The sequence below is a fragment of the Novosphingobium sp. BF6 genome, from assembly GCF_058273105.1.
The window spans coordinates 567501-625171 of sequence record NZ_CM177776.1 but is presented as its reverse complement, the minus strand read 5'-3'; the positions used below and the strand labels follow the sequence as shown (position 1 = coordinate 625171).

Genomic DNA, 57671 nt, shown 5'->3' with positions numbered 1-57671 from the left:
AGCCCGAAAGCACGTTGAGCAGCGTCGATTTGCCCGCGCCGGTGCCCCCGCAGATCAGCACGTTGAGGCGCGAGTGGACGGCGGCGGCGAGATACGTCGCCATGGCAGCGCTCATGACGCCGCCCGCCACGCAGTCGTCCAGCGTCAGGGCCTGAAGGCGGAACTTGCGGATCGAGACCAGCGGGCCGTCGAGCGCGATCGGCGGGATGACGATGTTGACGCGCGATCCGTCCGCAAGGCGAGCATCGCAGAACGGCGTCGCCTCGTCCACGCGGCGGCCGATCGGGCCGACGATGCGCTGGATGATGTTCATCAGGTGCGCATCATCGCGGAAGCGCGTCTCGACGCGCTCCAGCAGGCCGCCGCGCTCGGCGTAGATCGTGTGGGCACCGTTGACGATGATGTCGTCGATGGTCCCGTCGCGCAGCAGCGGCGCGAGCGGGCCGAGGCCGACCACTTCGTCCTCCACGTCCTCGATCAGCAGCAGCCGCTCGGCACTGTTGAGCGCCAACTGGCCCCGGCGGCTGCGGCTGTTGATGACCTGTTCGATTTCCTGCCGCAAGGTCCGCTGGTCGAGCGATTCCGCCGTGATGCCCTGGGCTTCGAGCTGTTCGATGACCTGCTGGCAAGTAACCGCCTTGACCGCCTGATAGCTGTCGCTCATGCGCTGGGCGGAAGGCTGGGCCACCGCGGGCTTGCGGCGGTCGGCAGCGAAGCCTTCCTGCAATTCCTCGGTGGTCAGGACGCTCATGCGCTGCGCTCCACCGAGCGCAGGATCGCGCGGCGCATGCGCTCGATGCTGCTGCCGGATTTCACCGGAGCGGCGATGTTGCAGGCGCGGCGCACGGCCTGGAGGTAAGGCCCGCTTTCGCGGTCGAAGCTCAGCGGCCGCCCGGCGTTGAGCGCATTGGCCGCCCGCACCCGATCGATCGGCACGCCCATCACAGCCTCGACGCCCAGCACATCGGCCATGCGGCGTCCGTCGAGCAGGATGCGCGGCTCGAACTCCCAGACCAAGAGGCGCATGCGATTGGCGCTGGCGGTATCGAGCGCGATCTTGTCGAGCAGGCGGCGGCAGGCCTCCAGCTCGCGGATCGACTGGCTGCACACGATCTCGATCGCCTGCGCCTGCGAGGCCAGCTCGCGCAGCAGTCCGCCATGGCGCAGACTGCCTGCCGAGACCACGACTTGCGCGAAATTGGCGCGCAGCAGCTGGATCAGGCCGACCACGTCATTGGGGCCGACGCCTGCCGGTTCGCTGCCGGTGCCGCCGTCGAAAGTCAGCAGCGAAAGCCCGCTCGCCTCATGCCGCGCCAGCGCATCGGAGAGCAGGCTGGTGTCCATGCGGTCGAGATCGGCCACGGCCGAGGCGATGCCGTAGTCCACCTTGAGGTCGAGATAGGCCTCGGCAGTGCTGGTGGGCAGGGTGAAATCGACGAGCAGGGTCGGCGTCTGGTCGAGGCTGTAGGCCAGCGCCATATCGGTCGCCAGCATCGGCAGGGCCTCGCGGTCGTTGCCGAGCACGATGGTCAGGCGGCCCAGCCTGCCCTGGGTGGCGAGCGCGCTGTTCATCACCCGCGTCAGGATCTCGGAGACTTCCGCGCCCCCGGCCCCGCGTGGCAGGACGTCGGCCGCCCCGGCGCGGATCGCCTGGAGCACTTGCCCGGCATACATGTCCTCGGTGGCGACGACGACCGCCCGGCCCGGCGCCATCTGCGCGACTTCGCCGATCGCGGAGGACAGCGAACGCTCGGCCGGAACCGAGGCATGGTCGATCACGACGATGCCGGGGCCATCGAGATCGCTATGCTCCAGCGACTGGACCATCTCGACCGCAACGTGCTCGCCCATGGCATCGGCCAGGCGCTGGGCCAGAGTGCGGTCTACCGAGAGAAGGTGGATCTTGGGCATGTCAGGGCCTCACGACGCCGAAGGTTTTGACGGATTGCTCGACGCCGTCGTTGCCGACGATCATCTGGCCAATGCTGGGATCGGGATTGCCGGGCACGCTCGGCAGCGCGATCGGCGTGGTGCCCGGCTCGACCAGCCGCGGCGTCGCGACGATGATGAGTTCCTGCCGTTCCTTCTGGTTCTGCTGCCGCTTGAAGAAGGCGCCGAGCACCGGCAGGTCGCCCAGCAGCGGCACCTTTTCCTTGGTGATCGCACTGTTCGTGTAGTTCAGCCCGGCGATCACGAAGCTCTGCCCGCTGCCGAGTTCCACCGTCGTTTCCGCCGAGCGGCGGCGGATACCGGGCACGGTGTAGCCCTGGAGCTGGACTCCGTTGTTGTAATCCAGCTCGCTGACCTCCGGCGCCAGTTTCAGCACGATGTGGTCGGACGAGAGGACATAGGGCGTGACCGAAAGGCGGACACCGAATTCCTTGTATTCGATCGAGATCGAGTTTCCGGTTCCCGAGTTCTGCGGCACCGGCACCGGAAACTCGCCGCCCGCCAGGAAGCTGGCCTGCTCGCCCGAGCGGACCAGCAGGGTCGGCTGCGCCAGAAGTTGCGACAGGCCGTTCGAAGAGAGAGCGCTCAGCACCGCGCCGATGCCATGGTTGCGCGAGGACAGGAACAAGTTGAACGCGCTCTGGAGCGGAGCGGCCGCGTCGATGCCGAGACCACCGCTGCCCATGCTGTAGCTGTTGAGCGTGCTCGGGGCGATCACCGCGCCTTGCAGGTCGCCCGCCAGCTTGGAGAAGCTGAAGCCCAGCGCCTTGAGCGTCGAGCTCGACACGGCGGCAAACTGCACGTCCACCGCAACCACTTTCTCGCCGGGACGATAGGTCGCGCCCTGCCCGGTCAGCCCTGAGCCGCCGATCCGCACCGTGCGCTCGGCCATGACGGTGCCATCGCGCGCGAAGACGGTGAGCACGGCATCACCCACCGCCAGCGCCTTGATGCGGATCGACTGCGGTGTCGGCGCGGAGACGGCAATCACGTTCTCACGGCTGACTTCCACCCGGCCGACCCTCTTGTCGAAGGACAGCGTGCGCTGGTCGTCGATCTGGAGCAGTTCCTGTTGTTCGTCCGAACGGCCTTGCGCCTGCACCGGAACGGCCAGCAGCGACGAGCCGGTCAGGAGACAGGAGGCGATCAGGGCTTTCACTGCGATGCACTCCCGGAATAGATGACCTGGCGATTGCCGTCGACGACGAGTTCGATGGCCTGCGAGCCGCTGGATTCTGCGGCCTTGGCCGCCGGTCGCTCGGCCCGGCGCGGCGGCGGCGCGGCAATCGGCGGCGGCGGCGCAAAGACGGGCGCGGCGGCATAGGCAGGCGCCGGGCGCGGCAGCGGCGTGGACGCGACCGGTGCCACCGCCACTTCGACACTGTCTCCCGGATTGCGCAGCGAAAGCGTGAGCGCGCCGGTGCTCTTTGCCAGCGAAAGTTGCGAGACCTGCTCGGGCGACAGCGCCAGCGTGACCGTGCGCGCGGGCGGCGGCGGGGCCGTCACCGCCCCTTCCACGCCCGTAACAGGCTGGGTCCCGACGACGGCCTCGCCCACCGCCAGCACCGGCACCATCTGGAGCAAAGTGCGCGCGCGGCTTGCTCCGCCAGCCCGCGCGCCGCTCAGGGCATCCTCGCCAGGATAGACGACCTGTACGTCCACCCGGTCTCCCGGCCGCACGAGACCGGCCACGGCGATTTCGGCGGTGGTGTCGATGCTGATCGCACGCATTCCCATCGGCACGCGGATCGCCAGCTTGGTTTCCTGCCCGATGGCGGTACGCGGGATCAGGGAATTGGCCTTTATGTCGCTCGTCGCCACTTTGCCGATGATCTCGGCAGGCGTGACTGCCGTGGGAAAACGCGCCGGATCGGACCGGGCGTTGCGGATCATGTCGGCGGTGATGGTCTCGCCCACCCGGATGTCGCGCGTGGTCGCGGCGAGGACCGTGAACGAGGGTTCCGCCCGGGCGAGCGGGATGCGCGCGGCGGCATCGGCCACCGGCCTGGCGGCGCGCGCCAGTTCGCGCACGCCCAGAAAGGCGAAGCTGCACGCAGCGACCAACCCGACGCCGATCGTCAGCTTCGCTTTCGAACCGAGCCGCATGCTCATTCCCCCCTGGCTCCTTGCGCTTACGCAAATCGGACCATGTGCCCCCAAGGTCCGATTTGCCTCATCCAAACGGCTGAACAGCCATGTTGCGTAAGTATGATAGCCTTTCTCGAAATTGATCCGAGATGGAGAAATAGCCGATGCGACGGCAATCGATCTGAGTCTTTCGGATGAGTTAAAGCCGCAGAAAGTATACCGCTGCTCTATCGCTCCAAAGCAGCGGCATTCCTTGTCTTGGTGAACCGGACAATCGATGAAAAAGTTAAGCAGACATGTTCAAATCGGTTCTTTCAAGACGATCGAAATTCAGCAAAATCGATAGTTTCCGAATGTGAACATACTTCAAAATGGACTGGTTGGCCTAGGATTGCGCATATCGACGTTGTCTCTGAAAGCGCCTAGGTCGCTCCGTTCCCGCAGTTATCGTTGGATTAACGTTTTGAAAGTGGCTTGAACAATCATGAAGGAGCCGCTCTGTTAGTCGATTTACTTACGACGCAGGATAGGTTCTATCAGGTTTATTTCGCGGTTGCGAAGCGGAGGCCCCTTCGCAATCATCGACGTCGGCCCGGAATCGGGAGGCGGGTATTTCTCGTCCAGGCGGGCCGGGGCAAAATGAATATGCAAGCGTTCAACAATAACGTCGTCGACTTCGTCCCATCGCCGGGCACCACGGCAGAGACCGCGCCGACGCTCCATCAGGATGTACCGACGAGCGAGGCCGTCGCATCCCGCCATTCCGCCCTGCCCGCCGGACTCGCCATGCGGCTGCGTGCCTGGGAAGACGGCACCCGTTTCTATCCCGGCGCCATTGCCTTCAGCGCGCTGGCGCTGGGACTGACATCGGCGCAGGCACCAGCCGCCGGAGTGATCGGCGCCGCCGCAGCCGGTGCGCTGTTCGTTCTCCACAAGACGTTCAAGGCCGCACTCGTCACCGCCGCGCTGGCGCTCGGCCTGTATCTTCTGCCGCAAGCCGCCGCGTCTCCCGCCTACTGGACCCTGCTGTTGCTGGTCGGCTGCGCCGGATTCCTCCCGCGCAGCCTTGTCTCGATACTGCTCCGCGCTCCGCGATGGACCTGGGTCTTCGCCCTGCTCGCGGCAACCGGCAGCCTGATCGGCGTGTTCCTGCTGAAAGGCACGCCGCAGACTCTGGCGATCTTCATCAGTTCTCTTAGCGCCGCATTTCTCGGTGCCGGGCTGGCCCGCCATCTGGCGATGGTCGATGCCCGCCTGCTGGCCTGGGGAGAAAACGGCCTTGTCCCGGTCACCCGCGATCTGCTGCTGGGGCGTGTCACCGCCGGCATGCTTCACGACCTCGCACAGCCGCTGAACGTGATATCCATGGCCAACGGCAACATGCGCTATATCGTCGAGCAGCTCGACATCGGCGAGGAAAGCCGCAAGCAGTTGCTGGACCGGGTCGCGCGAATCTCCTCACATACCGAAGCGGCAGCCTTCATTCTCAGCCTGTTCCGCTGGTTCGGCCGCGATGGCGACAAAGAGCATGCCGCGCTGAGCGTGCGCAGCGCGCTGGAGCGCGCGGTGGCAGCCACCAAGTCCCATGTCCGACACCATGGGGTCTCGGTGGAAATCGATGGCAACGCCCTCGAACATCTGCTGCCAGAGCACCACGGCGCGCTGGAGATGATGGCGGTGGCCGCTCTCCTCAACGCTTTCGGCAGTTTCATCGGTCCGGTTTCCGGCCCCGTCAACGGATACGCCAATGGGCATGGGGGTGAGCAGAAGCTGAAAGGCACGGTCCTGCTTCGCGCCGCGATGACCCCGGCCCATGTCGTCGTGACCGTGCAATGCATCGACGAGAACGGAGCCCCCGCCCCCGGTCGCAAACTCGACCATGCCACTCTCTGGCTGGTCGAGCAGGTCGCCATCGAGGCGGGTGGCGATTTCCGCTCGCTTCAGCGCACCCGTCAGCCGACCCGCTTCGTCATCCGTCTAGGCCGCGACGACATCTGACGCCGCGCAGCCGCCTGCGGCCGCAGGCAGGCAGATCTCTACCCTGGCCCCTTCGCCGTGGTTGGAAACGAGCCGAATCCCACCTTGCGCCTTCTCCATGATCTGGCGGCAGATATGGAGGCCGAGACCGGTACCGTCCTGCCCCTTGGTGGTGAAGAACGGCTCGAACGCGAGCCGTTCGAGATCGGCGGCAAGGCCCGCGCCATTATCCGTCACCACGCAGCGCACGCCCCCCGGCGCACGTTCCAGCGCAATCGTGATCAGGCCCTCGCCCTTCCATCCCCCCATCCGGCGAGACTGGATACTGTCGGCCGCATTGCGCAGGACATTGACGAAGACCTGCTCCATTTCCAGCCGCGCCAGCTGCACGAAGGCAGACAGACCCGCGGCATCGAGCTGCACGGCGATCTCCGCCCGCTCGAACAGGACTTCCAGAAACTCAACCGCACTCGCAGCCACTTCCATGACGTCGGTGCGCCGGCCGACGATCTTCTCATCCGCTGCCTGGCCGAGCGTGCGCTTGATGATCGCCTGTGCCCGCAGGACCTGCTCGGCGATCCGCAAGGCCGTGGTCTGAAGCCGGGAGCGCGTGGTGTCGGGCCGGTCGAGCATCAACCGCAGGCTCTCGTTCGCCATCGAGATCGTGAACAACGGCTGTCGCAATTCATGGGCAAGGGTCAGCGCCCGCTCGCCAAGGTCCGCCATACGGGCGCGCTCGGCCAGTTCATGGTGCTCGCGGCGCGGCGGCGGCGCATTCAGCAACACGGCGCTGCCCCAATGCGTACCGCCGAGATTGCCCTGCAGGATCAGACTGAGCGTGGCGCCGTCATCGGTGCGCAGGTCCGTGGCCACGTCCGAGCGGCCGGCCAGCGCGGCAAGGCGCCGAGTATCCTCGGAATGGATGGCCACTGCCTGGGGCTGCTCGTCGTCCTGCGCATTCTCGCTACGGAACAGGATCGTCTTCGCGGCCGCGTCCAGCCTCAGATCGCTGACGACCCGCAAGCCGACATGCCGGCGAAGCACTTCGACCAGACCGGCCGTTCCGGTCGCTTCGGCAAGATCCCCGCTCACGCACCGACACCGTTCGCAAGCATCTGCCTGATCGTACCGATCAGCATCTGCGGCTGAACGGGCTTGGTCAGGAACGTGTAGCGCGCGGTATCGGCGACGAGATCCTCGCGCATCTGATCGCCGGTGATGAACACATATTCGAACGGGCGCTTCGCCAGTTCCGGATGGTGACGGATGCGCGAAATGATATCGAGGCCCGATTCCCGGTCGAGCCGCAGATCGCAGGCCACTACGCTGACGGCAGCATGCTTCTCCAGCATGTCCACGGCCTCGGTCAGGTTGGCGGCGCCGACCCCCGGAATGCCGTGAAGCGACATGAGCGTCAGCAGCTCATCGACGATGGCCGAAAAATCATCGAGAACAAGTACCCTGGCCTGATCGTCTCGCATCCTTTGCCGTTCCTCCGTGCGACGCCCGCCCCCAGCCGCCACTGGATCTCGTTACTCCTATAACGAGACGACATTATCAATAAATGAATGTCCGGTGAAATTAGAATTGAGGCAAGCCGTTCCGGATGCAAGAAAAAATCGGATAGCGGATAAAATCAGAACTCGATGACGATCTTCACCTTCGCTGGTGTGACGTGAAAATGCGCAGCAATCTGGTCGCGATATTGCGCCATCAGGAACGCCAGATTGTCTGTCCGCGGCAGCCCGTCCAGTTCCTCAATTGTGGTTCCCAGAGCATCGGCAATAACTTTCAGTCGCACATCCTGCGGGCGGGCGCGGCCGTGCTCCCAGGCCCAGACGGTGGGCTTGCTGACACCGATGCGATCGGCCAGGTCGCCCTGGCTGAGGCCGTTCTCCTTGCGCAGCCGCCGCAGACGGCGGGCGAGCGATTCCTGCGCTTCCGCATCGACGGCGCTTCCGGTTTCCGCCGATCCGGAGGGAGCATGGTCTTCCTCCACCGCATCGTGGCTGAGCGGCGCTGCCCGTAACCGGGCTGCGCCGAGCAAGGCCGCGGAGATCGGCGTCTCGAAGCGGCACCCGTAGAAGCTCTCGTTATGCCAAATGACCCGTGCGCACACCCGGTGCTCCGCCGAGAGGTCAATTTCGATCGGATCTCCCACGCCGAGATCGATGTCGCATTCGACGAGCAACCCCTCCTGCGAAAGGTTGTGGACCACCGCGTCCGCTTCCCTGCCCTCGGCATTGACCTGCGTGCCCAGCACCAGGCTGAAACGCGGCAGGCTCGATCGCGCATCGCGTTCGAAGCGGGCAGGAAGGCCTTGGCTACCCCCGTTCATTTCACCGTTCACGCACAGCTCCGCACAGCGGAAATGGCCGGACGTCCGCGTTCGATCGCCAGGGCCATGACCTCTACGCGCGGCGCTTCTCCCAGAGACTCCAGTGCGCCCGCCACGAGCGCTCCGCTCACCAGGGCTTCGCTTTCGTCGAGCATGTCCAGCGCGATGCGCAGGAGTTCACGGGCGTGCTGGACCTTGTCGTTCGTCATCTCGGCTTCCTTTCCTTCTTTCGGTTTTCCATTGCGATCGGCCCGGCACTTCGCCGGTGCCGTGTCAATCGAGGCGATCAGAAAACAGGGCTCTGCCACATCCGCATCGGCGTGAAAGCGACCGGAACGGCGGGTGCGGGCGACTCCGCGGGCGTTCGAAAAGCCGGGGCACAGTCGCCTGCGGATGCCTGTAAATGCGTCCAGGCTCGCCGTGTGCTGACCCGGCCCATCCGCGCGCCGGTAACCCATTCGGCCCCCTCCTCGACGGCAAGCCGGATCTGCGCCGGAGTTTCGACGCCGGTCAGGACGATCCGGTCGCAAAGGCTTTGCGCTTGCGCAAAAAGCTGCCCGATCCGGGCGCGGTTACGCTCGGACAGGAAGGCCGTGCGCAGGAAGGCACTGTCCAGCTTGACGAAGTTCGGCCGTAATACCGCCAGCTGCCGCACCGAAGCATGGCCCGAACCGAAGCCGTAGAGCCCCAGTCCGACCCCCAATTCGCGCAAGGTATGGAGAAACGTCAGCGTTCCCGGCCAGAATCGGCAGGCGGCCACCTCATGAAATTCGAGGGTCAGCCGTTCGGCCAGCGCCGGATTGCGTTCAAGCCTGGCGAGAAAATCCGTCCAGGCGGCATCGTGACCGCCAAGATCGAACGACAGGCTCTGCGATGAAATCGCGATCGACAGACGCGCGTGCGGATCGGCCTCCAGTTCGTCCAGTAGACGCAGTACCAGATGGCGATCGAGCAGATGGGCAAGGCCCAGCCGCTCCAGCGCCTCATAGGCAGCGCGGCAGTCGAACTGCTCGCCCTGTTCTCCCGCATAGCGCAACAGGGCTTCGTGCTGGAGTACGCGCTCCGGGCTGCGCGGGTCGAAGATCGGGCGCCAGGCGAAGAAGGTCTCACCATTCGCGTCTTGCGCCAGCAGGCGCACGGCGCGCGCCATATCGGCGCGGTAGCACGCCTGCCCCTGCGCCGTTGCGGGATCGGCCGCCGCCGCAGGAGTCGCCACGCACGCCAGCCGCGCACGGGCCTCGGCCAATGCCGATGCATCGTTCAGATCGCCGGAAACGGGATCGCTGTGCCCGACCGAGACCGACAGCAGGATCGCACCGGCCTCGCTCGGCACCGGGTTCAGGCAGACCTGGGTGCAGAACGCCTCGATCCGCGCGCAGACGAAATCGGGTTCCAGCATGGCCGCATGGCCGAGCAAGATCATCTCGTCGCCGTGGACCGCACGAACTTCGACCGGATCGAAGCTCGCAGCGGCGGCGCGCAAATGCGCCATGGCCGCATTCACCGCCACTTCGCCATAGGCCGCGGCAATGGCGCGGGCATTGTCGAGCCGCACGACGAGCAGATAATTGCGGCAACGGTTCGGAGGATTGATCCGGGCGAGGTCGATCATCGGTGACATCCGGGAAGAAGGGATAAGGAAGGACCGGTGCGGGCAAGATCCCCGCACCGGCCTGGAAGGATCAATTGCCGGCTTTGCCGCCGAGCAGACCTCCAAGCAGTCCCCCGGCTGTTCCCGAACCTTCGCCGGTGAGGCCGCCCACAAGCGAGGTGACGGCTCCGGTCACCGGCGCCAGAACCGAACCGGCGGTCCCGCCGCCCGTGGTTCCGCCCGGAGCACCCGAAGTCAGACCTCCAACCAGTCCTTCGACAAGGCCGGTGACGGGTGCCAGCGCCGAACCGGCTCCACCGCCCCCCGACGCTACGCCGCCCAGACTTCCAACAACCCCCTCGACGAGGCCGGTCACCGGCGCCAGAACCGAACCGGCATCACCCAGACCGCCAGCCCCGAGGCCGCCGGGCGTCAGACTGCCGGTCACCTGCCCCAGCGTGCCGTTCACGGTATCGAGCAAAGGCGTGGTCACGGCCGCAACCGTCGCCGTGACCGGTGCGACGACCGGAGCCACGCCGCCCGTCACCTGATCGACCACCCCGCCGACCTGCTCGCCCAGTAGCGCTCCGGCAAGGTTGCCCACCGGTGCCAGTCCGGTCGCGATGCCTTCCGTCGTCGTCGGCAAGGCGACGTCAATCACCTTGCCGTCGGACAGGACGTTAGCCGTCACCAGTTGCCCGGTGGCCAGACCCGGATTTTCGGCCAGCACATTGAGGCCGATCACCGTGTCGCCGTTGCTCGGGCCGGTCACGGCGTTGTTGCCGAGATCAACGCCCAGCAGCGGGCCTTCATAGGTGCGGGCCGGTCCGGAACCACCGCTGCCCAAGGCACCGGTCAGCCCTTCCACCAGTCCGCCGAGCTGGCCGGTGACAGGCGCGAGCACGCCGCTTTCACCCGCGATCGGCGACAGTACGCCATTGACCGTATCGAGCAGCGGCGAAGTCACACTGCCGACCGTCGAGGTAACCGTGACGACCGTGGGCGCGAGGCCGTCGGTCAGTTGCGTCACCGTGCCGCCAACCTGCTCGCCGAGCAGCGCGCCGGTGAGCGCGCCGACCGGCGCCAGCGCCTGCTTGGTCTGCTCCGCAGTGGTCGGCAGAGTGACCTGAACGACCTTGCCGTCACCGGTCAGGACATCGACCGTGATGCCGCCGGCATCGGTAGTGGCCTTGTCCGGCGTCACATTGATATTAACCAGCGTACCGGAACCGCTCTGGCCGAGAAGGTCGGTGCCGCCGACCGAGATGCCTGCGGCCGGCCCGGTGAAGCTGGTGGTCGTGCCGCTCGGATCGGAAGGACCGCTTGGCCCCGGTCCGCTGGGGCCGCTGGGTCCGGGACCGCTCGGCCCGGACGGGGTGGGGCCACTGGGGCTGCTGGGGCTGGGTCCGCTCGGACTCGGGCTGTTCGGCCCCGAGGGGTTGCTTGCCTGAAAACCGGCACCGCCCGAGCAGGCCGCAACCAGCAGCAGGGGGATCGTGGTCGTCGCCAGGAGGGCGTGCCGCTTGAACCGGGAATAGCGAAGGATCGGCATTGGGTCTTCTCCAACGTGGTGTCGCCGCGAACGGCCCGTTGGAGAAATGATAGGGCGAGCCGCGCCCCGCGCCGCGTTCAGAAGGAGCCGCCCCGGCCATGTCGGATCGCGGTGCGGGTACAAGCGCGGATGGATGCAGGGCCTTAACCCGGAAGAAACCCGAACAAGGCGGCAAGGAACACGCAAAAGGCCGGAATGGCGAGCAAAACCGCCGATTTTCACCCCCTCCATCGCGGTGAAGCCCTGGGAACGGCGCAGAAAAGTGAGGCCTTGGTTAAATACTCGTTCCGGCGCATTCTTAGGGAGCGACGGGGCCGCCGATCGCCTTCCTTGGCCCATATCTCCGGCCACTGCCCCAAAAACGAAGAGGCAGCCCCGTCTCCGGGACTGCCTCTTCTCCCCCACCTCCCTGGCTCAGGAGGTCTTCGTTCAGGAGACGGGGGTCTGCCGCGTGCCCGGCCATGGGGTTGTGGGGCGCCGGGCACGCATGACGATCAGTTGGTGCGTCCGCTCAGTCCCCCCAGCAGGCCCCCGACGAGGCCGGTCACCGGCGCGAGCACGGAACCGACAGCGCTTGTCGCGCCGTTGCCCGTTCCCCCGGTCAGACCGCCGACGACGCCTTGAACGACTTCCGTGACCGGCGCGAGAGCGCCGCCCTGATTGGCGCCGCTCAGCAGCGTATCGACCGCCCCGGTCACCGGCGCGAGGATGGAGCCGGCGCCGGTTCCCGTAGTACCGCCCACGAGTCCTTGGACAAGACCCGTGACCGGCGCGAGAACGCCGCCGTCTGCCGTTCCGCCCGTGAGTCCCCCGGTCAGGCCGCCGACCACACCGGTGACGGGGCCAAGGACCGATCCGGCCCCTCCCGTCCCCGCACCAAGACCACCGGTGACATTGCCGACGATGCCGCCCAGCGTTCCATTGACCGTATCGAGCAGCGGCGAGGCGACGCTGTCCACGACCGCCGTAACCGGCGCGACGACCGGTGCGAGACCACCCGTCAACTGGTCCACGACCGTGCCGGCCTGCTCGCCCAGCAGCGCTCCGGCAAGATTGCCCACCGGCGCGAGACCGGCGGCGATACCTTCGGCCGTCGTCGGCAAGGCGACATCGACGATATTGCCACCGGACAGGACGCTCGCCGTCACGAGCTTGCCGGTGGTACCTGCGCCATCCGACAGGACGTTGAGGCCGATCGCCGTGTCACCCGTGCTGGCCCCGGTCAGGACGTTGTTGCCGAGGTCGAGACCCAATAGCGGTCCGTCGTAGGTTCGCGCCGGATCGCTACTGCCACCGCCGAGACTGCCGGTCAGCCCTTCGACAAGCCCGCCAAGCTGGCCCGTGATGGGCGCCAGCAATCCGGTCTCGCCAAGCACCGGCGAAAGCACGCCGTTCACCGTGTCGAGCAACGGCGAAGTCACGCCATTCACCGTCGAGGTGAGCGTCGCTACGGTCGGTGCGAGACCGTTGGTCAGCTGCGTCACGGTGCCCCCGACCTGGTCACCGAGCAGCGCGCCGGTAAGCGCCCCGACCGGCGCCAGCGCCTGCTGCGTCTGCCCGGCCGTTGTCGGGAGAGTGACCTGAACGGCCTTCCCGTCCCCGGTCAGCAAATCGACGGCGATGCCGGTGCTGCCGGTCGAAGCCGTATCAGGGGCTACGTTGACATCGATCAGGGTGCCCGATCCGCTTTGTCCGAGAAGGCTGCCGTTGCCGACATTCACACCGGCGAGGGGACCCGTGAAATTGCCGGAACCGCTCGGATCGGTGGGATTCGTCGGGCCGGTGGGTCCCGTGGGACCTGTCGGACCGGTGGGACCTGTCGGACCGGTGGGACCTGTCGGACCCGTAGGTCCAGTCGGGCCAGTCGGGCCAGTCGGGCCAGTCGGGCCAGTCGGGCCAGTCGGGCCAGTCGGGCCAGTCGGGCCGCTTGGATTGCTCGGTCCGGTAGGTCCAGTTGGACCTGTCGGCCCCGTGGGTCCCGTCGGGCCTGTGGGTCCTGTCGGCCCACTGGGATCGGAAGGCCCAGAGGGACCACTGGGACCACTGGGACCCGACGGCCCACTCGGACTGGAAGGACCTGTCGGGCCGCTAGGGCCGGAGGGCGAACCGCCGCCGCCTGCACCGACCCTGAAACCGACACCGTCGGCGCAAGCTCCCAGCAGGAGCAACGGAATCGCTGTCGCGCAGAGCAGCAAGTGCCTGGTCGATCGACCGCTTTGTTGACGCAGCATCGTGGTAACCTCCATGAAAATGCCCACTGGCTGGAAGCCTAGGCACTCCTCGGAGACACTTCGCGGCGAGAAGGAACCGACCGGGCACCGCCCGATCGCTCACCATGTCTTTGGCTTGTCGGGATTGCGGGAAAGCCGGAAAACGTAAGGCACGAAGTCCACTTCCACGCCGATTTCTCGCGCAAACCCAGGTTCACGCCGCATTCGTTACGCAGATAAGCGAGGGTTTCCGCGCAAGCCGACAGCAAGGCGCAACAGGCGCTTTAGAACCGGAGCGAGTATGATTGCAGCTCAAGAAGCGCATGATTGCCGATCGATCGCCGCCAAGAATCGCGTGACGGAAACCAGGCTGTTCTGGATTGGCGAAGTTCAGGGAAACACGATCGACACGGCAATGCCGTGATCAGATCAACGCCTCGCTCTCGATCGCAATCTGGCGGCGATTGTCGATCAACGCTGTACGCAGGGTGCCCAGGAGAGCATCGATATCCGTATCCTCGGTCACGAGAAGATCGACCGCCAGCCCCTCGCGCCCGGTTCGGATACGGCCGACACGCGTCTCGCCCAGAATCAAAGGAGTCTCGTTGCCGCGCCTGATGTCGTTGTCCCGGGTCGCATCCTTGAGCCTGGCAAGGACTGTTGCCGCAGGAATCATGCGCTCACCCATGGCGGCAAGCCGCTGTTGCTCTTCTCCGACTTCCCGAGCGGTCACGAGCAAACGTTCGCGCTGCTCGGGGCGGCGCAACAAGGGCGTCAGGACTTCGGAATGGCGCACGCGTAGTTCGTCGCGCGTGGCAAAGGCATTGACGACCTCATCGGGCATCTGCGCCAAGGCGAGCAGACGGCTCAACTGGCTGTTGGACAAGTTCAGGGCCTCAGCCATGCGCGACTGGACACCGCCGTAGAAACGATCGACAGCGTTCTGGTAACTGCGTGCGCGATCGAGTTCGGTAATATCCTCTCGCTCGCGGTTCTCGATATCCGCGAGGCGGAAGGCTTCCTCATCGGTGAGATCGACGATCAGCGCCGTCAGCCTGATTTCGGGGCGGCCATTGTGGTTCAGCCAATCGACCGAGAAGCGGCGCCGACTGCCGACCAGAAGCTGATAGGGACAGTCGGCTCCGGGGGGATTGCGACGGACGAGCACGGGAATGCGATTCCCATCCTCCTGCGCAATGGATTCGATAAGCGACCGGCAACTTTCCGCCGAAAGCCCCGGTACGTCACGCGGGTTTCCGTCCCATACGCTGCAATCCGAAGGACGGATCGAGATGGCCGTGCGCGCCCGCGCGCTGCCTTGCGTGAAACCGGCGAGCCGCTGATCGAGCCGCGAAAGCGCTTCCCCGTCCACGCCCAAAGGTTCGGCAGCATGGGGTTCGTAGGAGAGCGTCGTCAGAATGTCTCGTACAAACCCGGCCATCTATCCCTCCGCTTCATGCAACCGAGCGACCTTCATACCGACCCTTCACGTCGGGGCCGCGTTAAACTATGTTCGTTTTGAATGCCTAATGCCGCCATTCCGGCAGTATCCCTATTCTTTCAAAATCGGCGGCTTGCGCTAGTCGCGAACCCAATCCGGCGATCTCGCTGTTGAGGACAGTCGAAGCGCCGTGCGCGAGCCCTGCACGGCGATCAGACCCGCCGCGACGATAGCCGCGTCGCGAGCTTGTTTCTACTTTCGCTGATTGCACCGAAGCCGAAGCAGCGCCGATCACCGGCAAGAGACGATTCCAGGCAGATCCAGTTGCGATTTTCCGTCTTCGGTCAGCGCCAGTTTGGGCCTTCGACCCAAGTTACCAGACTTCGCCGCGTGCCATCGAGAACCGGGAGAACGCGGTGCTGAAGGAAGGACGGAAAGATCAGCACGCTGCCGCGCGGCGCGAACTTTTCGGCCGGCTGAGCGATCCCGAAGAATTCGAACTCTCCACCCTTGTAGTCCTGCGCATGCGAGAGCTGGACGACGACGGACAGCTTGCGCGCGTAGGGCCGCATCGATTCCAGCCAGACATCCTGATGCCAATCGTAATGTCCCTTGTTCGTTGCGCGATATTCCGTGAACTGAAGCTCGAACGGCGCTTCGATCTCGACACCGAAGTTGTTCCGATTGGACGGCCGCACGAAATCCATAATACGAGACACGATGTCCTTCTCTCGCGCGGCATCAAGCCAGCGCACGGTCGAAGTCCGATAGCCAAGATCGCTGCGCAAATTGCCAGAGAAGCCGATCGTCGCATCCTGCTCGCCATAGCCTTCGGCGCGTTTCACGATCGCATCGCACTCTGCATCGGTGAACGCGCTAGTCCATACTTCCCAAACGTTCTTCATCGCCCACCCCTTCGACGTGAGATTTTCGTAAAGTTGAGAGAAAAGTCGGTGACTTCGACTGAGACCGCAAACCGCCGGATTTTGCGTACACGCAAAAGCGCAATCAGACTGTTCTGTTCAGACTGAAGAAGAAGCGCGCTTTCTTGCTGTAGTATTCAGACGGAGACTTGACAGGAACAGCAATTTGTGCACTTGCCGTCCAACCTTTGATCGGTGTCACCCTTATACCCGCCCCTGCCGTGGCCAGCGAAAAATCCTGAGCGGCAAGTCGATAGGCCGGTCGTTCGGCGCTATGGGCCAGTGCCGCGTCGGTATAGGCAAAAACGGTCAGGCCGCGCGTTCCGCCTGCCGGTTTTCCAGCGACACGCCATGACAATTCGAGGCTGCCCGCCGCCGCCTTGTCCGCCGTGATGATACCCACGCGATAGGCCATGCCCGCGCCTTCACCGCCAAGCGCGAAGCGTTCGGTGGTCGGCAACTTGTCGCCCGTATACTGCCCACGCACCGTCGCTTTCAGCGATATCGCCTTGGTTACTTCCTTCACGGCGGTAAGCTGCGCATTGACCTTGCGGAACGAGGCTTCCGAATAGCCCTCGATCGGGCGGGCACCCAAAGCATTGAAACCCTGGCTGAAACTGGTCGAAATGGCGTAGCCGCCAGTCTTGTCGATCGACGACCAGACCGTGCCGAGGCGAACCGCGCGGGTCTTGAAGCCGCCAAACGCCGTATCGAGGAAGTAGTTGTTGCTGTTCGTCCCATCGAGCGAGAGGCTGAGCGACAGATTGCGGCGATAGGAGCGGATCAGCGGATGCGAGATCGCGATGCCGCCCTGCTTGGCCTCGCCGATGATATCGAGGTCACGCGTCTTGGTGCGGACATAGGCGCCGCTGACTCCCAGCGTCGTGCCGTTCGAACCGATCGGCGTTGCGTGGCTGAGCGAATAGAACTGATAACGGTCCGGATTGAACGGCAGGTTGCCCGAGAAGCGCGTGGTGTCGCCTTCGCGCAGCACGCCGTTTACCGCGACCGAGAGCTGGGTCTGTACGCCGGTCGTGACGTTGACGATGCCGTTATTGTTGACGTTCAGCGTCACGTCGACCTGCTTGCGATCGATTTTCAGGGCCAGCACAAGTTCACCAGGGGTGCGGGTCTGCTTCAGGCTGGCCTGCACGGTCTGTCCGGGGATGTCGCGCAGGAGCGAGATCGTGCGTTCTATGGTGGACTTGTGCGCCGGCGTTTCGCGCATCAGGCGCTTCAATTGCCCGTCGATCAGGCGCGTCGGCGTACTGCGGGTCTTTCCATCGAGCACATACTGGGTGATCCGGCCTTCGAGGACCTGGACGGTGAGCACGCCACCGGTCGGCACCTGCTGCGGGATCGATACGGCGAAAAAGGCCACGTCGCTCTGGGCATAAGTCGTGCTGACGGCATTGGCGATCTTCTGCAGATTGTCCCGATTGAGCGGCGCGCCGATGAACGGAGCAACGGCCTTGTCGAGCAAGGCGGGCGAAAGCGTCGAACCCTGATAGCGCACCTTGGTCAGCGCGACGCCCGGCCCGCCAGACGGCGCGGCGGGCGTCGTCGCCACGACCGGGGCCTGCGGCTGCGGCACTTGTGCAGGCGCCGGTTCGCGGGGGACGCTGGGGTCCTGCCGGTCGATGCGATCCCGGTCGATGATCGGGGCGAGCGGCGAAGAAATGCCCACTTGCGCCTGGGCCGACGGGAACGGCGCCGATTGCAGGAGCAGCCCGGCCAGCAGGAAGCCCCAGCTCCGCAACAAGCCCTTGCGCCGCGGAATGCGCGAAAAAGAGGGAGAAATAGCCGAAGCCTTCATGGTTCGAGAGTCGCCTGATGAATGTATTCGAGATGCGGTATCGGAAGATCTTTCCCCGCAAGATGAAGGACATGGACTCGGCGAGCATCCCGAACTGGAGCCAGAGCGGCTGCTTCGAGACAATAACGGCCAGATTGCAGGCATGGCGGCGCCGCGTGGTCCCCGCGAATATACGCAAGGGGCTGTTTCCGGATCGGGAAACGGCGGGCGGAGCAAGAAATCGGTAACCTTGCCGAATTCGTGGCATAATTCGGATCGGCGCAGCGGCTTGATGCGGAAGTTCGCGTACAATGTTGATTTTATTATCATATCATCCGTTTCAGAGCCGGTGAAAATACGGAGTGTTTGACCGGATAGCCGACACGCAAAACGGTTCCTGAAGCGCGAGGGCGCGACCGATCGGACGGAAATGCTTCGGAAAATGCATATAGGTCGTTTCGGCTACAAATTAGCCGCGCGACGCAGGCTCGCCGCAGTCGGAGCATTCATGAAACATTGGCGCAGTGGCGGTCGGACTTGCGCGTTCCTGCAGGGTCCCGGATATCATGGCACGATATCGGCTGCTCCGGCCTCAGACCGTTCGCGCCCCCTGACCCTGCTTATCGCTTCAACCGCATTTTGCAGACGGTCAACGGCTCTCCATGATAAAGACCGAATCGTTACTGCCCGTGCGGAGCAGGAATTGAATCAACTTGTTGCGATCGCCGGTTCGCCCAAGAAGATCGGTCGTGACCGCGCTCGATCTGGCGCAACCGGTCGACAACCCACAGCTTGAAGTCCCTTTATTCGTGCGGGCACTCGACTGAACATCGCCAAATGCATATACCTGCAAAATCGTTCAAAATATTAGCGCAGGCGAGACATGCATTCACAAGTCGACCGTATCTCGGAAATGGCCCAGGCCGGCGAGAAAATGATCGAACGGCTGCGCCGCAAGGCGTTCCTGCCGGAAACCCGCAAGGGCCTGAACGTCCGCTTCGGAATCGCCGAAGCCGCAACCCTGCTCGGATGCTCGACGAATCGCATCCGCATGGCCGAGGACGACGGACGCTTGCCCCCTCCCCCCGCCGCCGGCAACGGCCGCAGGCTCGGCTATACGGTCGAGGAAATGCTGAACATGCGCGAGGTGCTGGGCGCCTCCCCCGTGCGCGCGCCGCTGGACGTTCCGGCGATGATCGCCGTGCAGAACTTCAAGGGCGGCGTCGGCAAATCGACCGTCACCACCCACCTCGCCCACTATTTCGCGGTGCAGGGCTACCGCGTGCTGGTGGTGGATTGCGACAGCCAGGCGACGACGACGACGTTGTTCGGCTTCAACCCGCATTTCAACATAACCCGCGAAGAGACGCTCTACCCCTATCTCTCCATCGACCCGACCCAGGCCGACCTGCTCTATGCCGTCAAGCGCACGCCCTGGCCGAATGTCGATCTGATTCCGTCGAACCTCGAACTCTTCGACGTCGAATACGAACTCGCCGCGGCCGGTGCCGATGGCCAGTCGGTGCTGGCGGCGCGCTTCCGCAAGCTGAAGCAGGGCCTGATGGACCTCGCGCGCGACTATGACGTGGTGATCCTCGATCCGCCGCCGGCGCTGGGCACGATCAGCCTCGCGGTCATGCAGGCGGCCAACGCCCTGCTGGTGCCGCTGGCGGCGACGACGCCGGACTTCTGCTCGACCGTGCAGTTCCTCTCGATGATGGACCAGGTGCTCGAACAGCTGGTCGGCGCGGGGATCTCCGTGGACTATTCCTTCGTCCGCCTGATCTGCTCCAAATTCGACGGCAACGACCCCAGCCACGAGATGGTCCGCACCATCATGGAGCAGACCTTCGGCCCGGCGCTGCTGCCCGTACCGATCCTCGAAAGCGCCGAGATCAGCCATGCCGCGCTGCGCATGATGACGGTATACGAACTGGAAAAGCCGATCGGCACCCCCCGCACGCACAAGCGCTGCAAGGCCAACCTCGACGAGGCGATGGGCCAGATCGAACAACTCGTCCGCACCGGATGGGGTCGTTCGCAGCGCGTGGACGAGGACTTGCTGGTCAATGGCTAAGCCCCCCCACGGACGCGAATTTTCGTTTTCCTACACGAATATTGTTCGCCATATGTTCTCGCCCGATTCTCGCCCCGAAAATCGCCAGCTTTCTTCGAGGTAAGCCATGGCCCGCAAGCAATCAGACTATCTCGCCGCGCTGCTTTCCGATGACGACCTGAACCTTGACGACGACATCGCGCCTGCCGCCGATGCCGCGAGCGAGGAAAGCGTATCGCCGCCTCCGGCGACCGAACCCAGGCTCCGTACCGAGCGAACGCGCGGCACCACCCTGTTGGGACGAGAGAGCGCCCTCGCCCGTGTCGCCAGCGGCGAAGTGCGGCAGGTCACGCAGCTCCTGCTCGATCCGACCCGCGTGAAGGTCTGGCCGGGCAATGCCCGTTCCTACGCCCACCTCTCGGAAGAATCCTGTCGGGAACTGATCGATTCGATCGTCGCCGAAGGCGGACAGAAGGTCCCGGCCGTGGTGCGCCGCCTCGAAGGCGATCCTGACTATGACTACGAAGTCATCGCCGGTACGCGCCGTCACTGGTCGATCTCCTGGCTGCGCCGTCACTCCTATCCCGACCTGCAGTTCGTGGCGCAAGTCGCGCAGCTCGATGACGAGGCAGCGTTCCGCCTCGCCGATCTTGAGAACCGCGCGCGCAAGGACGTGTCCGACCTTGAACGTGCGCGCAACTATGCCCAGGCTCTTCGCGACCACTACGGCAACCACATGACCCGCATGGCCGAGCGGCTGAAGCTCTCCAAGGGCTGGCTCTCGAAGATGCTCAAGGTGGCGGCGATCCCCGACGCCGTCCTCTCGGCTTTTGCCTCTCCCGCCGATGTGCAGCTGAAGCCGGCCTATCCGCTCGCCCAGCTTCTCGACGACCGCGACAAGGCCGCCGCCATCCGCAAGGAGGCAAGCCGCCTCGCCCGCGAACAGGTCAACCGCCGCACGGACGGTCGCCAGTCGATCCCGGCGGCGGACGTGCTCAAGGCGCTCCTTGCCGCGCCCGACGCGGAACGCGCCTCGCCGGAACCGATGTTCATTCCTTCACGCCATGGTCGACCAATGGCTTCGGTTCAATCGAGCAACCGTCAGGGCGTGACGCTGCGCCTGCATTCCGGTTCGGGTGCGAACCGGGAGGAAGTGCTGAATGCCGTGCGCAACCTCCTCATCCAGCTAGACGAGGAAGGCCGCGGTCTTCAGACCTGACCTTACGGATAAGGCCAGCTCCCTTCTCCGGCATATGTTGGAAATCGCGAATGCAGGGGTCTCGGCCCCTGCATTTTTCGTATCCGCACCCCGTCCCCCTCCCCCTTTTCTCCTCGGCTGTTTCCCCGGGGAAACACACCGTTTCCCCTCGGCGCCCTGTCCCACTGGAATCGCGCGCCCATTTCCACCACCAAACGGCCGAAAATCACGCACAAGTTCTGCACAAGCAAGGTTCCCGGCGGTTTGCCCTGCCCCCGCCAGCCCGCCATGATGACAAGAATCACCCGAATCCGTCGATTCTTGTTTCCCCGGGGAAACAGCGAAGCGCCGTGTTCGGGTCGTCCTGTCCATCGTCCTGAATTCGGAACGCAAGAATGAGTCGCCCACGCAAAGAGACAGGATCCGAACAGTTCGACCTGTTCCTTCCGTATATCGCGGACCTGCCGCTGCGCGACCAGCGCGAGATGATGGAGCGCCCCTTCTTCAGCCTTGCCAAGTCCAAGCGCGTGAAGCCGATCGACTATACCAGCCCCGACAACAAGCTCTGGGTCCATGTCTCGGCCAACCCCGACTACGGCATGGCCACGATCTGGGATGCCGACATCCTGATCTACTGCGCCAGCATGCTCGCCGACATGGCGCGGCGCGGTGTCAACGACGTGCCGCGCAAGCTGCACCTGATGCCTTACGACCTGCTCCGCGCGATCGGCCGCCCCACCACGGGACGCGCCTACGAGCTGCTGGGCCAGGCGCTTGACCGTCTCGTCGCGACGACGATCAAGACCAATATCCGCGCCGAAAACCGCCGCGAAGCCACCTTTTCCTGGCTCGATGGCTGGACCCAGCTGGTCGACGAGCGCACCGAACGCTCACGCGGGATGACGATCGAACTGTCCAACTGGTTCTGGGAGGGCGTGATGATGAAGGGCGGCGTGCTCTCCATCGACCGCGCCTATTTCAACATTACCGGCGGGCGCGAGCGCTGGCTCTACAAAGTCGCGCGCAAGCATGCGGGCGGGGCAGGGGAGGGCGGTTTCGCCATCTCCATGCCCGTGCTTTTCGAGAAATCCGGTGCTGAAGGGCAATATCGCCGCTTCAAGTTCGAGATGCTCAAGCTCGTCGAGAAGGACGAGTTGCCCGGCTATACGCTCTCGCTGGAAACCGCGCGGGATGGCGAGCCGATGATCCGCATGCGCCGCATCGACGGCAAGGGCGGAGCGGAGAAGGGCCTGCCAGCAGCGCTGCCGCCGAGCGAGGATGAGGTCGAAGAGACCGTCGAACGCGCCTTCTCGTCACCGCGGGCCGCTTCCAGGGAACCGGCCCGCAAGCCTGCCCGTACCCGTGCGGTGTCCCGAAAGGCCCCATCGTCCGATCCGGATGCCGCCCGCGTTTCCCCAGGGAAACCGGGGACGCCCCCCACCGCCGAAGAAGCATCCGCGCGCCCGTTCGTCGATGCCAGCCAGCTCATTCGCCGGACCGTCATCGGCCTTTCGGAAGCGGCCACACGCGGCTTCATGACCGATGAGACCATGGACTATCTGCGCCGGACCTGTCCGGGCTGGGATCTCCATGCCCTTCACGCCGAATTCGAACGATGGATCCATGCCGCTCCGGAACGCACGCCGGCTGACTGGCAGCGGGCCTTCATTGGATGGGTCAAGCGCCACCACGAAAAGCACGGCCGCAACTTGCGCGGCTGATCTCCGCCCCGGCAGGACCACCAGCTAAAGACAAAGGCCCCGCAGCTCCCATGCTGCGGGGCCTTTGTCTTTGCGCGTCACTTGTTCGTGACAGGGCCGATTGTCCGGCCAACTCCTTGCCGGTCGGTGCCCCAACGGGAGAAAGGGGCTTATAAAATCCGACCATGCTGATCCCCGGTTGCCTCCGCCGCCTCTGGCTTCGCAAGGCGCACCGATCTTTCCATGGCTTGCTGGCCTGCCGACTTCCCGTTTCGTGACCCGCCCGTATTCGGGAATCTCACTCTCTCGTCAGTTGCGATCGCTTCCACGTCCACATCCGCGTCCATTTGCTGTCGCCCGCAAGGCGCGCAGTCCCCAGCTCTACCGCTGCGGCGAAACGGCCTTGGAATGTCCTAAGCCCAAGATCGCGTCCGGAATTGCCGCATGAACGGACCCGCGCACCTTGCCGAGAGGACACCGTGCGAAGGCCGTTCCCGAAGTGTCGCGTCTGGCGGCAAATGGAAATGCGAGCGCGACCGCGCAGGCGATCGGGAAAGGCCGATTGAACCTTTCCATCCGGACCCCCAGAAAAAGTGATTCAAAAAACCGGCGAATTTTCAGGCCTTCGACACACCGGGAACGCCCAGATTGCATGTTTCGACCCTTCGGGAACACACTTTCGATCCTTTGGGAACAGCCATTCGACCCTTCAGGAACGTCACCGCCGACACTTCGGGAACGTATCGACGACACTTCGGGAATGCACCGAATTTGCGAATCGTGAGATTCCGCGAGAAGGGCGCTCAGAAGCGGCCGCGTAACTTTTCTAAAGGATTCCTTCTAAAGAGCCTTCTAACCCGAACCGAAGCTTTTTGAGTTGGGAAAAGCCTGGGAAAGGCCGCGCAAAATTTAGCGTCCGCGCCTCGCACGCCACCCATTCATGACGCAGCACCACTGTCATGCGTCGAAAGTGAAACCTGTTCCGCTGCATCCAATGGTCTCGCCGTTTTGAATCATTTTTTACGCCCGGCGAGAGTATTTGATTCAACGGAACGCCCGCGCACGCGCGGGGCACGGACCGAGGTACCAAAATTTGCCCTCAGAAGCCCGTACAGCGCCTTAAGAGCGCCTCCGCACCCTACCCCTCGCTTATGCCCATTTTCGCGTTCTACGCGCTTCGATGCCTGATCGCTGAAAAACCTAGGTTTTCCGCCATTTTCAGTGATCCAGCGGCAGAATCGAACCATCGTTGGTCCCAAAAGGATATCGCTCGGCGAGCATCACCGCCTTGACCGATGACCGCTCTCCATCGCCTCTTCGGAAAAGTGCGGAAACGAACTGTCCGATCACATCCCTGCGTCGTTCGCACAGAGGCAGACCGAGCTAGCTCCTATGCAATAGGGCTAAGGCAGCTCAGGCGCGAAAATCGACGCCGGCCAAATCACTCCCGTCTCGCCGAGAAGCGATCGAGGAGTACGTCGATCGCCCCCATCGATTCTCGTATTCGTTCATCGTATCAACAGAAAGCGCGAATGGGGTGCCTTCTGCCCCATCCGTTGCCGGCTGTAAGCGAGAGGGGGTCAAGCCGTATCCAGTTGGCATTGCGGTGGAGATGGCTGACGATCAGTCCGCACCATTCCAGAGCTTTTGAAATTACGCCGACGCCGGTTCGGGCCGCGGCCGAGATATTGAGCCAAAGGTTAGATGCCCGTCGACGCACATCCGGTGTTTTTGCGCCGGATTGGTGACAGACCCTTGATGGTCAGCAGGCGGGCATTGCTTTAATGAAGGCCACCTTGCACGCCGAAACAGCCTTAGCGGCAAGCTTAGGGACAGCTCGCAGGACTTTCGTCGCCGCTAGCCGTTGGGGCAACTCGCGAAAGAACGCGCAAAGCCGGAAGACTTTGGTTACCGGCCACCCGATCAGATGAGAGACTTAAGCCATCGAGTCGATGGATCGTGCCGCGTCTTCGACCCGGGTCTTAGATCGCGGCTTGGTAACGCCGAAATGACCCGCCCTTGGTGACTTCCCGGAGGAGGCCGGCAGCGACGGCTTCGTCAAGTAGGTCTGCAGCGCCCTGCCGGGACAGGGAAAGATCGCGGGCGGCTAAAGTACCACCACAAGAGGGGCGAAGCGCGGCGTACTCGACAAGCTTGCCGAGGTGGGATGTGCTCCTTTTTGTTTGCATCGTGTCAATCAGACGACGCTCCCATAGCCGAAGCCGGGTGTCGAGGCGTACCAGCGCCAAAGCGCCGCCAGCCATTGCCTCAAGCCAGGTAACTCTGCACCTTTCCAGTTTCGCCCGGCTTGAGAGGTCATCATAGTCGTCATCAATGCTGCCGGCAGCGATTTTCGCCCAACTCCGCTTTCGCTCCATCAGCCCGATTGCGACGGTTCCGCCAGCGGAAAAACCAGCCTCGCCCATGCTGTAATAATCGCCAAGCATGATCCCGATCGGCAGATTGCCTTGAAGCAAAGGCCCCACGGTCAACCAGGTCGCGGCCAGGTCGGCGCCGGCAATTGCTGCCGGCATTGCGTGTGCCTGGGCGACGACTTTAGCCCACACCTGAATTTTGTTCTCGTTCAAGTCCATCGGACGGCGTATGATTTCGCTGGCGTTGTCAGCATTCCCAAGGTTCTGAAGCCACCGAAGAACACTTGCCGATGTAGGAAATTGCCGAGACGAGGGTGGGGTATCAAATGCCTGCACGAACGCGTAAGGCCATTGTCGGTAGGAGTGAGGCGAGTAGCCGTAATCCATCGCAAGGTCGCCGGGCGAGACAAGCTCTCCTTCGACATAGCCTAACGCTTCCTGCTGCAAAAATCGATATTGGGCCTTCAGGATCGCCGGCTTTGGGCATAGAAGCACTCGTTCGCCGGCACGAGCGACCGCAGCTTGAGCCGCACCGAAGGCTATCAGTACGTTTTCGCCGAAGCTTGTCATAGCACCGATTTTCATATCGTTATGAAGCTATTGTCAAGCTAAAGCCCTCATAACTGGACGCCCGGAGATCAAACTGGATCGCACTATCGATAATGGAACCTTATCGATAGTCGACATTGCGAGAGAGCTTTATCGAGGGTAGAAAAGCTGCCTATGGGCGAGATTTATCATGCCTCGCTGCTCGCCTCTACAAAGGACGCAGCCTAATGGGAAACTCGCCATTTTCGCTCGTTTCAAGTGACACGGGGGATGAAACGGTCATCACCGTCCGTTGCCCGGGCGAGGGGACATTGCCGCAACGGCGCTCGGGCGAAGCCGTCGACCGGATCGACCAACTCGCAGCGCGGCTCGGCACGCTGCTGAATTCAGATAGCTGCATCGACAAGTTGGCGTTCCGCAGAGCGATGGAAGCGCGAGCCGCGGCCAGCGTGAAGGCACTGGCCAACGATCTGGATGACTATGGAGCCTATTGCCGCAGCAAATGCTTGACTGGTCTGCCCGCCAGCGAGGCACGGATCGTATATTACATCGAAGATTGTGAAGCGCGCGGTCTCAAGCCGTCAACCGTATCCCGCCGCCTCGCTTCCCTCGCGGTTATTCACGGCTTCCTCGGTGGTATCAGCCCGACCAAAAGCGGCGTCGTGCGCGAGGCCATGCGCGGGATGCGTCGCAGAAGCGGTACTGCCCAGCGTCAGGTAGGCCCCCTTCGCCTCGGCGATGATGCGCGGGCAAGGGATGCTTCCATAGTCTTCACCCTCGACGCGCTGATCGGGGCCCGCGAATCCACGCCGCCGGGGCTTCGAGATGCCGCGCTGCTATCCTTGGGCTACGACACCGGCTTGCGCGTCTCGGAACTTGTTGCTGTCCGCTATGACGATATCGCCGTGCAGGAAGACGGTTCTGCGCACCTGAGGGTTCCCCGCTCCAAAACCGATCGGTTGGGGGAGGGCGCCTATGCCTGGGTTTCGCCCGAGACGGTGCGGCGACTCACAGCCTGGATCGAGGAAGCCGGCATTTACCAGGGACCACTGTTTCGAAGGGTGGCTGTTCGCCGTTTCAAGGCGCGCAGAGGCAGCACGGCCCCGCGAATCCGTGAAATTGCGTGGAATTATCGGGGAGGGGAGGAACGCCTGGGCATGACAAGCGGGCGTCCTGCCCGTGTCGAATATGCCATCGGGGAACACCCGTTGACGCCAGCGGCCGTCCGGCTGATCGTCAAGCGTACCGCGCAGCGGGCCGCCGACCTCGGCCTTGTTCGCCTTTCTGGGCAAGCGCTGGATGCGGAGATTGCAACGCTCAGTACCCATTCACTGCGCGTTGGCCTTACCCAGGACCTGTTCGCCGTGGGAGAGGACGCTGGGCCGATTGCCGAGGCGCTGCGTTGGTCATCCCCCACGACCGCGCTACGTTATGGGCGCCACCTCGCACCGGTTTCCCCTGCAACGGCCCGTCATCTGCGCGGCCGGCGGAGCTAAGTCAGCACTGCTGGATTCGGCATCCACACCGCCCTGTTTCGACCGCAGTTGCGACCGGCATGGCAGGGAACGGATCGATCTGAACGATTGGCCATGCCGTTACCCCGTTTTCAGGGACATCCAGAGGCCGTCAAACTGCCCGTTCAGGGGCGCCAGGCCCGCGTTCCGGCCGATCGCGTCGATATAGCCGGCGATCTCGGTGCGCCTGGCCGCGTCGGGCACTATCGGTCGCCCGGGCGGTGCGAACCAGATAGGCAGGAAGCCGGTCTCCACGCGGCCATCGGGATGGATCCGGCATCGACCGACCAGCCCGTTGACGGCCTCCGGGTGGAAGGGGGCTAGCGGATAGGCGGGGTCGGGCTCGAAGCCGAACATCGCCTTGCGCCGCAGCGACCATTCGGCGCGGGCGGGATGGTCCTGGGCGGGCGTCAGCGCATGCGTGACGACGCAGCCGTTGCCCAGTCCGTGGAAGATCGGACGGCCGCGATGAAACTCGATGCCGCGGGCGATATGGGCATGGTGACCGATGACCACGTCGGCACCGGCGTCCACCGCCGCCTGCGCGAGCGGCCGTTCGTAAGGCGCCAGTGCCGCGGGGCGATGGGTGATGCCCTTGTGGAGGGCCACCACCAGGACGTCCGCCTGCTCGCGCGCCTCGGCAATGTCGCGCGTCATCTGTTCCACCGATGCGGGATCGGCGGCGACCAGCTCGGCCTGGGGACGCGAAGGACCGCCATCGGCGGCAAGGACGTTGACATAGGCGCTGCCCGCCCGCGTCTCGGTGGCCCAGCTGATCTCGGGGCCGACACAGTTGTAGCTGAGCAGGGCGATGCGCTTGCCGCCGCGCTCGACCACTGCGGGCCTGCGCGCCAATGGCAGGTTGGCGTCGGCACCGGTGTGGGCGATGCCGAGGCGGTCCAGTTCCTCGTTGGTGTCGGCAATGCCGATGGCGCCGCAATCGGCGATATGGTTTCCGGCCATCGAGAGCATGGTGATCCCGGCGCGGGCGATCGCGGCCAGATGTGCGGGTTCGGCGCCGGGCGCGGGAACGTCGCCCTCCAGTTCCTCGCCGCGCAGGGTATGCGGCACTTCCAGGTGCCCGATCGCGAGATCGGCGGCGCGCGTGACTTCGGCGATACCCGAAAGCCAGTGGTCGGGCTCGGGCACGTCGAGGATGATGTCGCCGAGGAACAGGATGTCGATCGGATCGCTCATCATGCCGCTGCGCCTTCGCTGCGCAGCGCGGCGACGGCGGCCGGATCATAGCCCAGTTCCGTCAGGATTGCCTCGCCGTCCGCGCCCAGCACGGGCACCCGGCGGAGCGGGGCAGGGTCCGAAGCGCTGTCGGACTCGCGCCCGGTGATGAAGCCTGGCCCCATCGTCGCCAGCGGACGGTCGTGACCGGGAAGATCGACCATGTCCAGCGAGCCGCGCTGCACCATGTGCGGATGGGTAACGATGCCGCCCACGTCGCGGATCATTGCGGCAGGCACTCTGGCGTCCGTCAGGGCCTTTTCGAGATCCTCGGCCCGCCATCCGGCCAACCGGTCCGTCAGCCAGGCGCGCACGAAATCGTGATTCGCCACGCGCGCCGCGTGGTCGGCCATGCGGAGGTCGGTGAGCATCGTTTCCGCGCCGAGCACGCGCAGCAGTGCTTCCACTTGCGTCTGGTTGTTGGCGCCGAGCGCGATCCAGCCTTCGCCGGTCGGGTAGAACTCGGACGTGGGAACCATGCGGAAGCCGCGGTTGCCGCTGCCGCCCGGCGTCCGTCCCGTATAGCTGTGGACGGAGACGGCCTGGTTGGCCAGCTTCAGCGCGGCGTCCAGCATGGCGACGTCGACATGCTCGCCCTCGCCGGTCGCGTCGCGGTGGCGCAGGGCGGCAAGTGCGCCGATGACCGCGATATAGCCGGCGAAACTGTCGATGATCGGCAGGCCGATCTTGTGCGGCTCGCCGTCGATGGCGCCGAGCGCGGCGATGCCGGATATAGCCTGGGCGATGTGATCGTAGGCGCCCCATTGCGCGAGGGGGCCGTCCTGTCCGAAGCCGGTGATCGAAACCACGATCAGGCGCGGATTGCGGCGGCGCAGATCCTCGATCGAGAATCCCAGGCGCGCCAGAACGCCGGGGCGATAGTTTTCCACCAGAATGTCGGCGCGTTCGACCAGCTTCCACAGCACGTCCCGGGCGGCGTCGATCTTGAGATCGAGCGCGATGGAGCGCTTGCCGGCGTTGATCGAGGCGAAGGGAACGCTGAGCAGAGGCTCGCCCGCGTGTTCGATATAGTGGCGGAAGCCGTCGCCCACATGCGGCGGTTCCACTTTCACGACCTCCGCGCCCATCTGCACCAGGGCATTCGTGCAGGTGGGGCCGGAAATGGCATGCGTCAGGTCCACGACGCGGATTCCGTCCAAGGCATTCATCGCGAGGCTCCCTGACGGCTGGAAAAGACACCTGCTGCTTCGAGCGCTTCGGCGTCGAAGCCCAGTTCGGCGAGGATGGCGGCATTGTCCGCGCCCGGCAGCGGGGCGGGGCGATGCAGGACCGGTGGGCAGGCGGAAAGGCGGAAGGGTGTTCCGACCTGCTCGACCGTTTCCTGCTCTCCAAGGGTCAGCGTCACATGCATGCCCCGGGCGTCGGCATGCGGGTGGCATAGGGCTTCGCCGGGCGTCAGCACCGGCATGACCTGGGTATCGGCCGCTTCCAGCAGTGCCAGCCAGTATGCCCGGTCCCGGCTTGCGAAAAGTGCGGCAAGGTCTTCATGCATGGCGGGGTGGGCGGCCAGGTCGAACTGACGCGCCGCATAGTCCGGCCGCTCCATGGCCTCGCAGAAGCGCGCCCAGTAGCGCGGCTCCATGTCCGTGGTGCAGAGCCATTCGCCGTCCGCGCAGCGCCAGACGCCGCCCTTGGGATGCCAGTCGCCGGTGGGGAAGCCGATCTCTGCCGGGTCTTGCGCACGGCCCAGCGCCACCATCAGCAGCGGCATGGCGGCGTCGGTCATGGCGACATCGACATGCTGACCGGCGCCGCTCGCGTTGCGGGCCTGGAGCGCGGTGAGAATCGCGATGGAGGCATGGGCGCCCGCCAGGACGTCCGCCACCTGGGCACCGGGCAGGGTCGGCTCCGGGGTACCGTTCAGCCGCGAGAGCGCGCCCGCCAAAGCGAGTGCGGCGGGATCATGCCCGGCGCGTCCGGCCAGCGGACCGGTCTGGCCGGTGAAGGATACCGAAGCGTAGATCAGGCGCGGGTTGATCGCGGCAAGATCCGCGTAGCCCAGCCCCATCGCCGCCATCACGCCGGGCCGGTAGTCCTCGACCAGCACATCGGCCCGCTCCACCAGCGCCCGCAGCACCGGTGCGGCTTCGGGGTGGCCGGGATTCAGCAGCAGCGAGCGCTTGTTGCGCGTGTAGGTGGGGCGGGCGCGGCGCAGGCGCTCGGCCTGCTCGTCGGCGCCGGAGCCGAACATCTCCTGCGCCTTGGCGAGTTCGCGCGGGTGTTCGATGCGGATCACCTCCGCGCCCATGTCGCCCGCCAGCCAACCGAAGTAGGCGCCGGGCAGGAAGCGGGAGAAATCGAGGACGGTCAGCCCGGCCAGTGCGGTCATGCGGCAGCCTTTCTGCGGTCTTGCGCCATTTGCGCGGCAGGCCCTTCGATGAAGGCGGCGATGCGGGCTTCGAGCGCGTCGGAGTCGGCGCGGTCCAGCGCATAGTTGTCTACGCCCAGTTCCAGCACCGGGATCCCGGCGGCGACCAGCGCCCGCAAGACGAAGGGATCGGCATCGTCGAGCGCGACGGCGCCGTCGATGCCGTGGGCCTGCGCCTCGTGGACATGCCAGGGCGCGGCCCAGCTCGGCATGCGCAGTTCGTCGCCCATCGTCAGGAAGCGGGCGGCGAGCGCGCGCAAGGGGGAGCGCGGGGAGTCGTCCACGCCTTCCGCGTCGAACCGGCGGATGTACCCGTCGGCAGCCAGCGCGAGGTACATCGACCAGACGAAGACGGCGCCGTGGCTGTCTTCCCACTTCTGGTAGAACGCGGTGTTGCTCCAGAGACCGCGCCCCACCCACATGAGCCGCACTTTCTCGTCCGCGACGGCGCCGAGGCCTGCGGCGGCCCTTTCCGACACTTCCTCATAGAGCGCGCGGGCGGCATCGCGGCCCCATTCGGTGCCGCGATGCCACTGGGGAACCATCGTCGCGGGCATGGAATCGACTACGCCGATCGGGGCGGGCACGGTTCGCGCGATAAGGTCGCGGGTCATGCGGTAGTATTCTTCCTGTTCGTTGACGAGGTTCATGACCTCCACGAACCGCTCCTCGTCGAAGCGCCGGCCGGTGGCGCTCTCGACGGCGGCGATCACTTCGCGCAATTCGGCGACGAGCAGGTCCAGACGTTCCGGCTCCAGCACTTCGTGCCAGCGGTCGGGCAGAGCCTCCCACCAGCGCGTCTCGATGTTCCAGCGGGGATCGACGGTGCGTTCGTAGACGTAGGACGCGGCTCTGCTTTCGTGCGCCCAGGCCTCGAAGATTGCGGGCGTGGCGTCGCTGGACGCGATGGCCTGGACGAAGTCGGGGCGCGGCAGGCCGCCCCAGGGGGCCTGCTCGGCGTCCCGGTCCAGGGCCGCGGCGACCCCTTGCGCGCTGTAGGCTTCGGCGTCGGTGGGGTAGTGCCGGGAGCGCAGGAGCGCGCGATAGCGGCCGCTCTGCTGCTTGGCGGCGACGATCGAGGCCCACCACTGGTTGACCACGAAGGGCACGCCGAGCGCCCGCAGAATTTCCTGCGGGGCATTGGCGTTGACCATGGCGAACGGCGCCCCCGAAGCCACTTGCTCGCGTATCGAAGCGAACCAGTCCCGCTGGTAATCGCCGGAAGAGGCGGAGGCCTTGAGCACCTTGCGGCTGCGCGCGCGCGGGGCGGGGGCCGAAGCGGCTTTTGCAGGCTTCGGAGCGGCGATTTCCGGCGCTGTATCGTCCTTGCGCAGGGCTTTCACCAGCGGGGCGGTATCGTCGAGCGGGCTCTTGAGGGGCACGATTTCGGCGGGCGCGGCGTCATGCCCGTCCCCGTTCACAGCGCGGTGGAGCGCGGCCACGGTCCAGGGCGCGGCCTCGTCTCCGTCGAGGGTGAGGTGCAGGATGCGTTCGACCTTGCGTTCCTGCACGGCTGCCTGCGCTTCCTGGGCCAGCGCTTCGCTGCGCGCGGCGGCGGCGGGGATGGCGTAAGCGGGATCGGCCCACTCCGCCAGCGAGCGCGGGGTCGGGCGCATGGCGCGCGCGATGCCCCAGTCGTGCACTTCGCCGACGATGTGCAGGCCCTCGCGCTCGATCGCGGCATAGTGCAGGTCGGTCTCGTGCGGCGAACCGGCGCAGAGCGTCGCCGTGCCGGAAGCCTCGGGAAGGGTGGCTGCCTCATCGTGCAAGGCACGCAGCAGGGGGACCAGCTCCTCGGGCGGCAGGATCGCGGCACAGCCGATGCTGCGCAGCATATCCGTGCCGGAAAGGCGGGGGCGCAGCTTGTCCAGATCGCGCAGCAAGGCGTTGACCGCATCGGCGGCATCGGCCTCCCGCGCGAGGTCCGCCTCGGTGAAGGAAGTACCGCCCTGGGCCTGCAGCCAGTCGCCAAGCTGGGCGAGCCGCGCAGCATTGTACGCTCGGCTGGAGGGGCGGTCGATGTGGAGCAGGTCGAGCAGAGTCACCGCCATGCCGGTCGGCGCGCCCAGGCGGGCGTTTTCGCGCAGGGCGGAGAAGACTTGCGCCTGTTCGGCGTCGGCGCGGGTGAACAGGACCGGATCGATCAGCCCCGGATCGAGCAGCCGTTCGGCGAGCAGGTGGGCGCGGCGCCGGGCTGCGGCAGGGCCGAGCAGGGCATCGGCGCGCGGCGTTCCGGCCACGGGGCGTGGAGCAAGTCGCACCGGCGCGAAGCCGGCGGCGCGCAGCAGCGGCAGCGGCGCGTCGCTGCCGATCGTCCGCAGGACACGGCGGCCTTCGCCGCGCAGGCGGTCGGCCACGGTATCGGCATCGCCATAGGCGGCGGCGATCGCGGCCCGGATCGCCGAGGGAGCGCTGCCGATCGGCACCTCAGATCACTCCATCGGCGCGCAGCTGCGCGATCTTCTCTTGCGAATAGCCCAGGCGGCCCGCGAGGATCGTCTCCGCATGCTCGCCCACCCGCACGGGCAATACGTCGTCGAACCCGGTGCGCGCACCGGAGAACACGATGGGAATGCCGGCAGTGCGCAAGTCGATGTGGGTATCGTAGTGCGGATGGTGGACTTCCATCGTCTCCGCGCGGGCGACCACGCGCGGATCCACCAGCGCGTCCTCCGGATGACGTACGGGCGCGACGGGCACGCCTTCGGCTTCGAGCAGGGCGACGACATCGGCCGTGGGCAAAGTGCGCGACCAGTCGTTGATCATGGCTTCGAGCACCGCCGCATTGGCGACACGGGCGTCGCGGTTGGCATAACGGTTGTCCTGCGAAAGTTCGGGGCGCCCCATGGCCCGGAACAGGCCCTGCGCCAGTTTCTCATGTACGGCGACCACCGCGACATAACCGTCGGCACATTCGAAGACGCCGAAAGGCGAAAGCCGCTGTACGGTAAGCCCGGTTCGCGCCTGCATCCCTGCCGCCGCCATGGCCGACCAGTTCTCAATCGCCACGAAGCTGGTGAGCGCGCCGAGCATCGATACGTCGATATGCTGGCCAAGGCCGGTGCGGTGCCGTTGCTCCAGCGCGGAGAGAATGCCGATCACCGCAAAGACCGGTGCGAGCATGTCCGCGATGGGAATGCCGATGCGCACGGGCGGCTCGTTGTGCCCGCCGCTTGCGAACATTGCGCCGGACAGCGCCTGGATGATGATGTCCATGGCCTTGCCGTCCGCCGCCGTCGCCCCGAAGCCGCTGAGCGAGCAGTAGATGACGCCCGGATTCTCCGCCCGCGCCACTTCGTAACCGATGCCGAGACGATCGGCGGTGCCGGCGGTGAAATTCTCGACGACGATGTCCGCGCCGCGCACCAGGTCGCGGAAGACCTCCTGCGATCCCGGCTTCTTGAAGTCCAGCGCGACCCCGTACTTGCCGCGGGCGCGGGTGAGGTGGGAAACCGATACGTCGTCCTCGTGCCGACGCTCCACGCCGATGCCGTCGCGCCCGACATAGGGGCTGTTCTCGCGGGCGAGGTCGCCGCCGCGCGGGTCTTCGATCTTGATGACTTCGGCCCCGAGCCCGGCCAGCAGGAGCGTGGCGTAAGGCCCCGCGAGCGCGCGGGTGAGGTCGACGACGCGCAGGCCTTCGAGAGGACGGCCCAGAGCCGAAAGGTCGGGAGCGGAAGTGGCGGGATCTATGGTCATGGGCGGTTCTCCGTCGGCGCGCAGGCTTCGGCGCTGCCGGTGGTGATGAGGTGCTGTGCGGCCCGGAACACGGGCAGTCCGTCGATGCCCAGTTCGGACAGGCGCTGTGCCTGTCCCAGGGCGTCGGCGTTGTAGAGGCGGTCGAAGCGGGCCTGCTCGGCGGCCGGGAGCGGCGAAAAGTCCACGCCGTCGCTCTTGCCGAAGGCGATGCCGTCCGCCTCGGCCTTTAACAGCTCGCGGTTAAGCGCCGCTTCCCAGTCCTTGCGGGAATGGACCAGCAAGGACTGGAGGTCCTGCGGTAGCCGGGCGAAGGCGCGGTCCGAAATCGCGCGGGCCGGGTAGGCGCCGCGGCTGAAGCGGATCGTGGTGAAGTGCTTGGCGACTTCGGAGAAGTGCAGGCTCTTGATGGTGTCGGCCGGAGCGACCACCCCGTCGATCACGCCCTTGGCCAGGGCGGAATAGACCTCGCTCATCGGCATGTTGACGGGGTCCGCACCCAGTTCCTTGAGCACGTCCACGGCATCGCTCTGGGCGCGCAGGCGCAGGCCGCGGAAGTCCTCCAGGTGCCGGATCGGGCGGGTGCGGGTGAGCACGCCCGGGAAATTCCCGCCCTGGACGGCCAGCACGCGCAGCCCTTCCAGTTCCTTGCCGAAGCCGGGGAAGCGGCCGGCCAGGCAATCGTAGACGGCGATCTGCTCGCCGATATCGCGCACGCCGCCGTAGAAGCCGGACTGCACCCGCAGCAAATGCGCGCCGCCCTTGGCGTAGATCGGCGTGATCAGCCCGATGTCGGCCACCCCGTGGCGAATCTCCTCCATGCTCATGTCGTTGGAGAGGAGCGCGCCGGACCAGTAGGGACGGAAGGCGATGCGCCCGCCGCTGTCGCGGGCAACCTTGTCCATCCACTCCTGGTCGGCACGGCTGAACGGGTGGCTGGGCGGATAGGGGCTGGCATATGTCAGCGTATGTTCGGCGTGCGTCGTCGGGGCCTCGCCGCAGGAGGCGAGCGGTAGCGCCAGAGCGAGCGCGGCGGGAGCAAGCAGGAGCTTCAGGCGCATCGGATCAGCCTCCCGTCACGCTGGGCAGCCACAGGGTCAGCGCGGGAACGGCGATGATCAGGGCGAGGTGGAAGAAGTCGGCGACGAGGAAGGGCACGATGCCCCGGAAAATCGCGCCGAGCGGGATGTCCTTGGCGATGCCCTGGATGACGTAGACGTTGAGGCCCAGCGGCGGATGGATGAACCCGATTTCCATGGTGCGCGTCAGGAAGATGCCGAACCAGATCGCGCTGTAGCCCAGTTCCTGCGCGATCGGCAGGAAGATCGGCGTGGTCAGCAGCATCAGCGCCAGCCCGTCGAGGAAGGAGCCCAGCAGCAGGAGCAGCGCCGCCATGGCGATGATGGCGATCACCGGGCTGGCGTGCATGCCGCGCACCCAGTCGGACATGACGTCGGCGATTCCGGTCACGCTGATGAACGTCGCGAAGAGAATGGCGCCGATGATGACGACATAGATCATGCCCGCCGTGCGCAGGGTGGAGGCTACCGCCTCGCCAATGGCGGCGCGGCTGAAGGCGCCCCGCAGCGCGCAGAGGCCGAGCGCCGCGACGACGCCGACGGAGGCCGCCTCGGTCGGGGTGAACCACCCGATCATCAGGCCGCCGATGACGAAGACCACCAGGGCGATCACGTCGAGGATGCGGCCGAGGCCCAGGATGCGCATCCGCCAGCCCACGCGCTCCGACTTGGGGCCGAGTTCCGGGCGCAAGTGGCACAGGATGCTGATGGCGATCATGTAGAACAGCGCCTGGGTGGCGCCGGGAATGATCGAGGCGGCGAAGAGCTTGCCGATCGACTGTTCGGCGATGATGCCGAAGACGATCAGCGCGCCCGACGGCGGGATCAGCGAGCCCAGCGTACCGCCTGCCGCCAGTGCCCCGGCGGCGAATCCGGGCTGGTAGCCGGCGCGGCGCATCTCGGGCAGGGCGGCGGCGCCCACGGTGGCGACCGTGGCGAGGCTCGATCCGCTGATGGCGCCAAAGCCGCCGCAGCCCGCGATCGAGGCCAGCGCGAGGCCGCCCTTGCGATGGCCGACGAAGCGCGCGGCCACGTCGAAGAAGTCGCGGCTGGCTCCGGCGGCGAAGCACAAGTGCGCCATGAGCAGGAACAGCGGCAGGACGCCCAGTTCGTACTTCATGACGGTTTCGAAGGCGACGACTCCGCCCTTGATGACGGCCGCCTCGGGCGAGATCAGCACGGCAAGGCCGACAAGGCCGACACCGGCAAGTCCGACGCCGATGGGAACGCCCACGGCCAGCAGGCCGAGCAGCGCGAATATGCCGATAAGGCCGATAACCTCGGGACTCATGGAGCGCTCCGGCGGAAAAGGCTGCGCAGGAACAGCGCGGCGATGAACAGCAGTGCGCCGACCTGAAGCAGGCGCAAGGGCGTGATGGGGATGTGGAGAAGCTCGGTCCGCTCGTGGCCGCCCCACAGGTCGTGGACCAGCCAGAGACCGGCCCCGGCGAGCACCAGGAACAGCACCGCGGCCAGCACCGCCGATATCTTGGCAAGGCGCTGGACGGCAGGAGCGCTCAGCCGCTCGGTCAGGATATGGACGGCGGCGTGCGATCCCTTGAGCGTCGCGAATATCATGGCCGAGGAGGCGATCAGGACGATGCAGCACTGCACGACTTCGATCGAGCCCAGCAGGGTGAATCCGGTATGGCGGCCCAGCACGGCGACGGCGTCGGTGGCCATGGCCACGAACAGGCCCGTCCCGCCGATCAGGTAGGCGACGCGGGTAGCGCCTCCGGGCACCTCGGGCGCCTGTGGCGACTCGCTTGCCGAGGGCGCTTCGCTGCCCGCGTCCAGGTCGTTCTGCATCTTCCTCTCCCAGGCGGCCTTATTGACAGCCTTGCCGTTCAACCGTCTAATACCATGACAGGCAACATGGTAGATATATTCAACTATCTGTCAACTACACCAAATGAAATTGAGACAGGGACGAAAACGTGGCGCGCGGGAGCAGCAAGCGGGAACAGGCGGAAGCGGAAGAGCAGGGCATCAAGCTGGGCCGGCTGGACGAATTCATCGGATTTCGCCTGCGGCGCATCCAGAACCAGCTTTCGCGCGATTTCGCGGCGGCCACAGCCGATCGCAACATGCGCTCGGGACTGTTCTCCTCGCTCTCGATCGTCGCGGCCAATCCGGGAATTTCCCAAAACGAACTGTCCAAGGCAGTGGGTCTGGACAAGTCGATCACGGTCCAGATCGTCGATGAACTGGAGAAGCGCGAACTTGCCGTGCGCGAGCGGTCTCCCACCGATCGGCGGCGCCACGCCCTGTTCGTCACCGATTCGGGCAAGGCGTATCTCGATGAGCTGTTCGCGATCCTGACGGAGACGGAAGACGCCGTCCTGCACCAGCTCACCCGGGCGGAACTCGCCCTTTTGCGGGAATTGCTGGACCGCATGTACCTGGCCTACGACGAGGCCAGAATTTCGCTATAACGAAAAACAATACCGTCCAATTAAAAGATAGTTGACATACTCCACGATTGAGTCGCATCATCGGGTTGTCGATGGCGCCAGGAGCGCCTGCGGACGGCGACAACGCCGCTGCGACGAGTGGAGAGGTCATGTCGTGTCCCTTGGGGCACTCCCTGCTGTTGCTCCTTTCGCGCCGGCGCCATCGCCGAAACGATAAATGCCCGGCACGGCCGGGTTGGGAGGTCAATAGATGTCGCGCCTTACCTTGCGTCACCCCGTTTCCCGGCTGGTCTCCTATGGGGCCATGGCCGCTTTCGCGCTGGCGGCGTCTGCTGCGCAGGCCCAGGACCAGGCAGAACAGTCGCAGGCCCCCGTTACCGATGCAGGCCAGTCCCAGCCGGACAGCGGGGAAGACAGCGCCTCGCCGACGATCCAGGAAATCATCGTCACCGGCACCAGCATCCGCGGCGCGGCGCCGGTCGGCTCTCCGCTGGTCGCCGTGGGACGGGCAGAAATCGACCAGTCCGCCGCCACCACCACGATCCGGGTGCTTCAGGAAACCCCGCAGATCACCAACTACGGCGTTTCGGACACGAGCCGCAGCGGTGCGGGCGGAGCGGGCAACGTCGTCTACGGTAACTCGATCAACTTGCGCGGCGTCGGTCCCTACGCCACGCTGACGCTGATCAACGGTCGCCGCGCGGTGCCGCAGGGCACGACCGGTGCCACCATCGATCCCTCCACCATTCCTACCCTGGCGCTGGAGCGTGTCGAGGTGATCGCCGACGGCGCTTCGGCGGTCTACGGCTCGGACGCGGTGGCCGGTGTCGCCAACCTGATCCTGCGCCGGAATTACGAAGGCGCCCAGATCGAGGTGCAGCACGGCGTGGCCGATCACTACTTCGAAAGCCAGGTGGGTATCGTCGCCGGTCACAAGTGGTCGACGGGCCAGGTCACGGCCTCGTTCCAGCATACCTATCGCAGCAATCTGAGCGGCCGCGACCGGGATTTCTACGGCGCCGACCTCACGACGCGCGGCGGTGCGGACTACCGCGTAAGCCAGTGCGCGCCGGGTAATATCGTGACCGGCGGGCGCAGCTACGCGATCCCGGCGGGCGGCGCGACGCCGGGCAACCTCGCTGCCGGCACCGTCAACCGGTGCGACAATCTCAAGGCGATCGACCTGGTTCCGCAGCAGGAGATCAACGCCGGCACCATCAACTTCGACCAGGACATCACGGACGGCATCCGCTTCTACGCGGACGTCTATGCTTCTCGCCGCGATGCCCTGCGCCGGGGCCAGGTGGCCGCGCAGAACCTGACCGTTCCGCGCAGCAATGCCTTTTTCGTGTCGCCCGCCGGAACCAATCCGGCCAGTGAGACCGTGCAATATTCGTTCGTCAACGACTACGGCCCCTACTCGACCTCGGACATTACCTCCAAGACGATCCAGGGCACCGCAGGCATCACCGCCGATCTGTTCGGCGACTGGCAGCTCGACCTCTACGGCAGTTACGGCTGGAACAAGGACCGCGTGTTCAGCCAGGGCGGCCAGACCGATTCTGCCGCGCTGGCCGCCGCTCTGGCCAGCAGCAATCCGGCGACCGCATTCAATCCCTTCGGCACTTCGGTCAACGATCCCGACGTGGTTGCGGCAATCATGAACAACGTCAGCACCACGCAGGGCATCAGCCGCATGAAGGCGGCCGAGGCGAAGCTGGACGGCACCCTGTTCACCCTGCCGGGCGGCGACGTGAAGCTGGCGGTGGGCGCGGAGTACTACAAGCTGAATCTGCGGACCGGCCAGCTGCGCGGCCGCCTGGAATCGCAGACCGGCACGGATATCCGTCTCTCACGCAATGTGAAGTCCGCCTATGCGGAAGTGCTCGTGCCGATCTTCGGCCCCGGCAACGCGATCCCCGGCTTCCACAGCCTGCAACTCGACGTGGCCGGCCGCATCGACAAGTACAGCGACGTCGGCACCACCAAAAATCCCAAGATCGGCATCAACTGGGAGCCGGTCGCCGACCTCAAGCTGCATGGCAGCTACGGAGAATCCTTCCGCGCGCCGCTGTTGACCCAGCTCGTCAGCGCGGGCGGATCGCAGCTCTATATCCAGAACTACTTCGATCCCACCGTGGGTGCGACCGTGCAGGGCGTGGCGCTTTCGGGCGGCAACCTCGATCTCCAGCCCGAGACGGCGCGGACCTGGTCGTTCGGCGGCGAGTATTCGCCCGCCTTCCTGCCCGGCGCGCAGTTCAGCGTGAACTATTTCGACATCGTCTACGAAGGCCAGATCAACGGCTACCTGTCGAACCTGAACGTGCTGCGTCAGGAGAACCTCTATAGCTCGATCATCACGCGCGGCGGGGCGGCACAGGCGCGCATTGCCGAGCTGGTCAATTCCGGCCTCACCGTCAACGGCGGCACGGCAGCGAACGCGCTGGCGGCCGGCGTCTTCGTCGACGGGCGCCCCAGCAACCTGGGCACCACGATCACGCGCGGCCTGGACTTCGGGCTGGCGGTGCCGATCCGCACGGACAATGCCGGCGATTTCCGCTTCTCGCTGCGCGGCACGCACTTCTTCACCTACAAGGTGGGGATCACGCCGGACAGCCCGGTGATCGATCAGGCAAACAACATCGACTATCCGCTGAAGTGGCGCGCACGCGGCGTGGCGGGCTGGTCCAAGGGCGGGTTCGACGGCAGCGTCGTCGTCGCCTGGCAGAACGGCTACAACAATACGTACGTCGCGCCGGTGGAGCGCATCAAGTCCTACACCACGGTGGACCTGCGGCTGGCCTACGATCTCGAAGGAACCGGCATTCCCGGGACCGAGGGCGTCAAGATCGGCCTTGACGTGCAGAACCTGTTCGACCGCGATCCGCCGTTCGTTGACCTGGCGCCGACATCCAACGGCGGCGGCGGCGGCTTCGATCCGCAAACCACCAACGCCATCGGCCGCATGATCTCCGTCTCGCTGAGCAAGACGTTCTGATGCGCCGCACGGCTTGCACCCTTGCGACGATCGGCGCGGCGATCGGTGCGCTGGCCGCCGCCGCTCCCGCGCTGGCGGGGATCGACAAGGTCGACGGGCCGATCCCCGTCACCGCCCAAAGCCAGGTCTACAACGCGGCTTCGGTCCCCGGCGCTGTCCCGGCGGTGGACCTTGCCGCGCAGGGCTATGTGGAGGAGGAATATTTCCTTCATGGCACTGCCGACGCCTATCGCCGCGATCCCTCGGGCAAGCTGGCCGTGCTGACCAAGGATGTGCCTTACGGCACCCGCATCGTCGTGCGGCGACCCAGGGATGCCGGAAAGTTCAGCGGCGTGGTCCATTTCGAGCCGATCCACCCCTCGCAGGGCGGAACCTCGCACTGGGTGGCAATGTCGGGCTACATGATGGCGCATGGCGACATCTACGTGGCGGCGGGGCTGGGCGATGATGCGCCGTCCCGCGCGATCTCCGCCAAAGGGCCGGTGCCGACCGCGCAAAGCCAGGTGCTCCAGTGGTTCGATCCGCAGCGCTACGGCGCGATCCAGTGGCCCGCGGAGGACGGCATCCGCTATCAGGTCATGGCGGACATGGGCGCGCTGCTGCGCAGCGACACGCCGCAGAATCCCCTGCGCGGGCTGAAAGTGCGCCGCATCCTGGTCGGCGGCTGGTCGTTCACCGGCAGCGTCCAGCGCACTTTCATCAACGAGGGCTTTCATGATCGCGCCCGCCTGCCCGGCGGCAAGCCGGTGTTCGACGGCTACCTCATCGGCATTTCCTCGCGCTGGAACGGCGGCGGCTACATTCCGCTCAACAGCCAGGAACCGGTGACTCGCAACGACGATCCTCGCCGTACGCTCAAGCCTATCGACGTGCCGGTGATCGAATTCATGTCGGAGTTCGAAGTCGGCACCGGACCCGGCCCGCAGACGCCCGACAGCGATGCGAAAGTGGGCGCACACCGGCTCTACCAGCTTGGCGCCGTGGTTCACGGTGCCAGCATGATCGACGGCAATCCTCCGCGCGAGAAGCGTCCCAACTTCGTCCAGCTTGCCGCCAAGGGCTATCCGGTGGCGGGCGCGAAAGGCGAGGAAGCGCTGAACGTCTGCCCCCTGCCGATCAGCGATGTGCCGCATGGCGCGCTCGCCCGCGCCGCCGTGGAGAACCTGCGGCTCTGGACGGACAAAGGCATCGCGCCGCCCCATGCGCCGCCGCTTGCCTGGGACGGCGACAAGATCCGCCGCGACGCGGTGGGCAACCCGGTCGGCGGCATGCCGGTGGCCGAGTTCAAGGTGCCGCTGGCGTCCTATGGGCCGTACAAGGGGACGGACTTGCCCGCCTGCACGCCGGCCAAGGGCCGCCCGATTTTCGTGCGCTCCGATCTTGGCGGCGCGGCGCTCAAGGCGCGCTACGGCTCGGCAGAGGCGTTCGTCCGGCAGTACGATGCGCAAGTGGACGGCATGGTCAGGCAGCGCTGGCTGCTCCCCGAAGATGCCGCCGCGCTGAAGGAAAAGGCCCGCCGCGATGCCGGGGCGCAGTTCGCCGCCGGTTCCTGAGGTCCGAAGGCCAGAAAGTTGAAGGTTTTCCCGACATGATGAAGTCGCTTTCCGCCTCTCTCCTCGCCGCGACGCTCCTTTGCGGTACGGCACAGGCGCAAACCGCGCCGGCCAGCTTCGGCCACTACAAACCGGCTGCGACTTATGACGGCATGGTCTCCACGTCGCGTTATGTCGAAATGCGCGACGGGGTGAAGCTGGCGATCCGGGTGGACCGGCCGACCAGGGACGGCAAGCCGGTCGACGGCCGCTTTCCGGTGATCTGGCACCACACCCTGTCGATCTCGCAGCAGACCGCCGACGGCGCGGGCGAGCGCGTGAGCGGCTTCCGGCAGGTCCAGGATCTCACGCGCTACGGCTATGTCGTGGTGCAGGTGGCGCGGCGCGGCAACGGCCAGTCGACCGGCGTGCGGCGCGGCTACCATGACCGCAACGAGGCGCAGGACGCCTTCGACATGACGCAGTGGCTCGCCGCGCAGCCCTGGTCGGACGGCAAGGTCGGGGTCTACGGCTGCTCCAATACCGGCGATGCGGCCATGCATGTGATGACCATGCGCCCGCCCGCGCTCAAGGCGGTCTTCGCGGGCTGCTTCTCCTGGAACAAGTACGACGCCTTCCGGCGCGGCGGCATCTTCGCGCAGTGGGGCACCGGCCCGACCCGCACGGTGGAGGATGACATGAAGGTCTCCCCCGTCGATGGCGACGAACGGAAGATCGTGCTGCGTCAGGCGGCGGAGGAGCACCAGCTTTCCACGCCCCTGTTCGACATGTGGAAGCAGCTTCCCTATCGCGACAGCTGGTCCAGCCTGGTTGCGAGCCGCTTCTGGGCGGAAGGCAGCGCGTCCAGCTATGCGGACCAGATCCGGCTCGGCGCGGTACCGCTCTACATTCAGGGTGGCTGGCGCGATGAACTGCGCGACCAGGGCTTTATCGCCCATGCCAACATCCCCGGATCGCGGCTGGTGATCGGCCCGTGGAAGCACTGCAAGAGCGACGACTTCGCCCTGCTGGAGGAGATGCACCGCTTCTACGACCGGCACCTCAAGGGTATCGATACCGGCATCGACCGGGATGCGCCGATCCACTACTTCACCGTCAATGCCGCGCCGGGCACCGAGTGGCGCGCGTCGGCGGACTGGCCGTTGAAACAGACCCGCATGCAGAGCCTGTTCCTCGACGGGACACGGCTGAGCGAGAAGGCAGGGCGCAGCAAGCCGCTGACCTTCACCGCCGACTATACCGTGAAATGCCCGAACGCGGGCGAGGGATCGCAAGTGCAGCCCTGTCATGTCGAGGGATCCGGCGCCAGCATGCGCGGCACCCCGCTGGCGGCCGATACCGAAGTGACCGGCAATGCCCTGGCCGACCTGTGGATCTCCGCCGACCGGAGCGACGCCAACGTCTTCGCCTATCTCGAGGATGTCGCACCGGACGGAACCGTGCAGATCGTCACCGAGGGACGGCTCAAGGCATCGCTGCGCAAGGAGGCGAAGGCGCCCTGGGTCATGCCGCCGGGCGTGCCGTGGCACCGATCCTACCAGGAGGATGCGCAGTCGCTCAAGGCCGGGGAGCCGGTGCGCCTGCATTTCGACATGATGCCCACTTCGTGGCTGTTCCGCAAAGGACACCGAATGCAGATCACCGTGACCGGATCGGATCATCGCGAGCGGGCGCGGGACATCGCCACGCCGCCGCGGATCACCGTCTACTTCGATCGTGCGCATCCCTCCAGGGTCAGCCTGCCGATCATTCCGGCGACGCCCCGCTGATGCCGCTGCTGGCGCTGTTCGCCGCCGCGGCGGCGCTGGGAGGCGGAACCGGGGGGAGCGAGGCCTGTGCCCGGGCTGCGGGACTGGCAGCGCCGGATGTGCGCATCGTCCGGACCACGCCGATAGCCGCCGCCAGCGGTTTCGTCTCCCCGGACGTCCGCGCGCCCAGGGTCGATGCCGGGTTCTGCCGGGTCGAGGGCGTGATCGAACGGGAGATCGGCTTCGAGCTGTGGCTTCCGCTGCAGCGCAAATGGAACGGTCATCTGCTGACGGGCGGCGTGGGCGGACAGGCGGGAAACTTCAATTACCGCGAACTCGCACGGGCCGTCTCGCGCGGCTATGCAGGTGCCAGCACCGACACTGGCCACAAGGCAAGCGATCGTCACTGGCTGCTGGGCGGAGCCATGCGGGCGGCCAACTATGCCGAGCGCGCCAATCACCTGCTCGCGGTCAAGTCGAAAGCCCTGATCGCGGGCTTCTATGGCAAGCCGGTGCGCCGCGCGATCTTCTCGGGCTGTTCGGGCGGCGGGCGTCAGGCGATGACCGAGGCGCAGCGCTACCCGCAGGACTATGACGGCATTCTCGCCGGAGCGCCCGGCGTGAACACGCCCGCCATGAGCGCCCGGCGCATGTGGGAGATGATGCGGCATCGCCGCCATGCCGGACTGATGTCCGCGGCCGACTGGTCGCTGGTCTCCCGCAGCGGCGTGGCGGCCTGCGACGGCGACGATGGACTGCGCGATGGCCTGGTGGCGAACCCCGCCGCCTGCCGCTTCGACATAGCCGCTCTGCAATGTCGGCCCGGCGGCACCGGACAGTGTCTCAGCCCCGCGCAAGTCGCGTTCGCCACGCGCATCTACGCGCCGCTCCACGACGAGAACGGCAAGCGGATCGACGGGGGCATCCTGCCCGGCGTGCCGGTCAGCGCCACGCCGCTGCCCGAGCCCTTCACGCCCGGCCCGCCCTATCTCGCGGTGGCCCTGTTCGGCGACGGGGTGCACAAGGATCCGAACTGGGACGCCGCGACGTTTCGCCTCGCCGACGATCTTCCGGCGATCGACCGGGTGATGAACCTCCATGCCGACGATCCCGACCTCTCCGCGTTCCGCGCGCGCGGCGGCAAGCTGCTGATGTACCAGGGCTGGGCCGATCCGCTGGTCCTGGCGCAATCGACCACCGACTATTTCGGCGCGGTCGGCAGGCGCATGGGCGGGGACGTTGCGGATTTCCTGCGGCTCTACATGGTTCCGGGCATGGATCACTGCGTCGGCGGAGCAGGTCCGGACCTGTTCGGGGCGACAGGGGGCGAGGGGCTGGACCGCTCGCCCGCTCACGACATGTTGGCGGCGCTGGAGCGTTGGCTGGACACCGGTATCGCGCCCGGCCCGATCCTGGCGGTGAAACGCGAAAGCGGTGCAGTCACCATGCAGCGCCCGCTCTGCCCCTATCCGCAGGCGGCACACTATCGCGGCAATGGCAGTCCCTTGTTGGCGACCAGTTTCACGTGTCGCTGACGATCCGTTTCGGGCGCTTGCATGGATTTCTATAATGCTATAGCCAATAGCTAAATTTTTGGGAGATTCCATGCCATGAAGTTCGAGCGCATCAACCCGCTGACCGGAGATGTCGCGTCCAGCGCAGAGGCCATGACCGCCGATCAGATGCCGGCCATCGCGGCGCGTGCGGGCGCCGCCCAGCCTGCCTGGGCCGCGCAGGGCCCGAACGCGCGGCGCGCCGTGCTGCTCCGGGCGGCAGATGCCCTGGAAGCGCGCAAGGACGCGTTCGTCGATGCCATGATGGGCGAGATCGGGGCGACGGCCGGCTGGGCCATGTTCAACCTCGGCCTCGCGGCCGGCATCGTGCGTGAAGCGGCTTCGCTCACGACCCAGATCGCGGGCGAAATCATTCCCTCGGACAAGCCGGGCTGCCTGGCGATGGCCATCCGCGAGCCGGTCGGCGTGATCCTGGGCATCGCTCCGTGGAACGCCCCGATCATCCTGGGCGTGCGCGCGATCGCCGTGCCGCTCGCCTGCGGCAATGCCGTGATCCTCAAGGCCAGTGAGCAGTGCCCGCGCACCCATGCCTTGATCATCGAGGCTTTCGCCGAAGCCGGTTTCCCCGAAGGCGTCGTCAATGTCGTCACCAACGCGCCTGCCGATGCGGGTGAAGTGGTCGGCGCGCTGATCGATGCGCCTGCAGTGAAGCGCATCAATTTCACCGGCTCCACCGCCGTCGGCAAGATCATCGCCAGGCGCGCCGCCGAGCATCTCAAGCCCTGCCTGCTCGAACTGGGCGGCAAGGCGCCGTTCGTGGTGCTGCATGACGCCGATCTGGACGAGGCGGTCAAGGCCGCTGCTTTCGGGGCCTTCATGAACCAGGGCCAGATCTGCATGTCGACCGAGCGGATCATCGTCGTCGAGGCGGTGGCCGATGCCTTTGCGGAGAAGTTCGCCGCGAAAGTCGGCGCCATGGCGACGGGCGACCCGCGCGAGGGCAAGACCCCGCTCGGCGCCGTGGTCGATCGCAAGACGGTGGATCACGTCAACGCGCTGATCGCCGATGCGGCAGGCAAGGGCGCGCGGGTGCTGACCGGCGGCGAGGCGGACAGCGTGCTGATGCCCGCCACCGTGGTCGACGGCGTGACTGCGGCGATGAACCTCTACCGCGACGAGAGTTTCGGTCCGGTCGTCGCGATGATCCGCGCCCGCGACGAGGAACATGCGATCGAACTGGCCAACGACACCGATTACGGCCTGTCCGCCGCCGTCTTCACCCGCGACACCGCACGCGGGCTGGGCGTCGCACGGCGGATCAAGTCCGGCATCTGCCATGTCAACGGCCCGACCGTCCACGACGAGGCGCAGATGCCGTTCGGCGGCGTCGGCGCGTCCGGTTATGGCCGCTTCGGCGGCAGGCAAGGCATCGACAGCTTCACCGAAACCCGCTGGATCACCGTCGAGACCCAGCCCGGTCACTTCCCGATCTAACCGCCCCCTTCACGGCGGGCCTCTCCGGCCCGTGTTCAGCGCCAGATGGCGTTGAGCGCGGGCAGGAGATGGTCGCGGTGCTCGGCGGGTACGCGGTCCAGCAGTTTCTGCTCGAAAGCCTCGATCACCTCGCCCAGTTCGGCGACTTTTACGCTTCCTTCAGCCGTGAGCACGATCGCCAGCGATTTGCCGTCGAGTGGCTCGCGGCGAATCCAGCCTGCGGATTCGAGGCGATTGAGCAGCGGGACCATGTTGGCGCGCTGGATGTCCAGGGTCTTGCCGATCTGGCTGCTGGTCAGGTCCGAGCGATCCTGCACCAGCAGGAGCACGGCGGCTTCGGTGATTCGAAAGCCCTGATCGGCCAGTATATCCCCAAGCTCGCCCATCACGGCATTGGCGGCGCGACGAAGCGCATATCCCGGCAGTTGCCCCAAAAGATCGGTCATTGTCCCTCACGTATTTATGCTATTGACGATAGCAATGTGGTTGTTATGAATTACAGCAATCAAGGAAAGAGGATAGCCATGCAAGAGCGCACCGAACACGACACCGTCTCCTATACCGTCGAAAACCGCATCGCCTGGGTTTCGTTCAATAGGCCCGAGAAGCGCAACTGCATGAGCCCCAGCCTCAATCGGCGCATGAAGGAAGTGCTCGACGAACTGGAATTCCGCGAGGACGTAGGCGTACTGGTGCTGACCGGTGAGGGCACCGCCTTCTCGGCAGGCATGGACCTCAAGGAGTACTTCCGCGAGAACGAGGAAAAGGGCCTCGGCCATGTCCGCAAGGCGCAGCGCGAGGCTTACGGCTGGTGGGAGCGCCTGCGCTGGTATGAGAAGCCGACGATCGCCATGGTCAACGGCTGGTGTTTCGGCGGTGCCTATGGCCCGCTGTTCGGTTGCGATCTGGCCGTGGCGGCGGAAGACGCGCAGTTCGGGCTTTCGGAAATCAACTGGGGCATCCTGCCCGGCGGCGGTGCCAGCAAGATCATCGTCGAGCTGACCGGCTTCCGCAACGCCATGTACCATGCGATGATGGGCGAGAACATCGACGGCAGGAAGGCCGCCGAATGGGGGCTCGTCAACGAGGCGGTGCCTGCGGACAAGCTGAAGCAACGCGTCACCGAAGTCGCCACCGTGCTGCTCGGCAAGAACCCGGTGGCGCTGCGCGGCACCAAGTGGGCGATCCGCCGCGTCAGCGAAATGACCTTCGACAACTCCATGGATTACCTTGTCCGCACGCAGGAAGCGGCGAACTTCTTCGATGCCGAGGGACGCAAGGAAGCGACGCGCCAGTTCATCGACGACAAGACCTACAAACCCGGTCTCGGCGCCTACGATCTGAACAAGGCGCGCTGAGCGCCAGGCCCGGGAGAGGCAGCAATGAACGATACAACCCTTTCGAGGGACGCCGTCGCGCGCCTGCTGCGGCCGCGCTCGGTCGCGGTGGTGGGCGCCAGCGACAAGCCCGGAGCGCTCGGCGCCTCGGTACTGGGCAACCTCGACCGCAACGAGTTCGCGGGCGAGGTCTACCCGATCAACCCGAAGCGTGAGGCGATCGGCTTTCGCAAGTGCCTTGCCTCGGTGGAGGATCTTCCCGGCGGCGTGGACGTCGCCGTGCTGGCGATCCCGCAGGCGGGCGTGCTGGATGCGGTGCGGGGGCTGGCCGCGCGCAAGTGCGGCGCCGCCATCATCTTCTCGGCGGGCTTTGCCGAGGGCGGCGAGGAGGGCAAGGCCCAGCAGGCCGAGATCGCCCGGATCGCCGCCGAGCACGGCATGGTGATCGAGGGGCCGAACTGCCTTGGCCTCGTCAACCATGTCGACGGCATTCCGCTGACTTTCGTGGAAACCGATACCGTGGCGCCGGACGGACGCCGCGCGGTGGGCGTGGTCTCGCAGTCCGGGGCGATGGCGGCGGTGCTCTGCACGACGTTCCAGGCGCGCGATCTGGCGATCAGCTATTCGGTCTCGACCGGGAACGAGGCGGCCAGCGGCGTCGAGGACTATGTCGACTGGCTGGTGGACGACGAGAGTACCCAGGTCGTCGCCATGATCGTCGAGCAGTTCCGGCGACCGGCGCGCTTTCTCGCCGCCGCGCGGCGCGCGCGGGCGGCGGGCAAGCAGGTGGTGCTGCTGCACCCCGGCAAGTCCAGCGCGGCGCGCGAATCCGCCGCGACCCATACCGGCGCCATGGCCGGCGATTACAAGCTCATGCGCCGCAAGGTGGAGCGGGCCGGCGTGGTCTTCGCGGAAACGCTGGAGGAACTCGGCGATATCACGGAAATCCTGTTGCGCGCGCCCGCACTTGCGCAGCCGGATCTGGCCGTGCTGGGAGAATCGGGGGCGTTCAAGGCGCTGACCCTGGATCTGGCCGAAGAACAGGGCATCGTTCTGGCGCCGCTGGGCGACGCGGACTCGCCTGCCCTGCGCGCCGCCTTGCCGCCCTTCGTTCCGGTCAGCAATCCGCTCGACATTACCGCGCAGGGCCTGAGCCAGCCCGAGATCTACACCAATACCCTGGCCGCCTTGCTCGACGATCCGCGGGTCGGCGGCGTGGTGGCGGGCATCATCCAGACCGATCCCGTCACTTGCGCCATCAAGGTGCCGGCGATCATGGCGGCACTGGAAGGCCGGACGATCGGCAAGCCGCTGGTCTTCGCCGGGCTCGATGAAGGCGCGCCGATTCCGCCCGAGCACATTGCCGCACTGCGTGCCAAGGACATCCCCTGCTTCCCCAGCACCGAACGCGCGTTCCGGGCCATGGCCCGGCTCGGCGCCCTGGCAAGCCGGGATCTGGCGGCGAAGGACGCCGCCGTCCTGGCGGTGCCGGGCCTTGCCGACCATGACGGCGTCGTTGCGGAGTATCGCGCCAAGGAATTGCTCGGGCCGTTGGGCTTCGCCTTCCCGGCCGGACGTTTCGCGGATAGCGCCGAGGCGGCGGTCTCCGCTGCCGAGGTGGTGGGCTATCCCGTGGCGATGAAGGCGCAGGCGGCCGCGCTCGGTCACAAGAGCGACGCGGGCGGTGTCATCCTGAATCTTGCCAATGCCGATGCCGTTACCGAGGCCTGGGCACGGATCCATGCGAATGTCGGCGCCTATGACGCCGCACTCGTGCTCGACGGTGTGCTGATCGAGAAAATGGGCGCGCGCGGGCTGGAGATGATCGTCGGCGGGCGCAACGATCCGGAATGGGGACCGGTGGTCCTTGCCGGGTTCGGCGGGGTCACGGCGGAAATCCTCCAGGATGTGCGTCTGTTCACCCCGGACATGCCGGTGGAGCAGATCGAGGCGGAACTGATGCAGCTCAAGAGCGCACCGCTGCTGGCAGGCTATCGCGGCTCCCCCGCGCTGGACGTACCCGCGCTGGCCCGGCTGGTGGCACAAGTCGGCGCGATCCTGGCGGCAGAGCCTTCGCTCGCCGAGATCGACCTCAACCCGGTCATCCTGCACCCCGCAGGCCAAGGCGCCGTCGCCCTCGACGCGCTCATGCTGGTGGAGCGGCAGGAGCATGCCTAGGCAGCATCCGTAGCCTGAACCGACGGGAACGCCGCGACTTTGGAAGATCGCGGCGTTTACCGTTTTCGATAAGCAGACGCGCAAGACCTTGGGAGAAGATATGGCGTCCAATTTTACCGCCGAACGCGCGGACGATCCGCGTGCGATCATCGCCCGCAGCCCGATGCGCGCGCGCCAGCTGCTGGCGATTGCCGTCTGCGTCACGCTCAATGCGCTGGACGGATTCGACGTCCTGTCGATCAGCTTTGCCTCGCCGGGCATTGCCGCCGAATGGGGCATCGATCGTGGCGCGCTGGGGATCGTGCTCTCGATGGAACTGATCGGCATGGCGGCGGGCTCGGTCCTGCTGGGGCCACTGGCTGATCGCATCGGACGGCGACCGACCGCGCTCCTCTGTCTTGTCCTCATGGCGCTGGGCATGGCGGCTACGGCGCATGTCGCCTCGATTTCGCAATTGGCCGCGTTCCGGTTCCTCACCGGTATCGGCATCGGCGGCATGCTGGCCTGCACAAATGCCATGGTAGCCGAATATGCGAGCGACCGCTGGCGGGGCGCAGCCGTCGCCGTCATGGCAGCGGGCTATCCGATGGGGGCCATCGGCGGAGGCGCCTTCGCCACCTCGCTGCTGATAGACGGTACCTGGCGCGACGTTTTCACGTTCGGCGCGGTTGCCAGTGCCACGCTGATCCCGTTCCTGCTGCTCCTGGCTCCTGAAAGCGTCGGTTTCCTGCTGCAGCGCGACCGGCGAGGCGACAGCCTGGCCAAGATCAATCGCGCACTAAGGGGGCTGGGTCATGGCCCGGTGGACCGCCTGCCGGAGCCGGGGCTGAAGGTCCGCCGCAAGACCTCGCTCCACCGCCTTTTCGCGAGCGACTTGCGGCGAACGACGCTGCTCCTGGCAGCGGCCTACTTCTGCCATGTCATGACTTTCTATTTCATCCTCAAATGGGTGCCCAAGATCGTCGTCGACATGGGATATGATGCCTCTGCCGCTGGCGGTGTGCTGGTTTATGCCAATGTCGGCGGTCTGGCCGGCGCGCTCCTGCTCAGCGTCCTGACTTTGCGCCTGCCGCTGCGCTGGATCATGGTCGGAACCATGGCAATGTCCACACTGATGGTGATCTGGTTCGGCCAGGGCCAGACGGATCTCTCCGGCCTTGCTTTTGCTGCCGCCGCGGCTGGGTTCTTCACCAACGCAGGAATGGTTGGATTTTATGCCCTGATCGCCGCCTCGTTTCCCACTGAAGCGCGTGGCGGCGGCACCGGTTTTGTAATCGGCATCGGACGAGGGGGAGCGGCATTGGGACCGGTGGTAGCCGGTTTCCTGTTCCAGAGCGGCATGGGGCTTGATGGCGTCGCTGTCGCCATGGGCCTCGGCTCGTTGATTGCCGCTGCGGCGATATTGGGCGTACCACGCCCGCAGACCTGACTGGTTCTCGTGCCGAATTCCGAGACGCTTGTCACTTTCCAATCAGAAAGAGGCCGGCATCTATGCAAGATGCTTTCATGGGGGGTAGATCACTGCCGCGGTGGGCCGGGGCCGGAGTCTTTCGGCGGATCGGGCCATGAGACCTGGCCGGACGAGGCGCCGTTCGGGTCCAGGGTCACGCGGGCATCCGGAAACGCCTGCTTCAACGCGCGGACTGCCGCGATCTCTTCCCCGCCCGGCACGATCCGCATATTCGGTGATGCATGGTCTTCCTTTTGCTCTTCCCGTCAGGCCAGCGCGTCGCGGTTGGCGGCGATCAGCCGCTCCAGCGCTTCCTGTTCGGCTGGGAGCAAATCGGTCAAGGGCGTGCGGACGGGACCGGCGGGACGACCGATCGCGTTGAGCCCGGCTTTGACGATCGAAACCGCATAGCCGGTACCGCCGTTGCGAATGGCCAGATAGGGCATCACGAAGTCGCGAAGACCGGCCAGGATACGGGCCTGGTCGTGCTCGCGTACGGCCTTGTAGAAACGCAGCGCCCATTCCGGCATGAAATTGTAGATTGCCGAGGAATAAGTCGTGACGCCCATCTCCAGGTAGGCCGGGGCGAAAGTCTCCGCCGTGGGCAGTCCGCCGATATACGTCAGGCGGTCACCCAGGCGCGCGTAGATGCGCATCATCAATTCGATATCGCCCACGCCGTCCTTGAAGCCGACGAGATTGGAATTGCGCTCACAAAGTCGCGCCAGGGTATCGGCCTCGAGGATCGCATTGTCGCGGTTATAGACGATGACACCGAGAGAGGTTGCCTTGCACACGGCTTCCACCCGAGCGGCAAGCCCTTCCTGCTTTGCATTGACCAGATATGCGGGCAACAGCAGCAGCGCATCCGCTCCTGCGCGCTCGGCACGCTGGGCAAGATCAACCGCGATCGCCGTACCGTAGCCGCAGCCCGCGATCACGGGGACGCGTCCTGCCGTAACCGCAACCGCCGCGCGAACGATTTGCTCAACTTCGTCCGGTGTGAGCGAGAAGAATTCGCCTGTACCGCCCGCTGGAAAGATACCGGAAATCGTCTGCCCAAGCATAAAATCACAGTGCTGACGGAATGCCTCTTCATTCACTGAGAAATCGGAACGGAAATGCGTCACCGGGAAAGAGAGCAGGCCGCTGCCGATAGTCGCAGCCGCCGTACCGGGGTCGAAGTTTGCCATGATTTGCCTTCCTCTTATCTGCAGTCACGCTTTGTTGCGGCTTTGCATCGACGTGGGCGACTGTCCAAAACTCGACGTGAATTGAAGGGTACAGTTTCTGGATCAATCCAGCAGTCTTTCCGGCTTCTCCACTCCAGGACAAAAACTACCGACTATCTGAAAGGCAACACTTCGATGGCCGGATCAGGCTCACACTCTCATTCCCCTTGGCCGGGCTGGCGGCGGGCCTGCACCGCTGGGACGTCACGGTCGCTTCCAATCCGCCGCCCTCCCGGTTCCGCAGCCAGAGCGCGCCGCCGTGCGCCACGGCGATGTCGCGGGCGATACTGAGGCCAAGGCCGACGCCGCCCGAGGCCACGTTGCGGGAATCCTCCTGCCGGTAGAAAGGCTCGAACACCATTTCCAGCTTGTCCTCGGGAATGCCCGGCCCGCGATCGGCGACGACGATGGTGACGGTGCTCCCGTCCCCCCGCAGCACGAGTTCGGCGCTGCCGCCATAGCGCAGCGCGTTCTCGACGAGATTCTGTATGCAACGCCGCATCCCTTGCGGGAACCCGGCCAGAGGTCCGCCGGTCGTGCCAGAAAGCGTTACCTTTGCGCCCTGTTCGACCTGGGCTGCGGCTATTTCCGCGACGATCCCGTCCAGGTCCACCTCCGTGCAGAGGTCCTCGTCCACGCCGCCGCGCATGAAGGAGAGCGTGGCATCGACCATCTCTTCCATCTCGCCCAGGTTCTTGCGGAAGCCCGCCTTCAGCTGCTCGTCGGGTAGCAGTTCGGTGCGCAGGCGCAGCCGGGTGATGGGGGAGCGCAAGTCGTGCGAGACGGCGGCGAGGAAGCGGGTGCGCTCCTCGATATGGCCGAGCAACCGCTCCTGCATCGCATTGAAGGCCTCCGCCGCGCGTCGCACTTCGGGCGGGCCGCCGGCTTCCAGCGGCGCACTGCGGATATCCCGTCCGAGTGCTTCGGCGGCGTTCGCCATGCGCTTCAGCGGCGCCATCGCCAGCCTCACCGCGAACCAGGTCAGGGCCGCGACCATCAGGATGCGCAGGAGATAGATGCGCAGGATATAGTCGGCGATCGTGCCGACGCGGTCGAAATCGGCACCGTTCTCGTCCTCGCGGCCGGTGGCGACGAGCCAGGGTTGGTCGGGACGAAGGCGTACGGCGACTTCGAATTCGGCCACCGGATCGCGCGCGGACATCATGCTCCAGCTGGTGGCGGCGCGGCCGCGGTTGTCGAGCAGGCGTGCGCCGAGGGTGCGGACTTCGACCGGGCGGCCCATGTGTACGGCGATCACCTGTTCCAGCAGCAGCGACGAGCGCTTCAGGTCCGGCGCAGGCAGGTCTGCCACCGGCAATTGCCGGGAGAGGTGCAGCGAAAAGCCCGGCGCCTGCAATTCGGCGGCGAGGGCAGGGCGCTGCTGCTGCGGCCGGGCGTCGAGCAGCCGCAGGGCATCGGCCACCCGCGTCGCGAAGACGCGCGTGGGAATTTCCAGCATCTGGCGGCGGCGGCTTTCGAACCAGATCGTGCTGGTCAGCAACTGGGCGAGGATCACCCCCGCCACGAGGATGCAGGCGATCCGCGCCGAGAGCGATGTGCGCCGGAAGCTGCGCACGCCGAATCCGGCCACCCTCTTCAACAGGCCCGCCATGTCAGGCCGCGTGGACCACATCCACCGCGAGCACGTATCCGCCGTTGCGTACGGTGCGGATCAGGTGCGGGTTGCGGGCATCGTCGCCCAGCAACTGGCGCAGGCGGCTGATGCTCATGTCGATGGCGCGGTCGGTCGGATCGCGCTCGCGCCCATAGACCTGCCGGGCGAGGAAATCGCGGCTGAGCGTCTGGTAGGGATGGCGCAGCAGGGTGCGCAGAGCGAGAAAGTCAGAGCCGCCGACCGGAAACGTCTCCTCGCTCGCCGTCCGGCGGAGCAGGGTGCGCCGCACGTCGAGCTGCCAGCCTGCAAAAGCGATGACGTTCGGTTCGGCAGGCGTGGGCGGCGCTGCGCTGCGTTCGGCGCGGCGCAGGACGACGCGGATGCGGGCGAGCAGTTCGCGGGGATCGAAGGGCTTGGGCAGATAGTCGTCTGCGCCCATCTCAAGGCCGATTATTCGGTCGATCAGCGCGCCCCGCGCTGTCAGCATGATGATCGGAATATCATGGCGCTCGGTCAGCGAGCGGCAGAGCGAAAGACCGTTGGTGCCCGGCAGCATGAGGTCGAGGATGATGAGATCGGGCGTCCGGGTTTCCAGATGGCGCCACATCGCCTCGCCGTCCGCGACACCTTCGGCGTCCAGTCCGGCCTCCTTCAGGTACGTGCAGAGCAGGGTGCGGATGTCGGCATCGTCATCGACGACGAGAATGGCGCTCATCGGCCTTGCCCCTTTGTATCGGCGTGCGTTGTTACATTGGGTGACAAAGCGTTTCGGCCCCTGACAAAAAAGCACAAATTCACGGATTTACCCTGCTGCGCCCGCTGATAGGGGCCTCTCTATTATGCGAATGATTTGCATTAGTAGGGGCTTTTCACTGTGAGACCAATGATTTTCAGCCAGGCCATGCTGCGCGGCTCGCTTGCAGCGCTTGCCAGTGCCCTGTGCTTCGCGCAGCCTGCCGTCGCCGATGAGGCGGATGAGGATTCCATCGTCGTCACCGGCCAGCGGACCGAGGACACGAAGTCCTACACCGGCCATGAAGCCAGCATCGCCATCGGCCTGCCGCTGAGCCTGCGCGAAACCCCGCAGACCGTCACCGTCGTCACCCGCCAGCTGCTCGACGACCAGCAGATCGAGACCATCGACGACGTGCTGGGCACGACGCCGGGCGTCACCTCCTATGCCAACGACAATGCGGGCCGCACGACGTACCGCGCCCGCGGCTTCGATATCACCAACTACCGCATCGACGGCATGCAGGTGGACGGCCAGACCAACTTCAGCGGCGGCGGCGCCTCCACCAACATGGACCTCTACGACAGCGTCCAGATCGTGCGCGGCGCCAACGGCCTGCTGGGCGGCACCGGCGATCCTTCGGCGACGATCTATCTCCAGCGCAAGCAGCCGACGACCACGCTCGGCGCCAGTGGCATGCTGACGCTCGGCAACTGGAACAAGCGGCGCGTGATGGGTGATCTCAACGTGCCGGTGACCACGGACGGCGGCGTGCGCGCGCGCCTCGTTTTCACCGATGAGAGCACCGACACCTTCCGCGAGCGCGAACATATCGACCGGCGCGGTATTCTTGCCAATGTCGCGGTCAATCTCGGCCCGCAGACCGTGCTCAACGGCGGCATCCAGTACGAGCGCACCCGCAACGACGGGGCTTCCTGGGGCAGCAACGTCTCGATCTGGTTCGCGGACGGCACTCTGGCGAACCTCCCGCGCAAGACCAACCCGGTCACCGACTGGAGCGTCGCCAAGCGCGAATCCACCACGGCCTTCGTCAATCTCGACCATCGCTGGGATAATGGCTGGCACCTCAAGGTCGGCTATGCGCGCACAGAGGGCGAGACCTACAACAATATCGGCGTCGCCAAAGTCAACAATGCCGCGCGCAACGTCGGCGGCTTTGCGGGCTTCTGGAACCGGGACGGTACCGGCGGCTATCTCAACGGCATCCACTCCGAATACGAGACCGGCCGCGACAATGTGGACGTCACCCTGAGCGGCCCGATCCACCTCTTCGGGCGCGAGCACCAGCTGATGTTCGGCGTCAACGGCTACCGCGACAGGGTGACCGAATATGCCTTCAGCGCGGCGCTGGGCAACTGCAGCATCGCCGGCGTCGCGCCATGGAGCGGCTGCCAGTACCGCGCAGCGGGCCTGCCGATCGACGACTGGCGGACCTGGGACGGCTCTTATGCGAACTACGAGACCTTCCGCACCGATGCCCGCGCCGTGGACAAGACGCGCAACATCGGCGGCTATGCGGCGGGCCGCTTCAGCCTGATGGACGGCTTGACCGCCATCGTCGGCGGTCGCATCAGCGACTACAAGGCCCACGGCGGCGACTACAATGTCTCGAATGTCTGGAAAGCGGACGCGACCACGACGCGACAGAAGGGCGTGTTCACGCCTTATGCCGGGCTCGTCTATGACGTGACGCGCGAAATCTCGCTCTATGCCAGCTACACCGACAT

43 protein-coding genes (2 of these 43 cut by a window edge) are annotated in these 57671 nt (G+C 65.7%); 16 read left to right on the top strand and 27 right to left on the bottom strand.

Features of this window, described 5'->3' with window-relative positions; genetic code table 11:
* The 4 genes in view from AC4D6D_RS18120 to cpaB are tightly spaced (at most 1 nt apart) and all read right to left on the bottom strand, a layout consistent with a single transcriptional unit that may run on beyond the window.
* Nucleotides 1-751, bottom strand: the 5' portion of a protein-coding gene (locus AC4D6D_RS18120) for a TadA family conjugal transfer-associated ATPase (protein ID WP_491328442.1). It extends 662 nt beyond the left edge of the window; 751 of the gene's 1413 nt are visible here — the first part of the coding sequence; the start codon lies at nt 749-751; its stop codon lies off the left edge, out of view.
* Entirely contained in the window at nt 748-1911 is a 1164-nt protein-coding gene (locus AC4D6D_RS18115) for a CpaE/TadZ family protein (RefSeq protein ID WP_491328441.1), read from the bottom strand. Before AC4D6D_RS18115 ends, AC4D6D_RS18120 begins: the two co-directional genes overlap by 4 nt.
* A 1-nt stretch (nt 1912) precedes the next feature.
* Nucleotides 1913-3109, bottom strand: coding sequence for a type II and III secretion system protein family protein (locus AC4D6D_RS18110; protein ID WP_491328440.1), 1197 nt, complete (start codon nt 3107-3109; stop codon nt 1913-1915).
* Nucleotides 3106-4062: a Flp pilus assembly protein CpaB gene (gene cpaB, locus AC4D6D_RS18105; protein ID WP_491328439.1), complete on the bottom strand. Its 957-nt coding sequence runs from the start codon at nt 4060-4062 to the stop codon at nt 3106-3108. The genes AC4D6D_RS18110 and cpaB overlap by 4 nt, the downstream gene beginning before the upstream one ends.
* 615 nt (nt 4063-4677) lie before the next feature.
* Here cpaB and AC4D6D_RS18100 point away from each other — a divergent pair.
* The gene (locus AC4D6D_RS18100; protein WP_491328438.1) at nt 4678-6036 is read left to right on the top strand and encodes a sensor histidine kinase; all 1359 of its coding nucleotides are present in this window, start codon (nt 4678-4680) and stop codon (nt 6034-6036) included.
* Here AC4D6D_RS18100 and AC4D6D_RS18095 read toward each other — a convergent pair.
* The 10 genes from AC4D6D_RS18095 to AC4D6D_RS18050 all read right to left on the bottom strand — a co-directional run bounded on the left by AC4D6D_RS18095 (nt 6016) and on the right by AC4D6D_RS18050 (nt 17832).
* Nucleotides 6016-7107, bottom strand: coding sequence for a sensor histidine kinase (locus AC4D6D_RS18095; protein ID WP_491328437.1), 1092 nt, complete (start codon nt 7105-7107; stop codon nt 6016-6018). The two genes, AC4D6D_RS18100 and AC4D6D_RS18095, sit on opposite strands and share 21 nt — an antisense overlap.
* The gene (locus AC4D6D_RS18090) at nt 7104-7496 is read right to left on the bottom strand and encodes a response regulator (protein ID WP_491328436.1); all 393 of its coding nucleotides are present in this window, start codon (nt 7494-7496) and stop codon (nt 7104-7106) included. Before AC4D6D_RS18090 ends, AC4D6D_RS18095 begins: the two co-directional genes overlap by 4 nt.
* 155 nt (nt 7497-7651) lie before the next feature.
* Nucleotides 7652-8353 carry a helix-turn-helix domain-containing protein gene (locus AC4D6D_RS18085; protein ID WP_491328435.1) on the bottom strand — a complete coding sequence of 234 codons (702 nt, stop codon included), beginning with the start codon at nt 8351-8353 and terminating at the stop codon, nt 7652-7654.
* An 8-nt stretch (nt 8354-8361) separates the two neighbouring features.
* Entirely contained in the window at nt 8362-8562 is a 201-nt protein-coding gene (locus tag AC4D6D_RS18080) for a hypothetical protein (RefSeq protein ID WP_491328434.1), read from the bottom strand.
* A 77-nt stretch (nt 8563-8639) separates the two neighbouring features.
* Nucleotides 8640-9974, bottom strand: coding sequence for an EAL domain-containing protein (locus tag AC4D6D_RS18075; protein WP_491328433.1), 1335 nt, complete (start codon nt 9972-9974; stop codon nt 8640-8642).
* A gap of 61 nt (nt 9975-10035) precedes the next feature.
* A complete protein-coding gene (locus AC4D6D_RS18070) occupies nt 10036-11496 on the bottom strand; it encodes a hypothetical protein (RefSeq protein WP_491328432.1) in 1461 nt (486 codons plus the stop codon).
* Between the two features lie 494 nt (nt 11497-11990).
* A complete protein-coding gene (locus AC4D6D_RS18065; protein ID WP_491328431.1) occupies nt 11991-13217 on the bottom strand; it encodes a hypothetical protein in 1227 nt (408 codons plus the stop codon).
* 913 nt (nt 13218-14130) lie between these two features.
* Complete coding sequence (locus tag AC4D6D_RS18060) at nt 14131-15147, bottom strand: ParB/RepB/Spo0J family partition protein (protein WP_491328430.1); 1017 nt, start codon at nt 15145-15147, stop codon at nt 14131-14133.
* A 344-nt stretch (nt 15148-15491) separates the two neighbouring features.
* Nucleotides 15492-15992, bottom strand: coding sequence for a 2OG-Fe(II) oxygenase (locus AC4D6D_RS18055; protein ID WP_491328429.1), 501 nt, complete (start codon nt 15990-15992; stop codon nt 15492-15494).
* Between the two features lie 163 nt (nt 15993-16155).
* A complete protein-coding gene (locus AC4D6D_RS18050; protein ID WP_491328428.1) occupies nt 16156-17832 on the bottom strand; it encodes a ShlB/FhaC/HecB family hemolysin secretion/activation protein in 1677 nt (558 codons plus the stop codon).
* A 16-nt stretch (nt 17833-17848) separates the two neighbouring features.
* Here AC4D6D_RS18050 and AC4D6D_RS18045 point away from each other — a divergent pair, with 16 nt between their 5' ends.
* The 4 genes from AC4D6D_RS18045 (at nt 17849) to AC4D6D_RS18030 (ending at nt 22840) form a co-directional block, all read left to right on the top strand.
* Complete coding sequence (locus tag AC4D6D_RS18045; RefSeq protein WP_491328427.1) at nt 17849-18235, top strand: hypothetical protein; 387 nt, start codon at nt 17849-17851, stop codon at nt 18233-18235.
* Between the two features lie 513 nt (nt 18236-18748).
* Entirely contained in the window at nt 18749-19942 is a 1194-nt protein-coding gene (locus AC4D6D_RS18040; protein WP_147221790.1) for an AAA family ATPase, read from the top strand.
* A gap of 106 nt (nt 19943-20048) precedes the next feature.
* Entirely contained in the window at nt 20049-21140 is a 1092-nt protein-coding gene (locus AC4D6D_RS18035) for a ParB/RepB/Spo0J family partition protein (RefSeq protein WP_491328426.1), read from the top strand.
* A gap of 374 nt (nt 21141-21514) precedes the next feature.
* Complete coding sequence (locus AC4D6D_RS18030; protein WP_491328425.1) at nt 21515-22840, top strand: replication initiator protein A; 1326 nt, start codon at nt 21515-21517, stop codon at nt 22838-22840.
* A gap of 1961 nt (nt 22841-24801) precedes the next feature.
* Here AC4D6D_RS18030 and AC4D6D_RS18025 read toward each other — a convergent pair.
* Nucleotides 24802-25779, bottom strand: coding sequence for a hypothetical protein (locus AC4D6D_RS18025; protein WP_491328424.1), 978 nt, complete (start codon nt 25777-25779; stop codon nt 24802-24804).
* Between the two features lie 191 nt (nt 25780-25970).
* Here AC4D6D_RS18025 and AC4D6D_RS18020 point away from each other — a divergent pair, with 191 nt between their 5' ends.
* A complete protein-coding gene (locus AC4D6D_RS18020; protein WP_491328423.1) occupies nt 25971-27239 on the top strand; it encodes a site-specific integrase in 1269 nt (422 codons plus the stop codon).
* 99 nt (nt 27240-27338) lie between these two features.
* On the opposite strand, the gene AC4D6D_RS18015 is transcribed toward AC4D6D_RS18020, so the two are convergent.
* From AC4D6D_RS18015 to AC4D6D_RS17980, 8 genes are read right to left on the bottom strand one after another with little or no spacing between them, the layout of a single operon-like run.
* On the bottom strand, nt 27339-28457 hold the full coding sequence (locus AC4D6D_RS18015) for a CapA family protein (protein ID WP_491328422.1): 1119 nt from the start codon (nt 28455-28457) through the stop codon (nt 27339-27341).
* On the bottom strand, nt 28454-29662 hold the full coding sequence (locus AC4D6D_RS18010) for a CaiB/BaiF CoA transferase family protein (protein ID WP_491328421.1): 1209 nt from the start codon (nt 29660-29662) through the stop codon (nt 28454-28456). The genes AC4D6D_RS18015 and AC4D6D_RS18010 overlap by 4 nt, the downstream gene beginning before the upstream one ends.
* The gene (locus tag AC4D6D_RS18005) at nt 29659-30843 is read right to left on the bottom strand and encodes a CaiB/BaiF CoA transferase family protein (protein ID WP_491328420.1); all 1185 of its coding nucleotides are present in this window, start codon (nt 30841-30843) and stop codon (nt 29659-29661) included. Before AC4D6D_RS18005 ends, AC4D6D_RS18010 begins: the two co-directional genes overlap by 4 nt.
* Nucleotides 30840-33308: a 2-hydroxyacyl-CoA dehydratase gene (locus tag AC4D6D_RS18000; RefSeq protein WP_491328419.1), complete on the bottom strand. Its 2469-nt coding sequence runs from the start codon at nt 33306-33308 to the stop codon at nt 30840-30842. The genes AC4D6D_RS18005 and AC4D6D_RS18000 overlap by 4 nt, the downstream gene beginning before the upstream one ends.
* A 1-nt stretch (nt 33309) precedes the next feature.
* Entirely contained in the window at nt 33310-34581 is a 1272-nt protein-coding gene (locus tag AC4D6D_RS17995; protein WP_491328418.1) for a CaiB/BaiF CoA transferase family protein, read from the bottom strand.
* A complete protein-coding gene (dctP, locus tag AC4D6D_RS17990) occupies nt 34578-35639 on the bottom strand; it encodes a TRAP transporter substrate-binding protein DctP (RefSeq protein WP_491328417.1) in 1062 nt (353 codons plus the stop codon). The genes AC4D6D_RS17995 and dctP overlap by 4 nt, the downstream gene beginning before the upstream one ends.
* Nucleotides 35640-35643: 4 nt before the next feature.
* Complete coding sequence (locus AC4D6D_RS17985; RefSeq protein ID WP_491328416.1) at nt 35644-36948, bottom strand: TRAP transporter large permease; 1305 nt, start codon at nt 36946-36948, stop codon at nt 35644-35646.
* Entirely contained in the window at nt 36945-37466 is a 522-nt protein-coding gene (locus AC4D6D_RS17980; protein WP_491328415.1) for a TRAP transporter small permease subunit, read from the bottom strand. Before AC4D6D_RS17980 ends, AC4D6D_RS17985 begins: the two co-directional genes overlap by 4 nt.
* Before the next feature lie 128 nt (nt 37467-37594).
* Between AC4D6D_RS17980 and AC4D6D_RS17975 the strand changes: the two genes are divergently transcribed.
* From AC4D6D_RS17975 to AC4D6D_RS17950, 6 genes are all read left to right on the top strand, one after another.
* Entirely contained in the window at nt 37595-38092 is a 498-nt protein-coding gene (locus tag AC4D6D_RS17975) for a MarR family winged helix-turn-helix transcriptional regulator (protein ID WP_491328414.1), read from the top strand.
* A 229-nt stretch (nt 38093-38321) separates the two neighbouring features.
* Nucleotides 38322-41069, top strand: a complete 2748-nt coding sequence (locus tag AC4D6D_RS17970; RefSeq protein WP_491328413.1) for a TonB-dependent receptor domain-containing protein — start codon at nt 38322-38324, stop codon at nt 41067-41069.
* Entirely contained in the window at nt 41069-42622 is a 1554-nt protein-coding gene (locus tag AC4D6D_RS17965) for an alpha/beta hydrolase domain-containing protein (RefSeq protein ID WP_491328412.1), read from the top strand. Before AC4D6D_RS17970 ends, AC4D6D_RS17965 begins: the two co-directional genes overlap by 1 nt.
* 35 nt (nt 42623-42657) lie before the next feature.
* On the top strand, nt 42658-44391 hold the full coding sequence (locus AC4D6D_RS17960; protein ID WP_491328411.1) for a CocE/NonD family hydrolase: 1734 nt from the start codon (nt 42658-42660) through the stop codon (nt 44389-44391).
* The gene (locus AC4D6D_RS17955) at nt 44391-45905 is read left to right on the top strand and encodes a tannase/feruloyl esterase family alpha/beta hydrolase (protein ID WP_491328410.1); all 1515 of its coding nucleotides are present in this window, start codon (nt 44391-44393) and stop codon (nt 45903-45905) included. The genes AC4D6D_RS17960 and AC4D6D_RS17955 overlap by 1 nt, the downstream gene beginning before the upstream one ends.
* A gap of 75 nt (nt 45906-45980) precedes the next feature.
* On the top strand, nt 45981-47378 hold the full coding sequence (locus tag AC4D6D_RS17950) for an aldehyde dehydrogenase (protein WP_491328409.1): 1398 nt from the start codon (nt 45981-45983) through the stop codon (nt 47376-47378).
* A 35-nt stretch (nt 47379-47413) separates the two neighbouring features.
* Here AC4D6D_RS17950 and AC4D6D_RS17945 read toward each other — a convergent pair whose 3' ends face one another.
* A complete protein-coding gene (locus tag AC4D6D_RS17945; RefSeq protein ID WP_491328408.1) occupies nt 47414-47824 on the bottom strand; it encodes a MarR family winged helix-turn-helix transcriptional regulator in 411 nt (136 codons plus the stop codon).
* Nucleotides 47825-47902: 78 nt separating this feature from the next.
* Here AC4D6D_RS17945 and AC4D6D_RS17940 point away from each other — a divergent pair, with 78 nt between their 5' ends.
* The 3 genes from AC4D6D_RS17940 to AC4D6D_RS17930 all read left to right on the top strand — a co-directional run bounded on the left by AC4D6D_RS17940 (nt 47903) and on the right by AC4D6D_RS17930 (nt 52322).
* Nucleotides 47903-48736 carry a p-hydroxycinnamoyl CoA hydratase/lyase gene (locus AC4D6D_RS17940; RefSeq protein WP_491328407.1) on the top strand — a complete coding sequence of 278 codons (834 nt, stop codon included), beginning with the start codon at nt 47903-47905 and terminating at the stop codon, nt 48734-48736.
* Nucleotides 48737-48760: 24 nt separating this feature from the next.
* Complete coding sequence (locus AC4D6D_RS17935) at nt 48761-50893, top strand: acetate--CoA ligase family protein (RefSeq protein WP_491328406.1); 2133 nt, start codon at nt 48761-48763, stop codon at nt 50891-50893.
* A 100-nt stretch (nt 50894-50993) separates the two neighbouring features.
* Nucleotides 50994-52322 (top strand): MFS transporter, encoded by a 1329-nt coding sequence (locus tag AC4D6D_RS17930; RefSeq protein WP_491328405.1) that lies wholly within the window; start codon nt 50994-50996, stop codon nt 52320-52322.
* A gap of 287 nt (nt 52323-52609) precedes the next feature.
* Here AC4D6D_RS17930 and kdgD read toward each other — a convergent pair whose 3' ends face one another.
* From kdgD to AC4D6D_RS17915, 3 genes are all read right to left on the bottom strand, one after another.
* Entirely contained in the window at nt 52610-53536 is a 927-nt protein-coding gene (kdgD, locus tag AC4D6D_RS17925) for a 5-dehydro-4-deoxyglucarate dehydratase (protein WP_491328404.1), read from the bottom strand.
* 145 nt (nt 53537-53681) lie between these two features.
* Entirely contained in the window at nt 53682-55187 is a 1506-nt protein-coding gene (locus AC4D6D_RS17920; RefSeq protein WP_491328403.1) for an ATP-binding protein, read from the bottom strand.
* Nucleotide 55188: 1 nt separating this feature from the next.
* The gene (locus AC4D6D_RS17915) at nt 55189-55905 is read right to left on the bottom strand and encodes a response regulator (protein ID WP_491328402.1); all 717 of its coding nucleotides are present in this window, start codon (nt 55903-55905) and stop codon (nt 55189-55191) included.
* 168 nt (nt 55906-56073) lie between these two features.
* On the opposite strand from AC4D6D_RS17915, the gene AC4D6D_RS17910 reads away from it, so the two are divergent.
* Nucleotides 56074-57671 carry the 5' portion of a TonB-dependent siderophore receptor gene (locus tag AC4D6D_RS17910; RefSeq protein ID WP_491328760.1) on the top strand. It continues 664 nt past the right edge of the window, so the window shows 1598 of its 2262 coding nt (coding positions 1-1598); its start codon is at nt 56074-56076; the stop codon falls past the right edge of the window.

Bases quoted from the DNA above. Each gene is read 5' to 3' on its own strand.
- AC4D6D_RS18115 (WP_491328441.1), bottom strand. From the start codon at position 1,911: ATGCCCAAGATCCACCTTCTCTCGGTAGACCGCACTCTGGCCCAGCGC.
- cpaB (WP_491328439.1), bottom strand. From the start codon at position 4,062: ATGAGCATGCGGCTCGGTTCGAAAGCGAAGCTGACGATCGGCGTCGGG.
- AC4D6D_RS18100 (WP_491328438.1), top strand. From the start codon at position 4,678: ATGAATATGCAAGCGTTCAACAATAACGTCGTCGACTTCGTCCCATCG.
- AC4D6D_RS18090 (WP_491328436.1), bottom strand. From the start codon at position 7,496: ATGCGAGACGATCAGGCCAGGGTACTTGTTCTCGATGATTTTTCGGCC.
- AC4D6D_RS18085 (WP_491328435.1), bottom strand. From the start codon at position 8,353: ATGAACGGGGGTAGCCAAGGCCTTCCTGCCCGCTTCGAACGCGATGCG.
- AC4D6D_RS18080 (WP_491328434.1), bottom strand. From the start codon at position 8,562: ATGACGAACGACAAGGTCCAGCACGCCCGTGAACTCCTGCGCATCGCG.
- AC4D6D_RS18075 (WP_491328433.1), bottom strand. From the start codon at position 9,974: ATGTCACCGATGATCGACCTCGCCCGGATCAATCCTCCGAACCGTTGC.
- AC4D6D_RS18070 (WP_491328432.1), bottom strand. From the start codon at position 11,496: ATGCCGATCCTTCGCTATTCCCGGTTCAAGCGGCACGCCCTCCTGGCG.
- AC4D6D_RS18060 (WP_491328430.1), bottom strand. From the start codon at position 15,147: ATGGCCGGGTTTGTACGAGACATTCTGACGACGCTCTCCTACGAACCC.
- AC4D6D_RS18045 (WP_491328427.1), top strand. From the start codon at position 17,849: ATGCGCGAAAAAGAGGGAGAAATAGCCGAAGCCTTCATGGTTCGAGAG.
- AC4D6D_RS18040 (WP_147221790.1), top strand. From the start codon at position 18,749: ATGCATTCACAAGTCGACCGTATCTCGGAAATGGCCCAGGCCGGCGAG.
- AC4D6D_RS18035 (WP_491328426.1), top strand. From the start codon at position 20,049: ATGGCCCGCAAGCAATCAGACTATCTCGCCGCGCTGCTTTCCGATGAC.
- AC4D6D_RS18030 (WP_491328425.1), top strand. From the start codon at position 21,515: ATGAGTCGCCCACGCAAAGAGACAGGATCCGAACAGTTCGACCTGTTC.
- AC4D6D_RS18025 (WP_491328424.1), bottom strand. From the start codon at position 25,779: ATGAAAATCGGTGCTATGACAAGCTTCGGCGAAAACGTACTGATAGCC.
- AC4D6D_RS18020 (WP_491328423.1), top strand. From the start codon at position 25,971: ATGGGAAACTCGCCATTTTCGCTCGTTTCAAGTGACACGGGGGATGAA.
- AC4D6D_RS18015 (WP_491328422.1), bottom strand. From the start codon at position 28,457: ATGATGAGCGATCCGATCGACATCCTGTTCCTCGGCGACATCATCCTC.
- AC4D6D_RS18010 (WP_491328421.1), bottom strand. From the start codon at position 29,662: ATGAATGCCTTGGACGGAATCCGCGTCGTGGACCTGACGCATGCCATT.
- AC4D6D_RS18005 (WP_491328420.1), bottom strand. From the start codon at position 30,843: ATGACCGCACTGGCCGGGCTGACCGTCCTCGATTTCTCCCGCTTCCTG.
- AC4D6D_RS17995 (WP_491328418.1), bottom strand. From the start codon at position 34,581: ATGACCATAGATCCCGCCACTTCCGCTCCCGACCTTTCGGCTCTGGGC.
- dctP (WP_491328417.1), bottom strand. From the start codon at position 35,639: ATGCGCCTGAAGCTCCTGCTTGCTCCCGCCGCGCTCGCTCTGGCGCTA.
- AC4D6D_RS17985 (WP_491328416.1), bottom strand. From the start codon at position 36,948: ATGAGTCCCGAGGTTATCGGCCTTATCGGCATATTCGCGCTGCTCGGC.
- AC4D6D_RS17980 (WP_491328415.1), bottom strand. From the start codon at position 37,466: ATGCAGAACGACCTGGACGCGGGCAGCGAAGCGCCCTCGGCAAGCGAG.
- AC4D6D_RS17970 (WP_491328413.1), top strand. From the start codon at position 38,322: ATGTCGCGCCTTACCTTGCGTCACCCCGTTTCCCGGCTGGTCTCCTAT.
- AC4D6D_RS17965 (WP_491328412.1), top strand. From the start codon at position 41,069: ATGCGCCGCACGGCTTGCACCCTTGCGACGATCGGCGCGGCGATCGGT.
- AC4D6D_RS17960 (WP_491328411.1), top strand. From the start codon at position 42,658: ATGATGAAGTCGCTTTCCGCCTCTCTCCTCGCCGCGACGCTCCTTTGC.
- AC4D6D_RS17955 (WP_491328410.1), top strand. From the start codon at position 44,391: ATGCCGCTGCTGGCGCTGTTCGCCGCCGCGGCGGCGCTGGGAGGCGGA.
- AC4D6D_RS17950 (WP_491328409.1), top strand. From the start codon at position 45,981: ATGAAGTTCGAGCGCATCAACCCGCTGACCGGAGATGTCGCGTCCAGC.
- AC4D6D_RS17945 (WP_491328408.1), bottom strand. From the start codon at position 47,824: ATGACCGATCTTTTGGGGCAACTGCCGGGATATGCGCTTCGTCGCGCC.
- AC4D6D_RS17940 (WP_491328407.1), top strand. From the start codon at position 47,903: ATGCAAGAGCGCACCGAACACGACACCGTCTCCTATACCGTCGAAAAC.
- AC4D6D_RS17935 (WP_491328406.1), top strand. From the start codon at position 48,761: ATGAACGATACAACCCTTTCGAGGGACGCCGTCGCGCGCCTGCTGCGG.
- AC4D6D_RS17930 (WP_491328405.1), top strand. From the start codon at position 50,994: ATGGCGTCCAATTTTACCGCCGAACGCGCGGACGATCCGCGTGCGATC.
- kdgD (WP_491328404.1), bottom strand. From the start codon at position 53,536: ATGGCAAACTTCGACCCCGGTACGGCGGCTGCGACTATCGGCAGCGGC.
- AC4D6D_RS17920 (WP_491328403.1), bottom strand. From the start codon at position 55,187: ATGGCGGGCCTGTTGAAGAGGGTGGCCGGATTCGGCGTGCGCAGCTTC.
- AC4D6D_RS17915 (WP_491328402.1), bottom strand. From the start codon at position 55,905: ATGAGCGCCATTCTCGTCGTCGATGACGATGCCGACATCCGCACCCTG.